Below are 57,671 nucleotides of genomic sequence, written 5' to 3' on the forward strand. Positions count from 1 at the left end.
CCTGATTCAGACAATTCAAATCCTGTAAATCCTTAAATCCTGGATATCCTGATTCAGACAATTCAAATCCTGTAAATCCTTAAATCCTGGAAATCCTGATTCAGACAATTCAAATCCTGTAAATCCTCAAATCCTGGAAATCCTGATTCAGACAATTCAAATCCTGTTAATCCTCAAATCCTGGATATCCTGATTCAGACAATTCAAATCCTGTAAATCCTCAAATCCTAGATATCCTGATTCAGACAATTCAAATCCTGTAAATCCTTAAATCCTGGAAATCCTGATTCAGACAATTAAATCAGACAATTAAATCCCCGACTTGTTCAAAAAAATCGGGGAGATGAGATGTATATTAAGATTAATGCAACTGTGATCATAAGGTTTTCATCTTGGGAGTTGATAGCAATTTCTGACTATCAGCAATTATTTTCTCACCCCAAAGATTCTCTTTCATCAAGTTGATATTTGTCAAGAAAACACCTACAACTGCCTTAATAAATCCATAGCTAGTTGATAAAGAGCAACATTTCCTTGAGCCTGGAATAATTGTGCTGCTTGTTGGAGGTTTTCAATTGCCTTTTGTTTGTCACCAAGTTGATAATAAACAAGACTGCGACCCATGTAAGCATTAGCAAAATCAGGATTAATTTTGATAGCTTGGTTAAAATCAGCCAGTGCTAATTCCCATTTTTTCTGCTCATAGTAAAGAAGTCCGCGATTGTTGTAAGCCAGAGCATCATCAGGATTAAGTTTGAGAGCTTGGTTAAAATCAGCCAGTGCTAATTCCCATTTTTTCTGGTCACGGTAAACAAGACCGCGACCCATGTAAGCATTAGCATAATCAGGATTAATATTGATAGCTTGGTTAAAATCAGCCAGTGCTAATTCCCATTTTTTCTGCTCTCTGTAAAGAATACCGCGATTGTTGTAAGCATCAGCATAATCAGGATTAATTTTGATAGCTTGGTTATAATCTGCCAGTGCTAATTCCCATTTTTTCTGGTCTTTGTAAAGAAAACCGCGATTGTTGTAGGCATCAGCATCATCAGGATTAATTTTGATAGCTTGGTTATAATCTGCCAGTGCTAATTCCCATTTTTTCAGGTCATAGTAAAGATTACCGCGATTGTAGTAAGCATCAGCATTATCAGGATTAATTTTGAGAGCTTGGTTATAATCTGCCAGTGCTAATTCCCATTTTTTCTGCTCACGGTAAACAAGACCGCGATTGTTGTAAACCTCAGCTAAATCAGGATTAATTTTGATAGCTTGGTTAAAATCTGCCAGTGCTAATTCCCATTTTTTCTGCTCATAGTAAAGAAGACCGCGACCTATGTAAGCCTGAGCCAAATCAGGATTAATTTTGAGAGCTTGGTTCAAATCTGCCAGTGCTAATTCCCATTTTTTCTGCTGACGGTAAAGATTACCGCGATTGTTGTAAGCTTCAGCTAAATCAGGATTAATTTTGAGAGCTTGGTTATAATCTGCCAGTGCTAATTCCCATTTTTTCTGCTCATAGTAAAGAACACCGCGATTGGTGTAAACATCAGCATAATCAGGATTAATTTTGATAGCTTGGTTATAATCTGCCAGTGCTAATTCCCATTTTTTCTGCTCATCGTAAAGATTACCGCGATTGAAGTAAGCATTAGCATAATCAGGATTAATTTTGATAGCTTGGTTATAATCTGCCAGTGCTAATTCCCATTTTTTCTGCTGACGGTAAAGAATACCGCGATTGGTGTAAAATGCCGAACGGGGACTGAGTTTAATCGCTGCATTTATCGCTACCTCTGCTTCTGCATACCTTTTTAAATTATATAATGCAAAGAATTTTTCATTATACAAATTAGGATTATTTGGTTGAAGTTCAATGGCTTTATTGATTGCTGCTAAGGCTTCATTTCCTTTCTTTAATTCTCTATAGACTACACTTAGCCGACTCCAAGCAGCAACAAAATCAGGTTGACTTTTCACTGCTTGCTGGAATGCAGCTATAGCATCTCTATCTTGTCTATTCCATCCTAAAGCCAAACCCTTGCCATAATAAGCTAAGTGAATAAAGGCTGGTTTTAGCTGAATCGCTCTATCAAAAGCCTCTATAGCTTCTGGCAAACGACGTAAACGCCACAGTTGATTTCCTCTTTCTATCCATTGACTGGCGGTAGTATTTCCTTTGGAAACATCTACTGATAATATTGCTGTGACAATAGAGTTAACTTGTTGTTGATTTAATTTTGGTGCTGGGGTAGTTTCTACCTTTTGTCCTTGGGTATCTAGTTTGTTTGCTATTGCTAAAAAGGTACTGATAGGAATACCTAAACTATTACCTATTTGTACTTTACCACCACTACTACCTCTATCACCTGTTTTTTCATCAATAGCTGCTTCTCCCTCGGAACGTCCATGAATACCTATTACTCTTCCTTGAGTATCTAATACTGGTCCCCCACTCATGCCTCCAAAGGTGATACTACTATAAACTAATTCATATCCTCCGGTTAAGGAAACTGCACTTTGACTAACACTTGCACTGACATTTCCTGAGTTCCCAGAACTATTGTTTCTAAAATCTGATTGGGTAGTTACTAATAGTCCTTTTTCCTTACTAAAAATCCGCCCCATTGTCAACCGCCAAGGTGATGTTTGCCCTAATTTGGGATATCCTGCCGTTAATATATATTCATCATCTTTTGTGGGATAATTTGCTAAGGTGGCAATTTGATATGTTGCTGTACTTCTAAATTTAACTACTGCTAAATCTACTCCTGATTCTAGTTTAATGCTGCTTTTTTCTACAGGATACTGTTTACCATCTGGGGCAAGAATTGAATAATTAAAACGTCCACAGGATTTAGTGTCATTTTCACTTTCACAGAAAATATGAGCCGCAGTTAAAACAGTATAAGTATCTCCTTCCTTAGCAATAATTACTCCTGAACCATTGCTATTATTACTACTATCAATTCTCACGGTTATTTGTTTGGCTTTTTGTTCTATTTCTCCTAACCATCCTGTTAATGCTGCTTCTGGTACTGGTTGGGAAATATTTGGTACAGGTAAGGAATAGGCGGTGAGAATTTCGGGTTTTACCTGTGCTAAAACAGTAGAGATTGGTATTCCCCAACTGAGTTTTCGCATTGCTTGTATTTCTGCATTGCTAGGACGTGAACCATCTGGATAAACATAACCTGTATTTAATATTGGGTATGCACTTCTACCATTTATGCCTATGATTTGTCCACGGGAATTAATGATTGCACCGCCACTCATTCCTTGTTCAATATCGCTGTCATAACCTATTTGATAGCCTTCTTTTAGTGGTCTTTGGGATATTTTTTGGACTGTACCTGTGCGAAATACTATTTGTCCTTTGGTAGCAGAATATCCTGCTGCTATGACTTCCATTTCTGTAAAAGGAACAAAATTAGTTACTTCTTGTAAACAGTAATTTTCATTACTTTGGAATTGTAATAATGCTAAATCAAATTTATCAAAGTTAGTGTTAGGAACTGTTTGTGCATTATAGGTTTTACCATCTGCTGTTGTTAAAGAAATTTTGGTAGCTCCTCTAATTATATGAGAATTAGTTAAAACTAAATAAGTATTTCCTCGTTTGGATAGGAGTGTTCCTGAACCGCTGTTATTATCACCTATTACTCTGACTGTAATTCTCTTGGCGATGGTTTGTAGTTGTTTTTGGGAATATTCTCCAGTTTCACCATTGTCGGCTTCGATTTGACAACTGGTATTATCAATTGTTTGCAGAGAATTAGCAGTAGTTTTAATAGCAAATAATGGGTTATTCAAAAACATTAATGAGCAAACTAAGACAATGCTTTTCTTCATGATCAAATCTCCCTAAATAAATAAACAGTATAAAAGTAGCAACCCATTGATAATTCAATCAATTTTGTCATTTAGTTGTCAGAAATATGCAAGTTAAATGTCCAACAGTTTACTGAGACAGTATTTTCTTAAACCTCAAACATTTTAGTTTGCTGCGACTCCCCATAAGCCACCATAATCTGAAACTTTTCCCCCAACTCAGCACTAAACTCCAATTGAATCCAGTTATCTTCATCTCTTGATATAACCTCTAAAACATTTTCTCCCAAATTATCAATAATATTTAATTTTACTCCTTCAGGTAACACATGATTTCCCACTGGATATACTTGAGTTAAAATATCTACTTCTCCTTCAGAACTAGCAGCAATTTTTACTACTAATGCCACAGATAATGCCACAGAAATTTGCTCAAGGTGCATTCCCAAATCAATTTTTTGTCCCCGCGTCATACTCACAGCACTCTTAAAAGCTAATCCTAATTGTTGCGGATTTAATAAATTCTCAATAGTTTGCCAACTTGCATCTACAAAGCCATCTAACCATTGTCCAATTTTCATTAGGCTGGATAAATCTTCATCTTCTGGAGATTTAGCTATTTCTAATTCACTCAGATAAAGTAAAAAATTCTCCAAAGATTGCAACTGATTCAGAGGAACTTCTGCTTCAGCTTGAGGTGTAAAACCTAAAATTTTCGCCTCTTTTAAATCAGAATTGAACTGCACAGCCACATAACCCACTCTATCCTCCCAAACCTCCGGCGGAATTTCACATACTTCTGCTTTTGGTAAAACTGGACGACATTCTAATTTACCTAAATTTTTTACTTTTAAATCAGCCACATTCATCAATTGAATTACTAAAAAGTCATGACTATCACTTCCTTGGCAATCAGTTTCAAATCCCATACACTGGAGATAATTATCTACAGCATACACAGCTAAAGTATTAAGATAAACCTGTTGCCGCTGATCAGGATTAGAAATACCTTGGCTATATTCTTGAGCTATTCCATGAGCTTCTGTAGAGAGAGCTACGCTAAAAGTTAGTTGTTCTGTGATGCTATTCATGAGACAATCTCCAAAATTTTTATAGTCAGTTAATGCAGTTTCTATATATATTTCTTTAAATAAGTAATAATTTTACGCATTCGCCGCTGGTAAAAACTAGAAGCTGTCGAAAGTGGTACTTCTAATTCCTCAGAAATTTCTTGCCATTGCTTACCATTTAAAACCAACAACAGAATAGCTTGCAAATTAGCTTGGGGATGATCTTTAATACAGTCATTTTTTAAAACATTCTCTGGATCATTCTCAATAATTTCCTTTAACTGTTGTTGCTCAGATATTTCATTATCTACGGGGAAATCTTTGTTGATTTCATCTAAAGACAGCACTTGAGTAACTTTTTGATGCTTAGGAAGTTGAGTAATCCCTCTTTTTTGGTCTTTTTTACCCACATCAGAAATTCGCCGGGAAAAAATTATATTTACCCATGCCATCACTGGATATTGAGGATTATATTGTTCAATTTTTTGACAAATTTCTATGAATGTAAGTTGTAATGCTTCATGATAATAATCTTCATAGTTTGGTGATTCCCACCACTGAACTTGCTTGCTCAATTTCCCAGAACCGCGAATAGCATTAATCAGCTTATTTAAAGCTATGCGTCTTTTGGCTCTATCCGTGGGACTTTTACTGTCAGCCGGATATCGCTTGGCTTCATTAACTAGCTGTTGTAGTTCTTGGTTGAGCGCATCGTCGTCTCTTCCTAGAAAATCATTTGTCATCTCGCACTCCGCACTCTCCCGTGAAGATATCTATTCTCGTATCTTCCCCTGTCTGAAAGTTTTACGCAAAAATTTCCATTCTTTACAAAACTTTATATCCCACATTCCGCACCCCAAACTGTCCCAGAGGGATTTTGTTACATACTTTGGTTTTTTCACGTTGTTTTACTTATATTTATTTAGGTTCTTCAGTACATATAGGAATCATATTTGATTCTTGAAAAACACTCCGTACACTTCCCCTGTTCCCTGTTCCCTGTTCCCTGTTCCCTCTCTACACAGATAATTTCAAAAATCAAATACCAGTCCTATAGTATGCAAAATCAATCTCAAAAAACTGCGGAAGGCTTAATATACATAAGACATAAGCTACAGATATTGGATATTTTTACAAAAATTGCCTCAGAGTATGTTTGAAAAGTTTTTAATGTATAAATAAACCCCTCTCCAAACCTCTCCCCGACGCGGGGAGAGGCTTTGAAACCCCGATTCCAGCAACAAAAGTTTTTCCGCTTCCCTCTCCTTGTAGGAGAGGGTTAGGGAGAGGTAGGGAAGGGGGGAAGGGGGGTTAGGTTTCTAGAGATTATCGGTTTCATCTAATACTTTTCAAACAACCCCTTAATCCCTCCTGAATCAAGAGAGAAAACCACAAAATCCGATTCCCTTCCCTTGTCAAGGGGAGGGTTTAAAACATCTTTTCAGTAAACCTTATTTTGGTAACAACTTGAAAGAATCACAAAAACCACTGATACTTTTAGTTAGAAATTTTTGCATTTTTGTAGTGGTTTCTGCACTGACTTGATATAATCTTCTATCAACTAAAAAGATTCTCTGTTTAATAATTTTATCACCAGGTTTAGTATAGTTAACTTCTTTGCCAAAATGACCTTCTAAACTCATTTTTTCTTCACTAATTAAAGTTGCTTTGGCATTTTCTAAAGCTGTTGTCTTGCCAGTATCTATCGCTGCTTCAACCTGATTATTACGTTTTAATAGTTCAATGTATTCTTCTGGATAATCAATATAAGCAACTGTGTATTTTACCTCTTCCTGTGGGCGTTCAACGGTAAATAAATTCACCTCAACTTCGCCAGTTTTACTTTTGATTTTTTGTTTTGTAACTGTGGGTGTCCCAGGAAATAAAATACTAAATCCTCCTTCTTGGGAAGAAAAGACTTGCCATATAGATTTTACTGTTGTTTGTGGTTGATTGGCTAATGCGGGTGGAGTAATTGTGTAGCCGCTGCATAAAATCAACGCTGCCAAGGAGTAAGGTATGATTTTAAAGTTCATATCTAAATTTAGTAATTCCATTGATTGAGAATAACAAACTGATTGGCAAGTGTAAAGTTTGCTATTTGGATATTAGCAATAGCTTAACAGGAGTCAGGAGTCAGGAGAAAGAATTTATTTTCCCCCTGTCACCTTATTTCCCAATTATAAATCATTTTACATTTTCCCTAATTCGGGAGTTCTACCTTTTAAACCAATCATTAATTTCAATGCAAAGATTTTCAACATTGGAACTCGCTGCATTAACCATAAACCTAAACGGCGGATAATTACCACGGGTAAGATGTTATTAGAAAATACCCGATCTAACAAATCAGTAAAACCTAAAATTGCCAGATTTTCTTTTTTTCGCCATTGTTCATATTGTTTGAGAACTTCAATTTTACCAATATCTGCACCGTTTTGGTGTGCTGTTTGGATAACTTCCGCTAAAGCTGCTGCGTCACGAATACCTAAATTTAAACCTTGTCCACCGACGGGATGACAGTTGTGTGCAGCATCACCAACTAAAGCTAAACGGGGGAGAACATAGCGATCGCTTTGCATTAATTGTACCTGAAAAATAAAGCGATCGCCTAATAATTCTAATTTACCCATCTGCTTACCATACCGCTGAGTTAGTTCAGCTAAAAATTCTTCATCACTCAAAGCACATAAAGCTTTTGCTTCTTCATGAGGTGCTGTCCAAACAATGCGACATCTGTTACCAGGTAAAGGTAAAATCGCAAAAGGTCCACTTTTCCAAAATTTCTCATAAGCTGTATAGTTATGAGATTTTTCTGGTCTAACAAAAGCGACTATACAAGATTGCCAATATTTCCAACCTTTAGTTTTAATTCCCGCAGTTTCTCGAATTTTGGAACGTGAACCATCAGCAGCTACTAACAATTTAGTTTTAATTTGTTGCTGTTCACCGTCAACTTTAATATTCACATTCACTATATCTTTTTCATTTTGTGTACTAACAACTTCTGCTGGACACAAATAAGTTACATTTGCACAATTTTTCACAAATTCTTGTAAAGGTTCTAACAGTGCAAAATGTTCTGCTACATAACCTAATTCTGGTGTTTGTGTGTCTATATCAGCAGTTTGAAATTTCACCACATCGGGATAGTTAGCATCAGATAAAAACACCTGTCTATATTTAGCAATATTAGGGAGAATTTTATCCCAAATGCCAATTCCTTGAAAAATGCGGGCTGATAACATATGTACAGCATAAGCTTGGCCTTTAGCCACTGCGGCTGATGTCATCCTAGCTTCGATTAGCAGTATACTTAAACCAGAGTTCTTTAAAGCAGCAGCCAAAGTTAAACCAACAATACCACCACCGACTATCACCAAATCATAATCATATCCTGGTTTGTCTGTGGTTGTTTGGGGGGGAGTGAGAGTTTGAGTAAGCTGAGTAAGTGACATTGTGAAGATAGATGAAGATGTTTTATCTATTATTTTTACCCAAGTCCTGAAATCAGGCAAGTTGACTAGGAAAATTTTACCCGAACATGAGTTTATGTCTTACAGCGAGTTTAGTTTAGCTAAAGCCAAACAAGAGTTTGAATTAACTACTTTTGAAAAACGCGATATTTTTGCTGCTGTTCCCGAATTAGCAGCTAGTAATTTACTGACAGAAATTCTTAACTATAACCTGCCAATTGCTTTAGGAAGTAATAGTGAAAAAGCTCGTTCTGAACTAATTATTTCTCCTATTTTAGTAGATTTACGGCGACAATTACAAGAGCAAGTGAGTTTATTTTCTGGTGTTGATTTCACTGTTGATGATAGTAAAGGATTAAATGGTACTTGCGATTTTATTATTACTCAATCACCGGAAATTTTGATTTTGACTGCACCAGTTTTAATTGTTGTAGAAGCCAAAAAAGAAAATATTAATGCTGGTTTAGGTCAGTGTGCAGCGGAAATGGTAGCAGCGCAAATTTTTAATCAACAATCTCACAGCGACATTAAAACCATCTATGGTGCAGTGACAACTGGTAGTATTTGGCAATTTCTTAAATTAGAAAAACAAATATTAAGCATTGATTTGAGTGAATATTATCTCAAAGATGTGAATAAAATTTTGGGAATTTTAGCTAGTAGCATTTCTCAAGATATACAGGTGACAGGTGACAAGTGACAGTTTTTTATAATATAATATTGTTTGATCATGTGGTAGAATAATTGCTAATTAGTCATTTAACAAGTAGATTAAAGTGAGTAAAGCAATGAATCCAATAAGTGATTTGTATTCTATTTATGAAGTTGATAATGAAAAATGGTTAGAACAAACTCTAGAATTATTAAAAGAAAAGCGACTAGATGCTCTAGATTTAGAGCATTTAATTGAGGAATTAGAAGCAATGAGTCGTCGAGATAAATTGACAGTTGAGAGTTTGTTAGAACAAATAATTAGACATTTATTACTGCTACAATATTGGGAAGATGAATATAAATATAATGCCAATCATTGGCAAGCTGAAATTATCAGTTTTAGAACTCAAATCAATGAATATTTGACTAAAAATCTGAGAAATCATTTACAAGAAAATCAAGATAAAGTTTATCAGAAAGCCTTAAAGTATGTCAGCAAAAAAACAGGTATGATGATTCAATTTCCTCTAGAATGTCCTTATACTTTGGAACAATTATTAGATGAAAATTGGCTACCATAAAGAAGGCAGTAGGGGCAAACCCCCTGTGGTTGCCCTCTTGAGTCAGGAGGTAGAAGGTAAACATTTCTTCCCAGTCCCCAGTCTCCAGTCCCTAGTACCCTATCACCTATTAAACCATACTTAAAGTCATGAGATTTTCAGACATTTCAAAATTAGCGGTGACATTTTGGACATCATCTAAGCCTTCTAAAGTATCAATTAATTTGAGCAGAGATTTAGCCTGATCAGGATCTATGACTTCAACTTGATTTCCCGGAATCCAACGTAATTCTACTTCTGTAACATGAAAATTTTTCGCTTTCAATGTTTGACTGAGTTTCTCTAAATTTACTACTTCTGTAAACACTTCAGCAATTTCATCTTCAATCATTTCATAAGTATCAGCATCAGCTTCTAAAGATGCTTCCAAAAGTTTTTCCTCATCAACCACATCTTCAACAACACATACACCTTTTTGGGAAAACATCCAACTTACACAACCAGTTTCCCCCAAATTTCCGCCATTTTTACTAAAAGCAACTCGGATATCAGCAGCGGTACGATTACGATTATCTGTTAAAGCTTCAATTAAAATTGCTACACCACCAGGACCATATCCTTCATAGCGAATTTCTTCTAAATTGGTGTTATCACCTGCAAAAGTACCTGCACCTTTGGCGATCGCTCTTTCAATGTTATCATTAGGAATACCCGCAGCTTTCGCTTTATCAATTGCTGTCCGCAACTGAAAATTTCCCGCCGGATCTGGTATTCCACTCCTAGCAGCAACTATAATCGCCCGCGATAGTTGGGTAAAGATACTTCCCCTTTTTGCGTCTACAACTGCTTTCTGACGCTTAATATTTGCCCATTTACTATGTCCAGCCATAACTTTAAAAAGTTTAACACTCTATTCCAAGATAGAATATAACGTCGCGGTAAATTCTTCCAAAGCCTGAAAACTCCCCACCTGCCAACTACGCTCAACAGTATCAGGTATAATCTGAATAATATCTAAATCTCCCAAATAGGGACTTTTTTCAGATTTGATATATTTTCCATCTTGCAACAAATAAATAGACAACTTCCCACTATCAAAAATCCATAATTCAGGAACACCAATTGCTTCATAAGCATCAATAGTTGTTTTTGATGTCACATCAGTTTCTATTGCTAAATCTGGTGGTGGATCATCTGGTTGTAAACGTCGTTTACCTATCATTTGTTGATAATTTTGAATATAAAAACAAGCATCAGGTTCAACACCTGCTACACCTTGTTTTTTATAAGTCGTTGATCCAAAAGGTTGATATTTAATTCCTTTTGCTTTCAATAATATTTTCACGATATCTGAAATTAAATCTTTGGGAATTTCATGTTCAGGTGACGCAACTTTAATTTCTAAAATACCCTGATGATAAGCAATTCGTGAATTTCTTTTTTCTCCCAGTTCTTGTAAAATACATTCAAATTTATCCCAGGTAACATCAGGAATAGTAACTTTACTACCGGGTGTTAGTTGTATTTGACTAACGGGTTTGAAAACGGGAATAGCTACATTCATAGAATACTAGGGATAGTAGTAATTTAAGACTAATTATTAATTACTTATTATAACAAATCTTTTAAATTTATTTTAATTTCTATTTTACTGTCAATATCTGGGTGACAAAAACACTTAATTTTGATTTGATCTTGATCTCTTAAAATTGTCTGAAAAATTAATGTACCAGATTTATTATCACTTTTAATAATTTCGGAAAATTTACTGTATTTATTTTCCTCTAATGTCTTTCTCTCAGAAAATGTTTGATAAAATAAAATTCCTTGAAAATCTACATATATTTCTTCTTCATGATAACCTTGCTTGGGATTTAAGTGATTATTCAGAACCAGTAACATATACACTCTAGACATTGCACAACTAAACTTTTCGGAAATTCTCTCTAGTTCTTTGTTATCTATGCTAGATTTTAACTCAATTAATAAAATATTCAATCTATAGCTACTATCATACTTTTGTAAAACTAAAATAGCGCATTCTGTAGTTTTGCTGCTAGTTGCTATACCAGGTATGGGTTTTTCTAAATTTATTTTCCAAATTCTTTCTACTTGTGATTTATTATCAATATAATTTAATCCTTGAATGCATACCTTCTTCAGTTTCGCATTAGAACTTTTTTCTTCAATTTCAATTATTTCATTTTCAGCTACAGGAATTTCAACAATAAATTCTTGTTTTAATAAAGCTTTGTGAAATTCATCTCTTAAATTACGCACATCGCGTTTATTACGTTTACTCATCATCTACCTCATCTTCTTGAGTGTAGATATAATCAGTCAGAATGCGAAGTGATTTATCTAAGTTATTTTCAACTTCTCTAAAGTTTCTAAAATAGATACCAGAATCACCGCTTTCATAGTCTATAATTTTATCACCTGTGAAGAAATAAACACCGACTTTTTCCTTTGCGATAGATACAGATGAATCAACATAGTATAATTTATTATCTTCGATAATTTTCTCTACATTTACACCATGTTGATTTTTCAGAACATCCAAATATATATAGTTATTAATAGCATTAGCTAAAATTGAACTATGGGTTGTGATTAATACTTTATTTCTGGTTTCGTTTTGGATAAACTGTATCAAAATATTTAATAATTTAATTTGATTTTCAGGATGTAAATTCACTTCTGGTTCATCTATCATTAAGAAATTATTTTTTTCTTCAGCCCAATATTTGAAATATAAATAAATAAGTGTTAATTGATTAACAGATGAAGATGCTAAATACATTGGTAAAATCTTATCACGAGTCTTAAAATAAAATTCTATTGGACTGATTACTTCCTGAGCAACAAGTATTATTTCACCTCCAAGAATTTCTTTTAGCTGTTGAACAAGATAAATATAATCTTCTTTAACTTTATCTTTAAAAATATTAAAAAGTTTTTCAAATACTTTATTCATAGGTTCTGTATATTGTCTCTGAAAAAATTCCTTGACATCTGGTAATTGAAGATTATCTTTTTTATTTTCAAGTAAATCTACAATTTTTCTGAAATTTTGTTCGCGTTGTTTTCTTTCAATATCATAAATATAACGATAAAATGTAGGAAAGAAGATTCTACTAGCTGGTAAGAAAAAAGTCTCATGCTGATGTTTTAGCATAGTTCTAATTATGCTTGTAATTAGAATAAACTTTTTTTGATCAACTAAATTTCTATCTAAAAAGATTTTAGGTATGACTCCTTTAATATTCTCTGGCAATTCTTTTTCTTCAAATTTATATATTAATTCACCTTTATTTTTTTGAATTTCAATATACTCTAATATATTTTCACCTTCGTGAATAAACCTAACTTCTTGTTCTTTTAATTCAGATATTTCATAATCAAAATTAATTACAATTTCCATAACAATATTATTATTAAGTATTGCGGAATTTACTATTTCCGAATTTTCACTTATATTAAATATCTCTTTTTTTGTTTCTTCTTGTAAAAACAAACTATATTTAGTCAATATTTTAGCCAACAACTCAGAACTAACTTCGAGGTGATTTACATTGTCAATTATGTAATTGTTAAGGATATCTAGATTTTTATGAGCAAATTTATGAATTATATCTTGATTAAAAACAGCCCATAATAATTGAGCTACATAACTTTTACCACTATTATTTCTGCCAACAAATACAAAAAAATCCTTATCTAAATCAATGGCTTGATTATTATTTTTAATAGGTCCCAAATTTTTGATGATCAATTTCATATAAGTTCACCTCTCAACTAACATACTCATAACTCAAGTCTATCAAATATTCAGGTGGGCATTGCCCACCATGAGATTTTAAAGGTATTTACAACCTACTAAACCTTAAACTTCTCAGTGATCCGCTTCATTGCTTCTTCCACATTTTCCCGACTGTTAAATGCAGAAATACGGAAATAACCTTCACCCGCAGCACCAAAACCAGATCCAGGTGTTCCCACAACATTCACTGTTTGCAGCAACTTATCGAAAAATTCCCAACTGGTTAAACCATGAGGTGTTTTCACCCATACATAAGGTGCATTCACACCACCATAAACTGATAAACCTGCGTTGGTGAGTTGTTCACGGATAATTTTGGCATTTTCTAAGTAGAAACTTACCAAAGCTTTAATTTGTGCTTGTCCTTCTTCAGAATAAACCGCTTCCGCACCTCTTTGGACAATGTAGGAAACACCGTTAAATTTGGTAGACTGACGACGATTCCATAATTTCCACAATTCTACATCAGTACCATCTGCGGCTTTTGCAGTTAGGGTTTTGGGAACGACAGTTAACGCGCAACGTGTACCAGTGAAACCCGCATTTTTGGAGAAAGAACGAAATTCAATCGCACAGTCTCTAGCACCTTCAATTTCATAGATAGAATGGGGAAGACTAGGATCGGTAATAAATGCTTCGTAAGCAGCGTCAAAGAAAATAATTGATCCGTTGGCTTTTGCGTAGTTTACCCACTCTTGTAAATGTTCTTTGGTTGCAGTTGCACCGGTGGGGTTGTTGGGAAAGCAGAGATAAATTAAGTCTACTTTCTCTTTAGGTATTTCTGCGGTAAAGTTGTTTTCTGCGGTGACGGGGAGATAAACTAAACCGCCATATTCGCCTTTTTCGTTAGCATCTCCGGTATTACCCGCCATCACGTTAGTATCAACGTAAACGGGGTATACAGGGTCAGTAACAGCAATTTTGTTATTTTTGCCAAAAATCTCTAAAATGTTGCCTGTATCGCATTTAGAACCGTCAGAGATGAAGATTTCATCAGCTTCTACATTCGCGCCTCTAGCTTGGAAATCTTGAAGGGCGATTTTTTCCCGTAACCAAGCATAACCTTGTTCTGGTCCATAGCCTTTGAAAGATGAGCGATCGCCCATTTCTTCTACTGCTTTAATCATCGCAGTCCGGCAAGCTTCAGGCAAGGGTTCAGTCACATCACCAATACCCAAACGGATAATTTTCCCATCGGGGTTAGCTTGGGCGAAAGCATTTACCCGTCTAGCAATTTCCGGGAATAAATAACCAGCTTTTAGTTTGAGATAGTTGTCGTTAACAGTAGCCATTCTAGATTTTGAAGATACGCATTAAAATAGCTTACTGTAATTTAGACAATGCCAATTTGACTTTTAACGTAGTTCACACTACATAGACATCCATTGTAATTAAACCAATTCCTCCAATTTCAGAGAGCCACCTTGAATAGCATCAAATAATCCTGAATTTACTAGCCATTCCATATCTGATCCTAGCAAATCTGCTGATGGTGCAGTCAAGAATATTGCTTAACTCTATCTTGAACTAATATCAATAATTCGACAAGCTTTGTTACCACTGACGCTCACGGCGAAGCCTTGCACAATTTTAATTTTCATCATCCTCAATTCCTTGATTTATCTATGCAAATTCCCTTAGAGTATCATTGTCTTTAACATTTCTTTACAATAGGTTCTGGTAAATCACGTACATACCACCTAAGTAAAGGATAATCAGAGCTAATCCATCCCAGGTAATATACATACGTGAACGACTAACAGCATGATAAATTAATCCTGTGATGGACACGGAAGTCATGATCATCCCAACAACGGCAGTGAAAATATGTATCTGACTGATATTTGCCCAGATGCTCCCCTGTAAATATACGAAATCATAAAAGCCCAAAATTGCTAAATTAGTGATATTTGAGCCAAAAACGTTAGAAACTGCTAAATCTACGGCATTAAGGCGTACTGCTGCCAAGGATGATACTACTTCTGGTAATGATGTGGCTGTTGCCAGCAAAAGAGCGCCAATAAAACTTTGTCCTAAACCTGTGACTGCGGCAACGCGATCGCCTAAAAACGCCAACCACACACCCAATATGACAATCATTGCTGAGAGAATGATAAATCTGCGATATGCTTGCACAGGTGTAATGTGTTGATATTGAAAAACCTCTGCTTCTTCTTCTAATACTTCTGCACGTCTTCTGGTTTCAAATTGGGCAATCGTCCGGGCGCTGACAAAATAAAGTAATAGTAAAATCACACTGGGAATACCCACCCATCCCACAGTTAAATTAGTCTCTGTTTTTCCCAACAGCATTCCCCCAGCGGCAATACCCAGCATTCCACAACCCAAACTTGCTGCTAAACCGTGACTAATTTGCGCTCGTTTCAATAATGGGGCTGGACCGTTGTAAATATCGAGCAATGCTAAAATTAGCAAATTAAAGAGACAACTGCCCAAGATACCGCCCACAGCAAGGTCTGGAGAGTTAAACATGACTATGGCACTTGTCCCTGTGGCTAACTCTGGCAAAGAGGTAACACCCGCTAACAAAATTGTACCTACCCAAGTCCGCCCTAGTCCGGTTTTTTCTGCCAACATATCAGCACTTTGGGAAAGCCATGTTCCCACAGCAATGACTAAAGCGATGCACACAATAACTTGAAGGAATAGCAGCATGGTTGATTAAAATATTTGCAGATACAGCAGGAGTCAGGAGTCAGAAGTAAAACTCTTTTTCTGTCTAAGTTTAAAGTTATATTCTGTACCAGAATAATCTGCAATCTGCTGTATGAGTGTTAAACTTAATGTTTTACAAAAATTTTCAATTTTAATTTTTAACGTGGTTCATCTGGTATTTGATATGGTGCATCAAGATATTAAAACTCAACGCATTTCCATTATTATACCTACTCTCAATGAAGCGAATAATATTAAAACAGCAATTACCAGCACTCAATCAAGTGCAAATGTGGAAGTCATTGTTGTTGATGGTGGTTCAAATGATGGTACACCTACTATTGCTCAATCTTTAGGTGCAACTGTGATCTCTTCTGCTCCTGGTCGTGCTATACAAATGAATACAGGTGCAGCGATCGCTAGTGGTGAAATTCTCCTGTTTCTCCATGCTGACACTCGTTTACCTCAAGGTTTTGATACTATGATTCGTACCGCATTACAACAACCTGGAATTATAGCTGGTGCTTTTGCTTTGCGAATAGATGCACCTCATTGGGGTTTGCGTTTGGTAGAGTGGGGTGTAAAGTTGCGATCGCATTTTTATCAATTACCCTATGGTGATCAAGCTATTTTTTTAACTAAAATCGCATTTGCAGAAGTTGGTAATTTTCCCCAAATGCCTATTATGGAAGATTTTGAACTGATTACCTGTTTAAAGCGTATCAGTCAAGTTAAAATAATTGACGTTCCTGTAATTACATCACCCCGGAGATGGTTAAAAAAGGGAATTTTTAAGACTACCCTACTTAATCAAATTATCGTTCTTGCTTATTTATTCGGTGTTTCACCAGAACGCATCCGTAAATGGTATAACAATTACCCTTTGATATAGTAATCATATTTGTTTGGGCTGGTAATTGGTAATTGGTAATTGGTAATTGGTAAAATCAGGTGAATTATATGATTTCAAAGCACAAATACCGATTAAATAGCAAACTCCAACTATTCCTCATCACTTGTGATGTCACTTGAGAGCATCCCAAATGTAGCTTTTACGTCTTCCTAATTCCTGTACGGGTTTAGCATTGCTAAACCCCTAGTGACTCCTGACTCCTGACTCCTGACTCCTGACTCCTGACTCCTGACTCCTGACTCCTGAATTCTATTTCATGTTAGTTCATTCTTCCAGTGATTTGGCAGGAACTTCAATTGCTGTTACATCAATTGTACCTTCTGGTGCAAAGCGGCTAAATTGACTATTTTTTACTAATAGTTGTTCTCCGCAACTTGGACACTGGAATTGGCTATTATTTAAACTTGTGGATTCAAATCCACAAACCGGACATTGATCAGTAACCAAGTTACGTTGTAGCCACCAGCGAAAACCAAATATTGCTATAACTGGTGTTATTAATAACAGTCCAATAATAATTAGTAAGGAATTAACTAACCAGCCTAAGCCTAATGATGCTAATAACCAGGCTACTGCTAATATAGTCAGCCAAGGACGCAGTTTATCAAGATTTTGTTGGAAGTTATTAAGGTTCATTTCTTAAATTTTTCTACTCTATTTTTATTTTACTTATCAATTATCAGTGGGAACAGGTAATTGGTAATTGGTAATTCAATTTTGGATTTTGGATTTTGGATTTTGGATTTTGGATTGTTTTTGTCAATTCCAATCTAAAAATCTAAAAGTTTTCTCCCCAGTCTCCTTACAATAGCAACATTATTAACTGTTTAAATATTCTAAATCTGTTTTTACCATATTTTCCAAAAGTTGCTCAAAACTCACTTTTGGTTCCCAACCAAGCTTGTTTTTGGCTTTACTGGGATTAGCTACCAGTTGAAAATGTTCATCTGCTCGTAATAAATTAGTATTCACAATTACATATTTTTCCCAATCCAGTCCTACACAATCAAAAGCAGTAGTAATTAATTCCCTGACGCTGTGGAGTTTACCCGTACCAATTACATATTCTTCTGGCTCATTTACTTGTAACATTCGCCACATAGCATTAACGTGATCTCCGGCAAAACCCCAATCTCGTTGAGCATCCAAATTACCCATTTCCAAGGTTTGAGCTAAACCCAATTTAATTTTAGCTACCGCCAAAGAAACTTTACGGGTGACAAACTGAGGCGGACGCAAAGGCGATTCATGGTTATATAAAATACCACTACAGGCAAATAGACCATAACGTTGTCGGTGATGTACCATCGTCCAATGAGCGTGTAATTTTGCTGCTGCATAGGGATTTTTGGGACGAAAGGGAGTTTCTTCATCTTGGGGAGCAGTAGTCACATCACCAAACATTTCCGAACTACTAGCTTGATAAAACCTTGTGGATAAACCAACTTGGCGAACTGCATCTAATAATCTAGTAGCAGTACCTGTAATCAGATCAAGAGTTCCCAAAGGATCATTCCAAGAGTCGGGAACGAAACTAGGAGCAGCTAAATTGTAAATTTCCTGGGGTTGTAGTTGTTCAACAGCAGTTAATAAAGCCGCATAATCTCTTAAATCAACAGTGTAAATTTTTAGGTTATCTGCTAAAGTTCCTAATTTTGACAAGTTAGTTTGTCGATGGGGAGATACCAAACCGAAAACTCGGTAATTTTGATTAAGAAGCAAATGGCTCAGATAGTAGCCATCTTGACCTGTAATGCCTGTTATGAGGGCGGTCTTGATCATAATGAGGGATATAAATAATATGTATTACAACTATCACTAACTAAAATATAAAATTATAGCAGTATACAATCAGATATGCTGCTATATAAAACCTAGACAAAACTAGACTTTACTTTCTACTTCAACAGGAGCATGGGAGCAGTTATCCCTCGGTAGACTTTCACGCCTTAGCCAAACGCGATAAATTAATTGCAGCATTCAGATCCCTATCCATCTCAAAACTACAGTTCTCGCAGTGATAAATTCTTTCAGATAAAGAAAGACTATCTTTTCTATGTCCACAGTGAGAACAGGTTTTACTTGATGGATAAAATCTATCAGCAATTATAATTTCACAGCCAAACTTTTTAGCTTTATATTCTAGCTGACGCTTAAACTCATGAAACCCACAATCAGCTATTGCTTGGGCTAATTTATGGTTTGATAACATCCCTGAAACATTCAAATCTTCTACTACTATCTTCGCGTGGTTTTTGCATAAGTAAGTAGTGATTTTCTGAAGAGTATCTTTTCTCAGGTTTGCTATTCTCGCATGATGTCTAGCTAGTTTAATTTTAGCTTTATGCTTATTGCTGGAACCTTTAGCCTTTCTAGAGTAGATATTAGATAATCTTTGCAGTTTAGCTAAGTTCTGTTTGTAGTGTTTAGGATTAGCAAAAGTAATACCAGTGCTAAGAATAGCTAGTTCCTTTACTCCCAAATCAACACCAACAGCATCATGTTTTTTAATAGTTGGCTGACATTCTTGTTCATAAGAAAAAGCTATGTACCAGCTATCAGCAGTCCTAGAAATAGTAATACTTTTGCAGGTGGTATGAGGTAATCCTTCATAAGTTTTTACCCATCCAATTGTTGGTAGTTTTATTGATGTACCACCTACAGGAATTGGTTTACCACCATTATCAATTGTCAAACTATCATTTTTCCCTTTCTTTTTAAAGTTGGGATATTTTGACTGTCCTTTAAAGAATCTCTGGAAAGATTCACCTAAACTATCAAAGGCGTATTGAGTGATTTTCTGACAAATACCTTTTTCTTTAATCCATGCCAATTCAGGTTTTACATGGTTATTAAAGAATTTTTTGAGGATATATTTGTTTGGCTTTAATCCATCTTTATACAAATCCTGCCAAGTAGCTAAACCCCAATTATAGGTAAACCTTGCTATACCAGCGTGTTTAGCCATTAATATTTCCTGGGTTTTGTTTAACTTGAGTTTTGTTTTGATAGATAAAAGCATTGCTCGACCTCAACACTGTATTTCTTTGCTGTCTAAAACTGACATATCTTGTACAGGTTTGTCAATTTGAGTCTACAGGTTTTAATCCCTGGATAATCAGTCAATCATCTTCAGTATAAAAACGATGCCCCGACAATGTTCTTTTGGCTGGAAGTCTTCCTTCAACATCCCATCTTTGCAAGGTCTTGACTGAAACTCCGATTTTTTTAGCAAATTCATGAGGTTTAAACATAAAGTCACTCATAGACAAACATATGAGTGTACAGGTTTGTTTATTAAATTGTCAACTTAGGACAAGCTCTTTTTTTGTTTTAGTCTCCTTAACGGAAATGACCCAATTAGAGCAAGCAATCACAACCAATCCTTTAACGGTTTCATCAGATACAAACGTTGCTGAGGCCATATTGCAGATGAGTGCAGCACGGGCAAGCTGTTCCTTAAAAGATGATGATGATATTGATTCAGACAGTAATTTGTTGATATCAGAAACTCGCTCTAGTTGTGTCATAATTGTCGAGGGAACGAAATTACTGGGAATTTTTACTGAGAGAGATGTTGTTCATCTTAGCGCCAATGGTTATCAACTGGCAGAGACAAAGATTAGTGAGGTTATAGCTCAACCAGTAATCACATTGCGGAAATCAGACTTTACTGATATTTTTGCGGCACTGACCTTGTTGCAAAGTCATCATATCCGACATTTGCCCATAGTTGATGATTATGATCAATTGATCGGGCTTGTCACCCATGAAAGCCTACGTCAACTGCTGCATCCAGTAGATTTACTGCGATCGCAGAAAAGAAAAATATCCAATTTATAACCGATCTACCCAAACCTGGTAGTAGTATAAAAGTAGATGAGCCTATCTTTCGTCGCATTATCAATAATATTGTTTCTAATATTGACAATTGATAATTGTTTCATGGCAGGTTTTAAATCTACCCTTTCAAGGGTAAAAAGCCTGGATATAATAATAATTATTGTCAATAAACTACTTTGACAGAAAAAATATAAAATATTCATCATATTCATCATCTAAGATTGATAATTATCCTGAAGCGGCTAAGAACAAGGGTAATTAAAGATGGGCGAAAACAGGTTTTATAAAATCTGTTTAAATATTGTAAAAATATTTTGGCGGCCTCATCTCCCCTAGTTTATAAGTCTGTTTTTCCCATGAAATATCACTTAACAGGCAAGCAAAAATTATGGATTTGTCAAATTTTTCGACACTAAAAAACTTAGAAGCAGCTTTCGGTGGAGAATCGATGGCAAATCGTAAATACCTGTTTTTTGCAAATGTGGCACGTAAACTGGGTTTTACAGACTTAGTGAAGCTTTTTAAGGAAACAGCAGATCAAGAAACTGAACACGCTTTTGCACATTTTGAGTTATTACATCCAGAACTGGTTGTCAAAGATGCTGCTAGTTTAACTGATGAACAAAAACGGGAAATTATGTCTCGTTGTTTGTCTTTGGCAATTGAAGGGGAAACCTATGAATACACTACCATGTATCCTGATTTTGCTGCTGCTGCTCAAAAAGATAGAGATAATCCCGCAGCGGAAGAATTTCTCAAACAAGCTCAAGAATCTAGTGAACACGCTAACACATTCCGCGCCGCAGCACACCGTTTTGGGTTGCTCAAATTCATTGAAAATTATCACGCAGATCGCTACACAGAAGCTTTAGAAGTATTAAATGGTGGACAAGCTGTAACTAGAGTAGCAGGTGAAGATCCGGCAACTCAAAAATGGATTTGTAGACAGTGCAGCATGATTTATGATCCTGTTGTTGGTGATCCTGATTCGGGTATTGCACCTGGTACACCTTTTGCAGAAATTCCTGATGATTGGAGTTGTCCTATTTGCGGTGCTACTAAAAAGACTTTTAAACCTCTTGAGGAAAAAGTTGCTGCTTAAATTAAACTTAAAATAGAGATTGGATAGATCCCCGACTTCTTGAAGAAGTTGGGGATCTGGATATTGTTCTTTATTTAGTAGTAAGCAAAAAATAGTGGATTATATTTTGTTTTTGAAAGAGAATACATAAATTAACTATGCTGTCTACAGCTATATATCCCCAACCAAAATACCCCAAAAAAGAGAGTGGGAGGAGGCATTATCAAGCGCCATTCTCTCCCACTCTACTATTTGCTGCTGAAGCGATTCGGGAATATACACATAACGATTATCGTTAAATTAGGGGGGTAATTTATATAACGACAACGTTTCTACTCAGTGAGTATTCCTATTGCAGCAAACGATCATTTTATTTAATTGTCCAACAAACGTCACAAGAATCAGAAACTAATTTTTTTAATTTTTTAGCAACTGTCTTGCTTTCGTTTGTCTAATTTAATTTAACTTGCTTCTCTAGCTTGTGGTTGCCAATTTGGCATTTTTCTAGCTAGAAATTTAGAAATTTTTGCTCGTTCATTGCTAACACTTGATCAGAGAGACTTTGAACCATACACCTGATAAAAGTTATAGCTAAAAACTAAGATAATGTGAGTAAAGCACTAAGGGGTAATACCCATCATCCGCATTTGTGTTTGGTTTCCGTCGTTTTTAAAACACTTAATTTGTGATTTGATAACTGACTTGTAAATCATTTTACCATGCAACATTGATTGTTTTGTCTGAGGGGTTTAACCCTTCATTTACATAGAAACCCGACTGATTTGAGTATTGGAGTAGTCGGGAATCTGGGTATTATATGATTGATATTGATGAGATTGATGAAATATGTTATCTAATCAGCGATCGCCCACCGTACATAAGGACGAGAGGCCGTAATAGTTTTGTAGGTAATTTCCTGAGCAGGAGCGTTAATTTTTCGCAAATCTACCCGAAAATAAGCTTTTTTATTTTTAAATTGTACCGTGTAGAATTTATATTCTTGATTGCGAGTTTGACCAACACAGGAAGCATAGTTACTGCGTAAAGGTGCAATAAATTCGACAAATTGCTTATTATTAGAAGCAACTAATTTAACTGAATCTGCAAAAGCTTTAGTATCTGCAATTACTGTATGTTCTGCACCTCCTTCATAGGGTAGAGTTATCCACCATAAACCAACTGTTTGCGGACAAGTTCCGCTGGTGCGTTGTACATTGATTTTAACATTAGGTTCAGCTATTGGACCGGGTGTGGTTTGCGCTGAAATTGGATGAGAAACTGTTGCTGCTGCTAATAAAGAAGCAACAATCACAGCAAGTTTTTTAGGTTGTAATATATTTTGCATCTGCTTTGTTACTGGCTTCTAATTATCTAGACGGAGTATTTCAATCATTTGTGTCTGGAATGTTTAATGTTTAATGTTTAATTTCCTCGCTATCGTGTGTTCAGTTACAGTTCTATTTAGAGAAATCAGGCAAAAATAGAGATTCATACAGAGTGTTGCAGGTAAATGAAGTAAACAATCTAGTGAAAAATATTTACATCAAAACATTTTACTCCTGACACAAGAGGGCAACCACGGGGGGATTGCCCCTACGACTGACTCCTGAATTATTACAATTATGCTGCTGTTTCATGAAACCTCGAATTATTGTTTGTGGCTTAGGACGGACTGGATATAAAATCTTTCGTTTGTTGAGACAACAGGGTGCGTTAGTTGTTGGTATTCATCGCAGACCCATAGCTGGTGAAGCAACGGGAGATGTAATTATTGGTGAATTTTGTGCAGCTTCTACCCTGCAAGCAGCAGGAATTGGCCAGGCACATACTTTAGTGATTGCTACTGCTGATGATGCAGTCAATTTGTCAGTGATGATGCAAGCGCGGGTATTAAATCCTAATATTCGCATTATCAACCGTTTTTATAATACTAATTTAGGTGAACGTTTAGATCACACTCTTATAGATCATTTAAGTATGAGTGTTGTGGGGTTGGCTGCACCAGTATTTACATTTGCAGCTTTAGGAAATAAAGCCATAGGACAAATCAAATTATTTGAGCAAACTTGGCCAATTCAAGAAGAATATATTGATGAAAATCATCCTTGGCATGGTCAAAAAATCAGTGATTTGTGGGAAGATAAATCACGGATGCTGATTTATTATTTACCTGTTTTTGGGAAGATGAATTTAGTGTCAGCGGTGTTAGCAGAACAACATTTAAAAGTAGGCGATCGCCTCATTATTGGTACTCAACCCCGCATCAATCACACCCGCAAATCATGGGCAAGAAAACTGATTAAAATTTTCACCAGTATTCGCCATTTTCAAAAACACGCCAAATCAGTAATAGCAATGGCTATAGCATTAGTAGTCATTATTTTGATCGCCACTTTTACCTATGTTTATGCTAAATTAAATATTTCCTTTGTTGATGCCTTATATTTTGCTGTGGGCATGATTACTGGTGCTGGTGGTAATGATAAAGTTGTAGAAGAAGCACCAAATAATATTAAATTATTTACCATTTTTATGATGTTGGCAGGAGCAATAGTTTTTGGTATTTGGTATGCTATGCTAACGGATTTTGTCTTAGGAACTCGTCTCAAACAATTTTGGGATGCTGCCAGAATTCCCCAACGTCATCATTATATTGTTTGTGGTTTAAGTGGCATTGGCATTAAAATTGTGCAACAACTTCATACAAGTGGACATGAAGTAGTGGTAATTGAAACAGATGCTAATAATAGATATGTCAACACTGCTAGGGGAATGGGTATTCCTGTAATTTTAGCAGATGCGAGTTTTCGCACAACTTTACAAACCAGTAATATAGATACCGCGTCCGCAGTTTTAGCTGTTACTAATAACGATGCTATTAATTTAGAAATTGCCCTCAAAGCCAAAAGTTTAACATCAAAAATTCCGGTAATTGTTTACTATGCTGATCCTGATTTTGCCAGGATAGCACAACAGGTATTTGATTTTGAAGCTGTATTAAGTCCCGCAGAATTAGCTGCACCGGCTTTTGCTGCTGCTGCTTTGGGAGGGAGAATTATTGGTAATGGAATTATCGGTGATAATTTATGGGTGGCTTTTGCAACTTTGATTACTCCTAATCATCCTTTTTGTGGTCAATGGGTGAAAGATGTAGCTAGATATGCGGATTTTGTACCTTTATATGTAGAAACAAATCACCAAACTTTACACGGTTGGGATTTATTAGAAACTAATTTAAGTGCGGGTGATATTTTGTATTTAACAATTCCTGCAAATCGGTTATATCAATTATGGCGTGAAGAACAGGAAATAGCAGGTTAGACTGGACGAGGTGACAGGTGACAGGTGACAGGTGACAGGTGACAGTGAATAGAGTGAAGGGATAATCAATAATTATCTGTTCCCTGTTCCCTGTTCCCTGTTCCCTGTTCCCTCTTTAATGACAGGTAATATTACAAGCTAATCACACCATAATAGGAGAGAATTACATAAACTATGAATGCAAAAAAGACGAGATGTTCTATGAAAAAAAGAGGTGATGACATCAATAACGAAACTGGATTGTAAGGAGGTTTGTGCTGCTTCCACCAATGTCCTACAGGTGCTTTAGCTTGGAAATATCCAAAGTCCTCTAGTTGTTGACGATGGTATTGATCATAACGAGGAAATTGGCTAAAAGGTAACTCTCCTATACTATGTTGTGCAATAATTCTTCGACGTTGATAGGGAACTGTATTATCACCAAAATTACTTTGATACTCCTCACTATTTAGCAGTGCATCAATGAATCCTTGTAAACCCTTAGTCCCAATCACAATAGACCAGGCCATTGTTTCTTGTTTACTGTAAACATTCCTGCCCAAAACTCGTTGTATACACATTTCCACGAATCTATAATTGTTATTCGCGTTGTAGTTACGTAAGCGGAATGTTTCCGATAATAACAATCCTCTAATAAAATCCCGAACAGTAATACTTTTGTGTTTTAATTGGGATTCTAGAGCTAATTGACGGTTGCTAACTAAAATTTGTTGTTCGTTGAATATTTGACGATAAGCAGCCCAAATTAACTGATCAATTTCTGCGGTGTCAGGTGTTCCTTCTGTGGTGTAAATTCTTGGATATTCTTCTCCAGGAATTTCAAAACTTTTAACTCTTTGGTTTTGGCTGGATGGAGCGTATTTTAGTAGAGGAATAGTCATGGGGATCCTGTTGAAGTTGTAAAAATGATGTTTTCAGGATTTACGCAATAACTTTGATTTCTAACGTTAGTTGGTATATCTGCACTTACCAACTTCTGTTAAATCTAAAAGTTAAAATTCTGATTCAATTTTGAAAATCATTGTCTACTTTTACAACTAAATAATTATTAAGAAATCAAAGATGGCAGAAAAACTTAAATAATGAGGAGCATGGTTGTTTTCCTAACCACAAAGTAGCATAATATCTCATTAGATGATCTTCTGTATCTAAATTAGCTGTTTGATTTATAAAGGTGTTAATGATTGATTAAAAAATATAGCCGTAGACAAGGCGATTAGGGGAACATCCCAAATGTGTAAATTCATTTTTATCTATGGAAATAATAATATGCCCCAAGGGTATGATATGATTGAACCGCAAAGGGCGCAAAGGACACAAAGGAAAGAGAGTTTAAGAGATTTTTTAGTGTTGCTGCGGTTATTTTTTCTTTCATTGGGATGCTCCCACGATTAGGACATTAACGAAAAATAAAACTTAAACACTCTAAGGTTTTTAACACTGTCACCTGTCACCTGTCACCTGCTATAAAAAATCCCCTACTTTTGGCAGCAGTCGGGGATTTAATATTTTTGAATTTATGGTTAATTTATGTGAACAATGTGAACACATTTAAAACAAATTTAATCAGAAATGCCAGCATCTCGCAGACGTTTTTCTAATTCTTCAAGGCGTTTTAAGGCGGCTTCTTTAGCAAGTCGTTCTTGTTCTTTAGCAAGTCGTTCTTGTTGCACTAACTCAGAACCCCAAAGTAACAAATTACCATCTTGATCCCACCAGCGTAACCAGTAACCTTGACGGTTTTCGCGCTTTCCTTGCCATACACCTATAAATAGTTCCATTTCTGCTAACCAATAACGGTTATTATCATCAAGGGAACGTAATTTATAAGATCCAGTTTCTTGCAAATTATGTACTTCTAATTCTCCGGTTTCTGGTTGAAAAATGATGTAGTTAGGAACTTGTAAAACTTGTTCATAAAAAAACCATTTTCCAGGGGGATAGGTGCGTTTACTGGAATATTCACTTCCTTCTGTATCGGAAAGAAATTCCATGACCACTGTAGGAATTTGTCCCTGTTTATGGGGGGTGTAACTGCGTTGAATTTGCTCTCTAGGTACGGTAATTTGCGGCACGTAAGCCCAGTCAGGGGCTTTAATGACAAATTTGCCATTTACGGTGGCACAGATGCCATAATTAGTTGTAGCTAAAGCTGTTTCTGGCAGTTTACCAGCGAGTTCTAAACTTTCGGTTAATGCTGCGGCTAGACTGGGTTGGTTAACATTATCCACTGGTTCATCTTCTAAAATGAAGTCTTCGGGTAGGAGTTCCCAGGTAATATTGGTGGTGGAAGCACTTACAACCATAGGAAACATAAATAAGGGATTAAATTTTAGTATAGCTTGTGATTGATCTGACTGAATTTGAGATTTGAAATTGTGAATTTTGGCGTAAATAATTCAAAATCTCAAATTTAAATAACAGGTAAATAATAGGCGATCGCCTAAAAAATTCTGAAAATAATTACTTCACAAAATAATTACTTCATCACATCCAAACCCAAAGCCACCGCCCCCCACAATGGCGCATCATCTCCCAAAACCGCCCGCACAACTTCAAAATTCACCTCTGGTAATGCGGTTTCCTGGGCTATTTTGCGTACAGTCGCCCAAAAACTATCCCCCGCTTTTGTCACTCCACCACCTAATACAAACCTCTGTGGGTTCATTAAGTTAGCAACATTACCAATACCCACTCCCAACGCCCAAGCTGCTTTGTATAATACCGCTTTTGCTAGTTCATCTCCATTTGATGCGGCTACACTGACTATTTGCCCGGTAATTAAGTTTAAATCATTACCTACTAACTGTCTAAGTATATCACCTCTTGTACCTCCCCCAGAATTAGGAGGTTGTTTTTCCAAGAGTTCTTTGGCATTTTGGGCAATATAAGGACCAGATGCGAAACGTTCTACACATCCCCGTTTTCCACATAAGCACACTGGACCTGCGGGATCTACTACTATATGGCCAATTTCTCCGGCCATTCCTCCCGCACCTTGCCAGGGTTTATTGTTGAGTATCCAACCTCCGCCTACTCCTGTACTAATGGTAATGTAAAATAAGCTGTCGTATCCTTGACCTGCACCAAAGCGATGTTCACCAATTGCAGCTACGTTAGCATCATTATCTATGCTGACTGGGGCGTGATATTCTTCTTCTAGCAAGAGTTTGAGGGGAATGTTTTCCCAACCAGGTACATGATGGGAAAGTCTCACCATACCTGTGTCTGCATCTACTGGTCCACCAAAGCTAACACCAATGGCATCTGGCTTACGTTGATCTAATACATAATCAATGAGCGATCGCATAATTTCTATATCACTTAAAGCATCCGCATTGGCAGGTGAAAGTTTATTTTCATGACGCAACCATTCTCTAGAACCTGCTTCTACTGTCGCTGCTGCTAGTTTAGTTCCACCAAAATCAAGAGCTAATATTAATGCCATAATTGATAATTGATAAGTGGTAATTGGTAATTGGTGATAGAAAAACAGTTTGACTCATTACCGATTAACTATGACTATTCATCATTATCTCATTAATAAAGTTTTGCAATCGTGTATAGTGTGACCCTTTCCAATAAATTTGGGCGCAATTTTCACAACGATGAAATTCATTTATCAATTGATAATTGACAATTGACAATTGATAATTGTTTCATTCAATGTTTAAAACCTCCCTTTTCAAGGGGAAAAAACCAAAAAAAATCCACTTTTTCAATCCTCTTCCTTTCAGGGAGAGGTCATTGTCAATTGTTCATTGTTAATTGTCCATTATTGAAAATATACCGTATCAAAACCCAACAATCTTAAAGATGTGGCTAATTTACCCAAATGAATATCTAGTACAAAACGAATTACACCAGGTAATTTTGGTATCTTGCCTTTTTCCTTGCCACAACGATAAATTTTAATGCCCACCTACTTATTTTTTAATATAACCTCTTGGTTATTTATGTGATTGAAAAATCTAATGAAAAATTTAATGATTATTATATTAAATCATGATTCGCTGGATGTAAGCTAGATATAATGAGAAAAATTAGCAAAAAATAAAGATGTGAGCAATTACTTGCTTTTTTATTTAAATTCTGTTACTCTTGATACATAAACTCAAAAATCAAGCATCACAAGGCTTTCAGCATCTTTGTTTTTGATGAACAGCAAGTACAGCACCACGGGAGAAACAACAGATGAAAACTGCCATAACTTCCTTAAATTCTACCTTTGGGGTGATGACACGCGCATTTTTACCATACCCGTTGCCATAACTTGCTTTTTTATATTTTTGGTTGTTTGTTGAGAATTTTTATTATTATGACAGCATTAATTGATGCAATCCTACTTATGGACAGTAAACTTTTAGATATAGATAAACAATCTATTGATAAAAACCTATAAAACTAAGCTTAAAGTAATTTAAGCAAAACTAAGTCAATAGATGCTGAGTTTTGTAAAGAAAGGATTTATTAACCGGAAAGACTGGAAAAAACCAGAAGCTTATAAAGTGGCAAGATGTCTTAAATTGCTAAATCTATGAACATCAAAAAACACTGAAAGTAGTAGCTAGAGACACAATTTTACTGTTTATTTATCTTTGTCCATACAACAAATTCTTGGGAAAAAATGATATGAATAAGTTTTTTTGCTCAGACTACTCAAGACAAATAGGAGAAGAAATAATTGGTAGTGCAACCAACTACCAAACTTATATTTTAGTAGAATGTCCTACTCCTTGGATGTCAGAAGCATTTACTTCTAAATGGGTTCCTGATAATTTGCGGGTTTTAGTTTCTGAGGTGCAGCGTAGTAAATTACCAATTAGATTTTTGTTAATTGCCAATGATGATTCACATAGAGTAAAAGAAACTACATTATTGATTTATCAAAAACAAGAAGGTTTAAGTCATGGCTACCGCAAACAAGAATTTAAATTACCAAATATTGAACAAGTAGCGGGAGTTGTGCGGAAATGGTTATCCGGTGGAAATCCTGATTATCAGGTAGAAAATAATTTCACCAGAGATATTTTAATTTGTACACATGGTAGCCATGATCAATGTTGTGCGAGATATGGCAACCCTTTTTATTTTCATGCTAAAAATACTATTGCCCAATTGCAATTTGATCATGTAAGAATTTGGAGATCCAGCCATTTTGGCGGACATCGTTTTGCACCGACAGCTATAGATTTACCAGAAGCAAGATATTATGGTGTACTGGATCAAGAATCTTTCAGATCAATTTTAACTCGTACTGGTGATATTCAATTTTTAAATAAAGTCTATCGTGGTTGGGGAATTTTGCCCCCGGTATTACAGGTTTTGGAAAGAGAAATAATTTTTAGTCAAGGATGGAATTGGTTTAATAATAAAGTAGCAGGTAAAATTTTAGAGCAAAGCATGGATAATAATACAATGTTAGCAGAGCTAACTTATGAGAATCCCGCTAGTTCTCTCTACACTTACCAGGCTAAACTTGTTAAAGATGCAGTGAAAACGCGAGTTTTAAAAAGTTCTTGTCATGCAACACAAGAGTCATTGGTTGTGAAATATGCTGTAGATAATCTTGTTTTGGTTGATAGGAAAGTTGCTAGTTATGCCAATAATTATTAGTGTAAGAAGGTAGAAATTAGGATTGGTAGGGGTTTAGCAGTGCTAAACCCCTATCTTTTGCATCAAACGATTAAGCATTTTACAACCAAGTTACAGACTTTTATATGTCACTTGCTATATCCCCATAAAAATCTTCATTTAATAACTGTTCTAACGTAAAAGGAAGATCAAGAGGATATTCTGATTCATCGGGTTTTCTCACTCCTAATTTAGCATTTTTGCTTTCTTTAATTGCCAGTTTGCGAGCATCGGTATAAGCTATAAAAATAACTTCATACAGATAATTTTTAAAAGAAGGATTTTCTGCTAAAACTTTTGTAACTCGAAACCGATGTTCCGTAACAGAACTGTACCAACTTCCTTTCATCATTTCAGGAGCATCAGCTTGAACAGTTAATTTGAGTAAGTGAGCAATTAAAATTGTTAAATTACTCAAAAATGACCGTTTTTCTGATTTACCCATATCTTCTAATTCTACAAGCAAATGTTCCCAATCAATATCATTAAAATTGTGTTTTTTAATTTGTTGAATGATGGTTTCTCGCCAAAGATTAAAATCTTGTTCATACAATTGATTGTTCATAATCATCTGGGGAAAGTGAACTCTTGTTTTAATTTAGTTGAAAAATATTGACTTGTAGTGTAGAAAAATCAAAATTTAATAAAATTCAACCAAAAATAGAATTAATCATTACAATCTCACATCCCCGACTTCTTCAAGAAGTCAGGGATATAATCTAATAACTACCTGCCAACTCTCTTTCTATTTTCAGCAATGCTTCTACACGGGCTTCTGTTGCAGGATGACTAGAAAACAAATTACCTAAGAATTGCCCAGAAATGGGATTAATAATTAATAATGGTTCAAAGGCTGGATTAGCATTTAAAGGCATTTGTTTTGCAGTAGCTTCTAACCTTTGCAAAGCCCTAGCTAAAGCGCGGGGATTACCTGTTAATTTGGCAGCACCAGCATCAGCAGAAAATTCTCTGGTGCGGGAAATTGCTAATTGAATAACTGTCGCGGCTATAGGTGCAAGCATCACTGTTACTAGCACTCCCAAAGGATTTCCACCTCTTTGATTATCTCTTGAACCACCACCAAACCACAGGCTATAACTTAACATTTGTGCTAGGAAAGAAATCGCACCTGCGACAGTAGCAGCAACGGCTTGAGTGAGGGTATCACGATTAATAACGTGGGTGAGTTCGTGAGCAATTACGCCTTCTAATTCTTCCTCTGGTAATATATTTAAAATACCTTCAGTAACAGCAACAGCAGCGTGTTCTGGATCTCTTCCTGTAGCGAAAGCATTGGCAGTTTGTCCAGGAACAATGTAAACTCCTGGCATGGGAATATTAGCACGGGCTGACAGTCTTTCTACCATGCGATAAAGTCCTGGTGCTTGGGCTTCGCTTACAGGTTGGGCTTTATAAACTGCTAAGGCAATTTTATCAGATTGATACCAAGAAAATAAGTTTGTAACTGCTGCTAATCCAATACCGATAATTAAACCGCTAGTACCACCAATTACCCAATAACTAATGGCAATTAATAAGCCACTTAGGGCGGCTAATAAAGCAGCAGTTTTGAATTGATTTCCCATTTTGCACTCTCCTGTTAATGCTGCATGATTTTGTTTAATGAGTAGATAACAGCATTAGTTTAGCTATGTTTTGATTGTATCGAGTTCAACCTTGAGGTACAGTGATGAAAACCTATCAGGGAAGTACGGGTTTTACGCTGGTAATGATAAATCATTTGCATCTACAATTATGTTTTTATTTGATATGGGTCTCCCCTGGTAAAATAAAACCATATTTTTTCATGATATTCCTAGATTGTGAACTGTTAATAAAATTTGCAAAATTACGAGACTGCAATTCATGTTTACTATCTTTAATGACAGCTAACATCTGCTCAAGGGGTTTATGTAAATCTTCAGGAATTAAAACCCAGTTTCCTGGCTTATTAATACTCAGCGATAAAGCCGAAATAGTTACATCAACATTCCCAGTTTCTCCATATTGTTGGGCTTGACTTATATTTTGCGCTAATACTAGCTTGGGTTTTACTTTTTCCCATAAACCCGCCGATTGTAATGCTTCTTTTGCAGCAAGTCCATAAGGTGCATGATCAGGATTAGCAATAGCTATTTTTTTGACTTCTGGCTTCATTAAATCTTGAATATCCTGAATCTTTATTTTTGCGTCTTCACGAGTCCATAAAGTAATGCGCCCAATTCCATAAATTTGTTTTGTATCGGTAATAATTAAACCTTTTTTATCTAGTTCTTCAATAAATGCTTTATTAGCTGCTGCAAATATATCTATAGGCGCTCCATTTTCTATTTGTTTAGCTAACTGACCTGTAGAACCAAAATTAAATACTATTTTGTTTCCTGATTCTTTTTCAAAGGTTTTACCAATTTCCTCAAAGGCATATTTGAGATCAGAAGCCGCAGAAACATTTAATGTTACATTGGGTGAGATAGATTGAGTAACTTTTGGGTTAGAATTGATGGTTTGTGTACAAGCTATTAAAACTACAGTCAGGAAAAATGCTAGGAAAAATTTAAGGTTAAATTTCATAATTGACTAGGTAATTTTTAGAAAACTTTGCATACAGAATACACCACAGGAATAATTCTTTATTTTTTTGTTACACAATGTTATCATGTTATATCTCCTTAACAAGTATGTTCTTTTTAGAAATAGTGCTAACTATCTATCAAATCTTGGATTAAATTGCTTATATTTATATTTTTATAATTTCATTCCAGATTAGTGATTAGTAAAGTTTGTTCATTTACCTAAATTGTGATATGCTCTAATTAAACAAAAATTATTAACGGCGATGGAACTCGCCAAAACCGCCTTTTGAAAGGCTGATAGTTCCTACTTTTCCCACTGACTGCGGGAGGGTAGGCCATTATGAAAACCTAACTCCCCTGTAGAAAGTATCTGTCTACAAATTGCACTTCTAGGAGTTAGGAATGTTATTAAGTATCATTTGGATTTTATTAATAGGCTTTTTTAGCGGTCAAATTGCCCGTCGGTTAGGCGCTCCGCCTTTAATTGGGATGATTTTGGTGGGAATTATACTGGGTTCTAAAGTAGGAAATGTCATTAGTGCAGATGTGTTAAATGCTGCCGATGAGTTGAGAACTGTGGCAGTGATGATTATTTTAATGAAGGCTGGACTAGGGTTAGATAGGGAAAAACTGGCGCAACAGGGTACGGTGGCGCTGCGTTTGGGTTTTTTACCTGCGACTACGGAAGCGATCGCAATCTCCCTCGCCTCTATGGTAATTTTTAAGTTAGACTTTCCCACTGGTTTACTTTTAGGTTGTGTCATTGCTGCTGAGTCTCCCGCTGTGATAGTTCCGGGAATGCTGAGATTAAAAAGTTTAGGTTGGGGTGTAACTAAAGGTATTCCTGATGCCATTTTAACTGGTAGTGCTTTATCTGATGTCCTGCTTTTATTAGTCTTCAGTTTATTATTGAGTTTTCTAGGTAAGGGAGGAGTTGAACAAATTACCTTGTTTGGAGGTTTAACTTTAAATTCTCTGCAATTACTCCCATTGCAAATTATTATGCAGATATGCTTGGGAATCGTTTTGGGTTACTTAGCAGCAAGGTTGTTAGTTTCCTTATTAACTCGACAAAACTGGACTCAAAACGCCGTCCAAGATACTATAATTGCGGCTGGGTTAGCTTTATTTTTGGTAATTGTTGCACACATTTTACCTTACTTTTCTGGTTATTTGGCGACGATGGCGTTAGGATTTTTCTTAATAGAATTAGATGCACCTTTAGCGCGACGTTTGCGGGGTGGTTTTGATAGTTTATGGGTAGTAGCTGAGATATTCCTGTTTGTTTTGTTGGGTGCAACTATTCCACTACAAGTATTAGGAAAAATACTTTTACCTGGTATTTTAATTTTAGCAATTGGTTTATTTATCGGTCGGATGATAGGTTGGTATTTATCAACTTTAGGTAGTAATTGGAATTGGCGAGAAAGACTGTTTTTACTACCAGGAAATTCTGCCAAAGCTACTGTACAAGCGGCTATTGGGGCGATTCCTTTAGCTCAAGGGATAGAAGGAGGAGAGATAATTTTAGCTCTTGCAGCCCTTTCTATTTTAATCACTGCACCTCTAGGTGCTTGGGCAACTATGGCTTTTGCTCCTCAATTATTAACTAGGGGAGAAGTTGACCCCACAAAAGTCACAATTACTAATCATACCCTGTTACTCGCAGCCATAGATACCTCTGATTTATCAATAGCGGTTTTAACAAAGGTAGCAGATTTAGCTCGTCGCAGTAATGGGGAAGTCATCGTTTTACATATAGCTAATCTTTCCACAGAACAAGTTATCAAACAATTAGAAACACGATCTAAAAGGTTGCTATCGGATATTAAATATGAGTTTTTAACCACAACGGGAACTGTTCCCGAAGAGATTATTCGCATTGCCCAAGAGTATCATGTAACGGCGATTGTGATGGGGAAACGTGGTCATCAACCTTGGGAACAAGTGTTAATTGGTTCAGCCTCACAAGCCGTTTTAGAAGCTAGTACAATTCCTGTAATTTTGTTGGAAAGTCCTGCAAAAATAGCAAACCCTAAGTAGAACGGTGTGAAAAAACAGAAGTATGTAATAAAAAGTAAAGTTGCCCAAAAGTTTCTTACTTCCTGCCTTCATTAATAACCAGAAGTATCACCAGCAATGGGAAAAGCATAATCAGAAAACAGTGTATAATTATTATGTTCGTCACTGGTTTCTTGATCAAGAACTTGGACGACTTTGTTATAAATGTCTTCTGCTTGTTGAGGAGAATCACCAATACTTGTTAATCCCAATTTACCAAACTGAGAAAGACAACCCATGAGATGAAATACTGTCCCGGTTTCAGTTCCGCTATCAAAATGTAATCGGTGATGGGCGATAATGTCCATTAAATCATTAGGTAATAATCCCCGATAGCGGTCTTTTTGTAAATTGTCTGTAGCGACGTAATATTTAGCTTTTCCTTGTTGGCTATAAAATAAACCTGTGGACAAGTCATAGCGTCCATTAGTTAATAATTTCAAGGTCATAAAAGGGTGAGTAGTTCCACCTTTGCGGAGGTTAATTTCAATAGCTTGAATGTCCCATTTACCATTACCTTGGTCAACGGTAATAAAATCAACACCAAATCTTTCTAATGTACCTTTTTCTGCTAGTTTTTTACCAACTTGCAAGCCTAAATTCTGTAATTCTAATCTATAATTTTCATCCGCAGGAAAGCGACAACCAAGATAAATTTGTCCGTCTGGACCTCCGAGAATTTGGTCATGGGTGGAGAGAATTTCTACCTGTCCATCGGGCGTAATACGTCCTTGAACACTGGGAGAAAATTTGATTTCACCTTCAATAAATGATTCTACTATTGCGCCTAATTCTGGGATACGTTGAGAAAAATTAGTCCAGGTTTCTTTTGTAGCTTGAAAGCGCAGATTTGGAAAGTTATTGCTGATTTTTTCTACTCTTTCACTGTGGGAACTTTTCCCTGGTGCAACATCTAGCAATGGACGGAGATCCAACAGTGCGTTTCCTTCCCCAGAAATACCCTCATTTAGTTTCACAACCATCCGTTTTAATGTTGGTTGACGCTCCCATAAATCAGCCGCTGCTGTTGCTAAATCGCCAGCATTTTTAACTAATTTGCTACCATCGGGATGGGGTACACCGCTTTGAGCAAAAATTTGCCGACTACCACTTTTTGTCCCCCAAATCTGTAAATCTGGTGCAGCAGCATAGAGAGGTACATTCAATTTGAGTGATAATTCTGCTTCCCAAAAGGTGGAATTGTAACAAGCCATAAAGGCTTTATCTAACCGCAAAGCTTGACGAATTCTTTCTAATAAGCGGGGACGTTCTAAAATCTTTTGACTGAGGGGTTTCAGGGAAGAATCATAGGTAGAAAGTAGTAATAAACGATGACGAGCATGGGAAAATGGGATTCCGGGTAGTAGTTGTAAATAGTAATCAATAATGCTGGGATGCAGTGGCATGGAGGTTACATAAATTAACCTAGTGCGGGGATTTCTTAACCGCATCAAAGAAAATAGTAATCTTTCTTCATAATGTTCACACCCTTCAATTTTTTGCAGTTCCCGTTGATCAATACTCAAAGAAGGAACAATTAAAATATCTGCTTCGCTGTTGTCAAATAACTCGCTTGTTTTCCAGCGATCGCGCAAAGTTAACTGTAAGTTACGAAACTTATCAATCTGCTCTAGCTCGGAAATATTCATTTTTACCATAACCGATACCCCACATTTGTACCAAAATATATCTCTCTTCAGTCTTTCTATCTCAGGTATATCCCAAGGAAGACATGAGATGATGATTGTGTATGTATCTTTTTGTTAATTGAGTAAATAATTTGCAATGGTTATTTGAGTTATGTTCAGTTTAAATATTGTCACCAATGAGTTTTTAAATCTACTGATAAGGTATCAAATCTGTGAAATCACCCATATTCATCATCAGGCAAAATCCATAATTTACAATTAATTCTAACTACATCTTAGGGTTGATAAAATTAACATTTTCTTTATTTCTTGGGAACGATAAACAACCAGGAAATAATAGTTAAATTAAGAGCAGATGTAAAGGATAAATCCTGCATCAACAGAGAGTTGTGTACTTGTTTTCAGTGGTTGGATTAAGAGCGTGTGAGATGTGAGGAGGAAGCTTAAAAATCCGCGCTCATTTGCCATAAATGAGCGCATTTTGCAAATATTAGTTTGCAAATATCCGGGGTATAAAAGTCGGAAATTGCCAAAGACTAGTGGGAGCGTAAGCAAAAAGTAAACCTTGGATCGATAATTTCCATCCAAGGTTTATTTTTAGTAATTGATAATTAACAATTGATAATTGACAATTGAGCATTGTCCATTTTTGCAGAAGTTTTAAATGTTTAAATTAGGAGTAAATTATGCCGGCAGAAAAGACATTACAACCGCCACAAACACAAGAAGCACCAGGTTTAGAATCGGAAATGAAAAGAGCAGGACAACCAGAAGAAGTAGCACCAAGTTTTGTCTTTTTAGCTTCTGATGACTCTTCCTATATGTCTGGTCAAGTTTTACATCCTAATGGTGGAGAAATAGTCAACGGCTGATTTTTATCAATTGATAATTGATAATTTTTTCATTGCCGGTTTTAAAATTATCTCTTTTTTCATTTCCTGGGAAGGAAGGAGAGGTAATTGTTAATTGTCAATTGTTGAATCACTCATCCCTAGATCCCCGACTTCTTGGAGAAGTTGGGGATCTATATTCTTTATATTCTGCCATTAGAGGGATGATTTAAAATACAAAAATTGATAATCTATCTAGGGAAAATTGTATAATCAATAATAACTAAATCTATGGTATCGCCAACACAATTGCATGGTACAGAATTAGTAGATTGTGCTAGAGCAAATGCTAAACAAGGCATTAAAATTGCTGCTTATCAATGTGGATATGCTGATGATATTAAAACATTTGCTGAGGAATTACGCATAGCTTGTGAACTGATGAATTTAAAAGTTAAAGAATTGAATGAACTGATTACTGACCAGGATATGATTTTAAGAATGGGTACTGGTGAAATTATTGCTCCTGAAACAGAATCAGAACTTTAAAAAAGTAGGGGCAACTCCCTGTGGTTGCCCTCTTGAGTCAGGAGTCAGAATAATTTTAATAACAGGAAAAAAATAGACGCTCCTGATTAAATTTCTACCTATCAAGAAAACTTAGTTAAAAATTTCAAAAGTCTTTTAGTTCTGGGTGTTAGTAGTGTACGACGATAAGCGTCTGCTGCTTTTTTAATTGCTTCCGCTTGAGTGGGGTAAGGATGAATTACATTACTTAATTTACTTAAACCAATTTTATTCACAATAGCGGTGGTAAGTTCTGAAATCATTTCTCCTGCATGACTCGCAACAATGGTTGCACCGATAATTTCATCAGTTCCTTTTTTGTGGTAAATCTTTAAAAATCCCAATTCTTCACTATCAGTTATTGCTCGATCTACATGATTAAAATCAATTTTAATTGTCGCCACTTCTAAACCCATTTTTTCCGCTGCTTCTGCATACATTCCCACATGGGCAATTTCTGGATCGGTATATGTCACCCAAGGTATTACTAATTTACTGAGTTGAGAACGTCCTAAACCAAAAGGTGAAAAAAGCGTATTTTTAATAACTATTCTAGCAGCAGCATCTGCCGCATGAGTAAATTTCCAATTCATACATATATCACCTGCTGCATAAATATTAGGGTTGGTAGTTTGTAGATAATCATTTATTTTCACACCATGCTTTTTGTCATACTCTACACCCACCGCTTCCAAATTCAAACCTTCCACATTTGGCGCTCTTCCTGCACCTACTAAAATTTCATTAACAGTTACAGAATCTCGATTTCCATTAGCTGAAAAATACAGCCGTTTGCCTTCCGTTACTGTCACCACTTCTTCTAACTGACAATTTAAAACTAATCTAATTCCTTCATCACTAAAAACTTTTTGTAAAATTTCCGCTGCTTCCCGATCTTCTTTATTTAAAATATGCGAACCTTTATGAAATAACGTCACTTCACAACCCAAACGCCGGAAAGCTTGCGCCAATTCACAACCAATAGGACCGCCACCAATTACCGCTAATTTATCAGGTTTTTGAATCAGAGAAAATACATTTTCATTAGTTAAAAAACCTGCCTCTTCAATACCTGTAATTTCTGGTTTCACTGCTCTTGCACCTGTGGCAATTACCGCTTTTTTAAACTTGAGAATTTGTCCATCAACTGCTATAGTATTATTACTAGCAAATTTACCACTTCCTAAAAAAACATCAACTCCTAAATTTTTAAATCTTGCTGCTGAATCATGATGACTAATACCTGCTCTAATTTTACGTAATCTAGCCATAACTGTGGCAAAATCAACATCATAATTTTGGGAAATATTCACACCTAAATTTTTAGCTTTGCTAATTTCACCAACGACACGGGAAGAACGAATTAAAGATTTAGATGGTACACAACCGACATTTAAACAATCTCCACCCATGAGATGTTTTTCAATTAATGCTACTTTTAAACCCAAACCTAAACCCGCAGCACCCGCAGCAACCACCAAACCCGCAGTACCCGCACCAATTACTACTAAATCATAACATTCCGCAGGTTGGGGATTTACCCAATTTTCTGGATGTACATTAGCTACCAATCTTTGATTATATTCATCCATTGGTAAAACTGTAATTCTTTCAAATTCTAAATTAGACATTAATAGTGCCTCTAAAAATGTAGTATAAATTATCTTGTGATTGTCGTTTTAATTTAATCCGGTGTTGTATTTACAATACATATAGCCTTCAAAAAATTTTGTCAGTTGTGTATTTAACATTTTTGAAAAAATTATCAATTATCAATTATTTCTAAAGCTTTCTTAGCTATTTTAGTCACATAAATTGTCACAGCAACAGTGGCAATAAAACCCACAATTCTAATCATCCATGTGAGAGTAGAATTAGTAGGTTGATTTTCCGTACCAATTAAAGCCAAATTACCAGCCAAAGAACCAATATAAACATACATAATTGTACCAGGAATCATCCCCACACAACCAAGAAAATAATCTTTAAGAGAAACAGCAGTAACTCCAAAAGCATAGTTTAATAAATTGAAAGGAAATATCGGAGAAAGTCGCGTTAACAACACTATTTTTAAACCTTCTCTCCCTACAGCTTTATCAATAGCAGCAAATTTTTTATTATCTGCAATTTTTTTAATTACCCAATTTCTCGCTAAATAACGCCCTATCAAAAATGCTGCTGTTGCACCTAAAGTAGCACCGATAAATACATAAACCGAACCCCAAAAAACATCAAATAAAACACCCGCACCTAAAGTTAAAATCGAACCTGGTAAAAAAGCAACAGTCGCCATAATATAGATAGCAATAAAAGCTATTGCTCCCACTGTACCAAGACTATCAATCCATTGTAAAGCATCTTTTAAAATAGCTTGGGGATTGACAGCAGATATATTCACATTTTCCTGTGCAAAAACTACATCTGGTTGCAATATCAAAACAATAGTCAGTGCTAACAAATTTAATGCAACAGGTTTTAAAAATTGATACATAAAATTTCTTTCAGTTTCTTTCATTTTTTTGATTTATTAGCCAGTAACTTTGAGTATATTAACTGTTATAATTATACAATAAATATTAAAAATTAGCAAGAAAAACTACATATATTTTTTAGGGTTTTAGCACTGCCATAGCGATATCAATTGATAATTGTTTTATTCAAAGTTTAAAACCTCCCCTTTCAAGGTTAAAAAAGCAAAATATTCCGCTTTTTCAATCCTTTTGCTTTAACTGGAGAGGTAATTATCAATTGATAATTGACAATTGTTAATTGTCCATTATTTCAGTTTTTTGTGTCTCTTTTTGACTACTTATGGCTGAATGCTAACAACTTTTTTTCACTTCTTTACCAAAATATATGCAGTAGCATATTCTGGTAATTTGCGGATATACCGCCTAAATTCTGCCTGATTTTTAAAAATACCTGCCAGGTAATCTAATTGATGTAAATTGGGTAAAAATGCGCCACCTGTATCTGCTATTACCCCCATTTGTAGGCGCTTACTTCCACCTTGATTATACTCCATCATAATAACTCTTCCCAAGCCAATGTTTAGCACATCTCCCGCAAAAGTTACACCAGGTTTAATGGAAATTTTCGCATCAATCTTATATCCATAACCTTTAATTGCATCAACTTGTCGAAAATACCAATAACGCTTTTGTGCTGTGGCTTTTAATCCTCTAACATAAGAAATTCCATTGTTTCTGTCTACATTAAAAAATGCCTTTGTTCCATCTGTAAAATTAATCAAAATTGTTCCCTGCATTAATGCTTCTTCTAAACCTTCACGGGTGAGATATGCCAAAGGTTTGACTTTACCAAATTCTTTACCACCTGGTTCATAAATCCCCGACAAAACATCTTGTTTTGTATATTTGGTGTAGAATTTATCACCAGCTAAATCGTCTTTTAAGCTATAAATTGGGATATTATATTTAGCTGTTTTGGTATGAGAACCAGTATGAGTGAAAACAGCATATTTGGTAATTCTCAGTTGTTTTTGTCCGGGTTTTTCGGGATTATAAGCTGACCATTTAATCACACGAAAATTAGCATTGATAAAATTAGGATCTTGTAACCGAGTCGGGCGATTCTTGCTAATATCCTCCTCTAAAACAGTAATCATAAAATCCAATGTTTTGATCACTTCTTCAACTGTAACTCCTTGACTTAATAACAGTCCATTGCGGGAAATATTTGGATCTTGCTCTTTGTAAGTTTGAAAATATTTTCTCGTATTAATGAGAACAGTTAATAAATCATTTTGATTGAAATTCACCTTAGCTGTTGGTAATTTCACAGGTTTTAAAATGTGTTGACCATTAACACTATATTTATATTTTTGCCATTCATCAATGACAGAATAAAATATAGATTTATCTTGTTTATTAGGTTGATTTTGTGTAGTTGGTTGTTGTGATATTAGTTGCTGAGTTTCTGACTGTGCATATAGATATTGATGAGTGGAAATGACCAGAAAAAAAGCAACAATACCTGCTAAAAGTTGGAATTTACGATTGAATAAGAGATTCATAAGTCTAAGTCGGGAACTACACTTCTAAATTGATTTTTATCCTAGAGTTAATGCTGAATATTAACATTCAACTGTATGAATAATCACTTTTTTTTCAAAAACAAAGCAATTATTAACCTCAATTATTAGCAGAAAACTGGAGTTTATGCACTAAATCTTTTTATGTATTCATGAAAAATTTTTGGGATCTTGACAAAATTACTAATCTACTTTCTTATTTGCCTGTCAATGAGTAAATTTAATGAGCAAATTTAACGTAAATAGCAACAAATGTTACTGTAAATAATCATGTTTTCCCGTTAAATCATCGGTAATATTAAAAGCATATTACAAAACTATAGGACTCCTATATGACTAGTATCCCTGTCAGTCTGAGTTTACCACGAATACCCCGCTTAATAACAGCATAACCAGGTTAGTCATATTCCCTACGATACTCATGCCAGTTTAGATTATTGAGAAAAACAATTATTTACGTCTATCTTACCACCCTAAGAGATAGCAGCAATTGTAGTAAAACCTATTCCAGGGGCAGGGGAAACGCATCTAAATTTTATTGACAAAACACCATTTTTGTGTATAGTTATAGATAATAACCAAATTCAAACTGCTTTGGAAATTCTTGCTAAGGTTTTAAGTTTTTTCTAATAGAAAGCTCACGCAAAGACGCAAAGGATAACTATGACATCTGAATTTATTTCTCATCTTTTTTCATTACTTTGGCAAGATTATATTAATAGGGTCAGTTATGCTCGTATTTATCAGCAAATGATTATAAATGCAGGAGGCAATATTGCTAATGACCATATTGCTTTTCGGTCTTTGCGTTTAGCTGTTGATAGTCAAGCAGGTAAAATTAATTTAGGAATTGATTATTTAGGGCAAATATTTGCTAGTTTAGGTTATGTAGTTTCTGGTGAATATGATTTTGCCAAAACTCATCTTTATGCCCGTCATTATTCTCATCCTCAACAAGAAGAATTAGATTTACCCAAGTTATTTATTAGTGAATTGATAGTTGACAAATTACCTGATAATATCCGGGAAATTATTCAGCAAACTGTTACTAATTCTTCCTCATTTCCTCAATTTAATGAGTTTAATGAGTTAGAACTTAACCAACTATCACAAATCTTTACCCGTCCTTGGAAACCTCCCTTTTGTTCTGTGATAGAAAAAGTAAATAAGGTAACACAATATGGTGCTTGGGTGCTTTTGCATGGTTACGCCGTTAACCACTTTACAGGATATGTCAACCATCAGCAAACATCAAAATATCCAGATATAGATAGTACTGCTGCAGGTTTAGCTAATTTAGGTGTACCTATGAAAGCAGAAATAGAGGGTGATATTAGTTGTGGTTTGCGACAAACAGCAACCCAAGCAGTGACAGAATTTGTAACAGCTATAGATGATAAAACCGATGCAGAAATTAATATACCTTGGACTTATGCCTATTATGAAATAGCCCAACGTTATCCTGTAGAAGTAGCACCGGGAAAGCATCAGTTATTTGATGGTTTCTTAGGCAAAAATGCCCAAAAGTTATTTGAAATGACTCATCTATCTAGGGCTTGCTGAAAAAATGCAAAACCCAGATAAATCAAAGGTTGGAGGCGGATAAACAGGAAAGTAGGTGCAAAGATATACCGTCTTGTGCCTCAAAAACCTTGCACGTTTGTCGAGTTCGAGAGATGGAAAAGAAATTTTCAAATTTCCTCCTGCCTCCTGCTTAAACGAAAAGACTTTCTCAGCAAACCCTATCTAAATAGGAAGGGTGCGGAGTGTGGGGTATACCCATCAATAAATTTAGGAACTACACAAACATGATATTATTCATCCATTTCTTTTAATGTAGCTAATGCGGAAGGAGACAAGCGACTCAAATAACGGAAGATCCAGTATTTAAATATAGTATTTAATATGACTGGAAATGTAGCAATAAACAAAAATATGGCGTTTCTACTTGCTGGTAAACCTAAATGTTGAGCAACACCTTCTAAAAGAATCTCCCAACCATGTGGAGAGTGAAAACCAACGAATATATCTGTAATTAAAATAATTAAAAACGCCTTAGCACTGTCACTTAAACCGTAGACTATTTTATCTAGAAGTGACTGAATAAAAACAATATCTTTTTTGCTCAAAGCAATAACCATCGCAAAAGAAATTAGTGATATCACATCAGCAAATATATTACTGATAGCACTACTACTCTGATAGCGAAACTCTTCTGATATTTCTATGGCTTTGTTTTTTACTTCAGCTTTAATTTCTTCTGGTGAAAGTTCTGGTGCTTGACGTAGTAGTCTTTCAAATTGCAATTTTCTCTCAAAACTCTTTAATTCATTCAGTGCTTTTTCCTCCATTTCTAAATTCAAAAAAATTGTCGGTGTATTTTCACTCTGAAAATGCTGTAATATCGGTTTTAATAATAATTGTTTAGAAAAATGTTGCGTTAAAAGTGGTATAATAATTAGCAGTAATAAAAATCTCACTGCTCTTCTTGTTCTCGTTCTAGAAGTTCGATAATTTTTAACAAACTCTTCTTCTGCTGTTGGTGTAAAATCCTTGGCAATTTTATTAAATGTTCTACCAATTGAACGGGGAAATACACCTTTCTTTTGAGTTGCAGATGGTTCTTTTTCTTTAAAAATCTCAGCTTCTTCTGAATCTGCCTGATTGGTAACATTTTCAACATTAATGCTTAATGCTGCTGTACTTGCTTCATCTTGTGTGCTATACTTAGAGATGATTTCATCAATAAAATTGAGCTTTTCTAATAAGTTTGAATCGGCAGTATCAGCCAAGGTAAAACCTAATTTAAATTCTGCTAGTCTCACTTTGATAATAGCCAAATTTCTATTTAAATCTCCTCGCCAAAAAGCCATCACGTTTTCACTATAATTACCTGATTCGGGAGAAATTTTTTTACCGCCAAATTGCTCTATTTCTATCTTTTGAATAGCTTGAGCAGCTTCATAAGCTTCTAGTATAGCTCTTTCTGGAGTTGTGAAAAACCAATGATTAAATGAATCCCAGGATGCTATAATTTTTTGGCTGATTAATCTGGTGTTACGACTAAAAAATGATCCTTTCATTGCTGATTATTTACAGATTTAACAATTCTATATTTTAATTCAAATTGTCAGCATTACACTAGGCTACTGAATCAACGAAAATAATTACAAACTGCTTTTTAAATTATTTGCATAACTTCATTTGCATAACTTATAAAAGCCAAAAAATCCAACTGTCAAGTAGTTTTAGTTGACTACTGATAACTGATCACTCCCTTTATTCCCATCCTTGCATTTCTACTAATTCCATACACAGATTATTAATTTGCTCTAAATCAGGTTTATGTGGTAAATTTGATTGTTGATAAAAAATATCCATTTGAGCAACTAAATCTTCAGCCATTTTCATCAATTCTTCATAAGTATATTCACCTCTAAGAATAGCTTTTAAATCATCAACATCCCCCGCCATTTTTCTATCGACAATTACTTCTCCTCTCTGTAAAATTTCTAAACCACTACGCAGTAATCTAATACAGTGCATTCCGTGTTTTAAATCATAACCTGAATTTCTTTCCATTTCTGCTCTAGCAGGATTTCTATTTTGCTGCCAGGATATATAAGCTTTCCATTCTCTTAACGCAATTTGGTAACTTTGACTTTTTTGCAATAAGCGAATAAAATCTTTACGTCCATGAGTTAAATTTTGAGTATATGCCAAAGTTTCATCATTTAAAGCATATTGTTTTAATATTCCTTTAAAATCAATATCTGCTGTCAGCAATTTATATAATTGATCTGATTCTTCTAAAAATTCAATCTTACCACGAATTAATAAATAAAGATATTCTAAAAAAGCATTGAGTTCATCTTTGCTCAATGGTGCTTTATCTTCAATCCCAAAATCTGAGGGGATGGGTTTTTTCGCAGGTGGATTTAATAACCATTTGCGATGAGTTTCCATTTTTTTGATTTGTGCGAAAGCATAACCAGAATAGGTATGCTTAACTTTTTTACTCAAAAATATTTTTCTATGGTTAATTAAATGTTGTCCCACATCTGTTAAAATAGGATAGGTGGGCAACCATAGTAATTCTAAAACATTGGGATTTGCACCTGCTAATAAATGTAATACTTTCCTTAATTCATAAATAACTGTATCTTGATTACCATCAATAAACGGAAATATTCCTGGTTCATCCCAACCACTATCTTTTTGTTCTATACTATCAAAACCCAAATAGTAACGTTTAGGTGCAATAAATACACCCCGATAATCATAATCAGAATCAGGGCGATTTAAACCATACCCGTGACTACCTGCTAAACCAATAAAAATCGTTCTTTGTTCAACTTCGATTCTTTGCATAATTACTTATAAAATTACTTGCTGATTGGTTGAAATCTAATTTTAATAATTTACTATCTCAATGTCTTAACTATAATTTTAGTTTCATCTGAATTTATTAAATGCTAAATCGTATTATATCTGTAGATCACAAAAATCCTAGCAACTCTGGCTATTGCCTCGATGGGTAAATTTTTCCTGTCTGTTTCTGAACTAGCTACACACCCAGATATCAATATTCCAGCAATCAGGTTAAATTTTCCTAACAAATTTATATTCAGACTAAAGCTTGACTTAATGGCATCGAATGAGATAATATACTAGATTGTCTGTCTTATTCCTGCTCGGATCAGGTAGACACACTGCAAAAGCTGGCAAGAGCTATAAATCAAGTCTCTACAAGAGATGAAAGCCAGCTACCTGTACGGCAACTTCAAGGACAATTTCATGACCTACGCAATTATTGAAACTGGTGGCAAACAAGTAAAAGTCGAAGCAGGTCGTTTTTACGACATTGAACTGCTGAGTGCCGAACCAGATGAAAAAGTTACCATAGACGCAGTATTACTGGTGCAGCACGAGGGCGGAGTCTCTATCGGACAGCCACGAGTAGCAGGTGCGACTGTAGAGGGGACTGTAATGCGACACTTGAGAGGTCGTAAAGTCCTGGTTTATAAAATGAAACCCAAGAAGAAAACCCGCAAAAAACGGGGACATCGCCAGGAAATTACCAGACTTTTGATTAACTCCATCAACCTCAATGGTGAAGTTTTGGCGCACGCAGAAGCACCAACTACCCCAGAATCTCCTAATCTGGTAGATAGCACACCTGCTGAAGAAGCTGCTGCTGAATAATAAACAGAAGTAGATAAATTAAAGAGAAGAGGAAATCATGGCTCATAAGAAAGGAACAGGTAGTACACGCAACGGTCGTGACTCTAATGCTCAACGTCTGGGTGTAAAGCGTTTTGGTGGTCAAACTGTGCTTGCAGGAAATATTCTTGTCCGTCAGCGCGGTACTAAGTTTCACCCTGGTAACAATGTCGGTATTGGCAGTGATGATACTTTATTTGCCTTAGTTGATGGCGTTGTTACCTTTGAAAGAAAAGGCAAAAGCCGCAAAAAAGTCAGCGTTTATCCCGCAGTCGCTGCTGAAGCGGTAGCAAGTTAAGTCTTAGGGAACAGGGAACAGGAGAGAAAAATTTTAGATTTTAGATTTTAGATTTTAGATTCGAGATAACAAAAACAATCCAAAATCCAAAATCCAAAATCCAAAATTAATAACTCCTGACTCCTGACTCCTAAATTAAAATAAACCTGTGTAATAAAGCACCTGCGCCTAAACCAGAGAGTGCAAATATAGATGTCAGCCAAAAACATAGACCTTCTTTGAAATCAGCCGACTGAAAGTCTATCTTGGCTAAGATAGTCGCTGAGAGGATAAGTAAAAGATCAAGAAATATACGAAACCAAGCCAGCATTAAAAAGAATAGAAAAGCTGCTAAAACGGTGATACCAAAATTCCTGATATTAGATTTGGACAATATACTGTAATACTGTACCATTTTAGACCAGGGAGTTGTCAAGCTGGCTAGTAATACCAAGATACCAAATACAACTATTAACCACATAAACAAAGTGGGTTTGGTTTCTGATATCACCCAGCCTAATGTACTATAACTTAGAAGTAATAGTGTGAGGGAAAACCAGGGAATTCTTTGCAAGTTTGACATAAAGGTGACTGGGGACTGGGGACTGGGAACTGAGAACAGGTAAAGAATTTTCCTATCTCCCGACTTGTGGGTATTTATACTTTTTTGAGCATGAAACCAAATTAACTTTCAATGTTCCCGGATTTTTTCTTAAAAATTAGTTAAATTATGATCTTAAACATTTGTAAACTATTAGCAGTCGAGTAGCCGTATGTCATATTTTAGGAAGGTTAAGGACTGAACATGAGACAACTTGTTATTTTAGAGCGCGTATGCCTGATTGGTCATATCGTGTCTATGGTGTTTGGATTAGTAGGAATATTATTAGTTATTCCTAATGCCGAAGTAATTTTGAGCTTATCTGAGGTTGGTCAGACTGTCATGCAATGGAGCATGGCTGGTGGTGGTGTTGCCTATATGATTTTAGGTGCAGTGGGTGTGTTCCTGTATGCGTACCGAAATTTGGGTTTAGGAAGGGCTTTGTGTTTTTTAGTGCCTTCTGTGTCCATTTCTTTGACGAGTGAGTTACTGGGAACTAGCACAGGTTTTCCTTTTGGTCACTACAGCTATTTGAGTGGTTTGGGTTATAAAATTGCGGGTTTAGTACCTTTTACTATTCCTTTGTCCTGGTTTTATGTGGGATGTGTTTCTTACCTGTTGGCGCGTGTAGGTTTAGAGGTAGATAAAAAACCCAGTTTATTACGTCATGTAGGGGCGATCGCTCTCGGTGCTTTATTGCTCACTTCTTGGGACTTTGTACTTGATCCGGCAATGAGCCAAACTTCTCTTCCCTTCTGGTATTGGCAACAACCTGGTGCTTTCTTTGGAATGCCTTATCAAAACTTTGCCGGTTGGATGGGTACTGGTTCAGTGTTTATGACAGTAGCGGCGCTGTTGTGGAGAAACAACCCCATCAAATTAGAGCGATCGCAACTCAATATTCCTTTAGTAGTTTATTTGGCTAACTTTGGTTTTGCCACTGTCATGAGTTTAGCTGCTGGCTTCTCTATCCCTGTATTGCTGGGTGTGTTACTTGGCGTTGCACCTGCTGTAGCACTGTGGTTAAGAGGACCCGATGCATCCACTTCCGTAGCTGTGGAAGCAGCAACTCAGGAAGTTTCCGTTGGTAATGTGAAAGTTGCTTTAAAGTAACTTCAATAGTGCTGAGTCAATAATTAATTAATTACACTCAGCACTAACTTGGTAATTGGTAATGGGTAATTGGTATAAATTTTATATTTTCTGCCTTATGCCTCCTGCCTTATGCCTTCTGCCTCCTGGCTCCTGCCTCCTATATTTTTAATTGGTATAAATATTTTGATTACAGAAAGCATTATTTCACTTCTACTATTACTGATCCAAGTACCAGCAACGGCACTGTTATTGTCACGTTTGCTCAAGGGTCCCAGAAGACATCCACCTTTGCAACCACAACAACCAACCCCGGATATTTTGGGTAGTGTGAGTGTGGTTGTTCCCACTTTAAACGAGGCTTTACGTATTAGTCCCCTGTTAGCTGGGTTAAGTCGCCAAAGCTATGAAGTCCGAGAAGTTATTGTTGTGGATAGCAGATCCCAGGATGGTACTCCCGACTTGGTAAAAGCTACACAACAAAAAGATCCCCGCTTTCGGGTGATGAATGATGATCCTTTACCCCCTGGTTGGGTAGGCCGTCCTTGGGCTTTACATAACGGCTTTTTGTTTAGTTCCCCAGACAGTGAGTGGTTTTTGGGGATGGATGCCGATATTCAACCTCATCCCGGTTTGGTAGCTAGTTTGGTGAAAACAGCCCAAACAGAAGGTTATGATTTGGTTTCCCTGTCTCCTCAGTTTATTCTCAAGTATCCAGGGGAATGCTGGTTACAACCGGCGTTATTGATGACGCTGTTATATAGATTTGATCCTGCCGGTATTCACACCGAACAACCAGAACGGGTGATGGCTAACGGACAGTGTTTTTTATGTCGGCGCTCGGTTTTAGCGGCTGTAGATGGTTATAGCAGTGCTAAAGGTTCTTTTTGTGATGATGTTACCTTAGCGCGAAATATTGCGGACGCTGGTTTTAAGGTGGGGTTTTTGGATGGGGCTAAAGTTTTCAAAGTGCGGATGTATGAGGGAGCAAAGGAAACTTGGAAGGAGTGGGGGCGCAGTTTAGATTTAAAGGATGCTTCTAACCGCGCTCAAATTTGGGGTGATTTATGGTTATTGTCCTCTGTACAGGGTTTACCCATATTGATTTTACTCGGCTTTCTTCCCCTGCTCCCCCTGCCTCCCCTGCTCCCCCTGCGCCTGTTATTGGGACTGAATATATTTTTACTGGTAATTCGCTTTGCTTTGTTATTGGCGATCGCTCCTTCCTATGACCGGAAAAATGCCCAGGGTGGTTGGTTGTTCTGGCTTTCTCCTTTAGCTGATCCCCTCGCTGTGCTGAGAATCTTTTTATCTGCACTCCGCAAACCCAAGGAATGGCGGGGGAGAAAGTATTAAATTGGGGACTAGGGACTGGGGAAGAAAATTTTAGATTTTAGATTTTAGATTTTAGATTGGAATTGACAAAAACAATCCAAAATCCAAAATCCAAAATCCAAAATTGTATTACCCATTACCCATTACCATGATTTATTCATTCTCATTTACCACTTGATCGCCTCTTTCTAGTTCCCAAAGAATTTGATTTCCTTCCCGTCGTACCCGTGAAACTATCCAGTTGCGCCAACGCCATTGATCTCCCCGACTGGTGACAGCACTTGCGTGGACATCCATCAAGTCTGCTAGTTCGGAACTGGTGATTAAATAGCCTTTTTCGGCGATTTCGTCAGCAACCCGCAAAGTTTCAACTAGGTTGCGGAGGTGTAAAACCCTCATCTCAGGTGGTTTTTCGTCGTTTGTGGTTGCAGCTGACGCTGTAGATGGTTCCATAGTGGTTGTGTCTGATAAAAAAGTTCTGCTTTCCGAAATGTTTTCTTTGATTTGTGTAGAGTTGATTGGAGAATCAGATACTTTTGTGAAATTTACATTGTTTGTATTGGTTAAGGTTGCATCAAGATTTTCCGGGGATAATTTTTGAAGAGATGGAATTTTGCCGCTGGCAAAGGAGCGAGCAATCACATCACACCTTTCGTTACCTATGTTACCAGAATGGCCGCGCACGTGCTGCCATTTTACAAGTCGGCTGTTGAGTCTATCCAGGGTTTCTAACAGGTCTTGGTTTTGGACTGGGTTTCCGTCTGCTTTTTTCCAACCTTTCTTTTTCCAACCCTGCATCCATTTGGTAACACTGTTAATGAGATATTCGCTATCGGTGTACAGGGTGATGGGTTGGGTTTGTCCAGATGTAGCAAAAAATTCTAGGGCAGCGATCGCCGCTTGCATTTCCATTTTATTATTGGTGGTATGCCGGGATGCGTCCCCCAGTTCGTAAACTGAACCATCATTAAAGTAAACAACAACACCCCAACCACCAGGACCAGGGTTGCCAGTGCAAGCACCATCGGTATATATGCTTTGAATTATCCGTTGTGTAGACATGATGAGTGATTAAAAATTCAAAATTAAAAATTAATAATGAGTTGCACACAGAGATTAGCAAAAAAGTGTTTTATAAATCAAGTCATGAAAGTTTCACCCTCAGTCATCAGTTATCAGTCATCAGCCAATAGTATTATTAGTCAAAATTAAGAAGTTTTAATTTCCAGAATGTTAAGTAGGTAGGCGTTGAAAATTATCATTGTGGCAAGGCAAAAGGCAAGAGAGAAGAGACTTTTAGGGATTTTACATTTTTGTACTTGCTTCGGTTTTTTCATGCCAACTTACTTATTTACATCTATTTCTGTTAATTATGTTTATTTTATATGTTTATTTTATATAGGACTCCTATTTGATTATTGAAAAAAACAGTACATACCGAAACTCTTATTACCTGTTCCCTGTTCCCTGTTCCCTGTTCCCTGACTTTACGAGAAATTTATAAATCAAATCGGATCACTATATGTTTATTTTAGATAACTAAAACTATTGTTTATTCCCTATTCCTTCTTCACTATTTTCTAACTCCACAAAAATACTTTCAACAATATTCCCAATTTATATTAATATTTTATTGTCATTTATTGTCAAATATCAAACAATGATTCAATTAACTGTAGTCAAGAAAATCATCATGCAATATCTAAATACATTTCCACAAAGGATAAAGAGTATTACATTAGCAATACTCTTAAGCTTATTTATTGGTTTAATGCTTCCTGCTGTTACATGGGCAACTGGTTTAGGAGTGACATCAGGTTATCTGAGTCCTTGTCCCAATACAAATAACTGTGTTGTCAGTCAAAATGCAGATGCTAAACACGCCATTGATCCGATTATTTATCATGTAGACCATGATCAAGCAAGAGAAACCTTACTGAAAGTTCTCACTGTTGTACCACGTACAGAAGTTATAGAACAAACAGATAATTACATTTATGCTATTTCTAAAAGTCGGATCTTCAAATTTGTTGATGATGTAGAGTTTTATTTACCAAATGATGAACCAGTAATTCATATCCGTTCAGCTTCTCGTGTGGGAGAGTCGGATCTTGGTGTCAACCGCAGACGTATGGAACAAATTCGTTTAGCTTTGCGTGATTTAAACATTTGATTTTTCTTGATTTCTATTGATTTACATGGAAATAAAATCAAATCAAATATTGAGTTTATAGCATCATCTATTCATCAAATTACCTTTGATTGTGAACCTGAGACAAGGGAGTTAACAAACCATCAATACTGACAAAATTTTTCTGTTGATGATATTCTTTAATTCCCTGTTCACCTTTCTTAATAGCCCAGTTAACTAAAGTGTCTCTTTGTCTTTTATATTCATAAAATGGCACAGCAAAACCACAGGAAGTTTGCACCCTGTCAATATCAGCAACAATTATTTGCCGAGTTCCGTTAATCGGAGGAAATAAAGAATACAAATAATCCCATTCAGCAGCATTAGGTAATATTGTTTTTCCCTGTCCATAAAGCCGCAAAATAGAAGGTGGTTCTTGAAAAGCGCAAAACATAAATGTAATTCTGCCATTTTCTAACAGATGGGCGGAAGTTTCATTACCGCTACCTGTGACATCTAAATAAGCAACCCGATGGGGTGAAAGAATACGAAAGCTGTCTAAACCTTTAGGAGAAATGTTAACATGACCAGTAGGACTTAAAGGGGCAGTCCCAACAAAAAACATCTGCTGATTTGCAATAAATTTTTGCAATTCTTCGGTGATAGATTCAAAAACTTTAGCCATAAACAGTTTGATAGTTTTTGCAGATTTGTTATTTTCTACCATTCCCACAAAGCTTAACTTGTGTTTGAAATGTCGTCAATATTTTTATCTCCACCTCTAGAAAAAATTAATCATCAAATAGCTGATAGTGCTGGTGTTGAGTTATATGTATTCCGTCTTGATCTCATGCACCCCCAAATTAATGGTAACAAATGGTTCAAGCTGAAATACAATTTATTAGAAGCTCAGGAAAAAAAATACTCTACCATTCTTACTTTTGGTGGTGCTTATTCTAACCATATTTTTGCTACCGCTGCCGCAGGTAAGGTTTTTGGTTTGCGTACTATTGGGGTGATTCGTGGAGAAGAAACTTTACCACTGAATCCTACCTTAAATTTTGCCATAGAACAAGGCATGGAGTTAGTATATTGCGATCGCACAACCTACCGCAAACGCCACACAAACCAACTACAGGAAGAATTAAAACAACGCTTTGGTGAAGTATTCATTATTCCCGAAGGTGGTGGTAATTTAAATGGTGTGCGTGGTTGTACAGAAATCATGCAAAATCTAAAATATCTTGAAATTGACACAATTTGTCTCGCCTGTGGCACAGGTACAACCCTAGCTGGAATTGCTTTATCATTATATTCAAATCAGAAAATTATTGGTTTTCCTGTACTAAAAGGTGGAGAATTTTTAGCACCAGAGATTACAAATTTAACACAAGATTATATTCAATCCGGTTTACCTGTACCAGTTAATAATCCGGCACATTGGCAATTGCTACACAATTACCATTTCGGAGGTTATGCAAAAGTTAACCAAGAGTTAATTAAATTTTGTCACGCATTCCAACAGCAAAATAACATACCCTTAGATTACGTATATACGGGAAAAATGTTTTATGGTGTCATGGATTTATTAAAAAAGGGATTTTTTTCACCAGGTAAAATACTATTAATACATACCGGTGGTTTACAGGGAAATTGTGGTATCGAAGAAAAATTAATTACAAAAAATATTTAATGAAAGTCGCTTTTCAGAAATCAGAACCAATCTAGCTGATAAATATAGAACATGAAAATTTTACTGAATAAAAGATATTATTTGATTAAAGTATTTATCAGCAGTCAGCATTCAGCAGTCAGCAGTAAAATATTTCCAGTATTCTGACTCCTGAATCCTGACTCCTGACTCCTTACTAAAAAGCTACACCATGTTTTTTAGCAATTTCAGTAAGTTGATCATACTGATGTTGTGCTGCTTTCGTTAAAATTGCATCTGCTTCTGTGGGATCAGTACCATCTTTAGGAATTAAATATTTCACATAAAGAGCAACAAAATCAACAACAGCTGCTAAACCAGATAAATTATGTTTATCAGATTGTTGTCCAGCAATAACAGCAACTAAACCAGCACGAATAGGATCAGGTTTCAATTTCATAAACTGATCAATTAGCTGTTTTAAATAATCTGCTGGTGCTAAATTTTGCAACTTACTTTGATCAGGTTTAAAATCTAATCCTGCGGACTTTGACTGTTCTAAAACACACCATTCTGTAAATTCTTGCAGTGCAGCATCAGGAAGTTTAGGAAGATATTGGTACAGTTCTAAATTAGACACAGGGTGACACCAAATTGAGGTTTTTTAATTGCATCAAGTCCACCCTAACCCACTGTTTAATAGAGTTTTGTAATAGAACTGACAATAATTAACACGAAATTTAAAGTTGTTTCAAGTATTTAGTTTAAATAAAAAATATAATTGGTAGGTTGGGTTAAGCGATAGCGCAACCCAACAACAGCCTATCAATGTTGGGTTTCCTATTGTCAACCCAACCTACAAAAACTCCTAACCGAGTTGATGCTGCTTTTGGTATTCTTGAATTTTGGCGTTATAATGGTAGTAAATTAAGAATCTATACTCTCACAAAAACACATTAAAAATTAAAACATTAAAAAGCATTGTTGAAAAACATGATTTGTTTTTTGAATCTAAAACCTAAAATCCAAAATCCAAAATCCCAAATAAAATGACTTACTCACCACCTTTACCCCCACAAACAGAACCGCCCCTTCCCCCAAGGGAAACCTTACCCACAATGTATGATTTACCAAGCGAAAACCAGGAGGAAAAAGGTTTGCCAGATGATTTTCATTTTTTACAACCGTTACTTTTATATTTAACTTTTCAACCCATAAACTGGAATCCAGAATTAGTTTATAGTGCTGCGGATCTCAATCTTTATTATGATCTCCAACATCCTTTATGGTATAAAAGACCTGATTGGTTTGGTGTAGTTGGAGTTTCTAAATTATATAATGATCAAGATTTGCGTTTAAGTTATGTCACTTGGCAAGAACCAGCTAAACCTTTTGTGGTAGTTGAATTATTATCACCGGGAACAGAAGAAGAAGATTTAGGAACTAAAGCAAGTCAAGCAGATAAACCCCCTACAAAATGGGAAGTTTACGAACGCATATTAAGGATTCCTTATTATGTTGTTTTTAGTCGTTATACCAATGAAGTCCGCGCATTTCAATTAGTAGGTGGTCATTATGAATCTGTAAATTTCCAGGATGAACGTTTACATATCCCAGAAATAGGTTTAAGTTTGGGGTTATGGGAAGGAAAATTTCGTGGTATTCCTAAACTTTGGTTGAGGTGGTTTACATTAGATGGGGAACTAATTCCCGAACCTTCAGAAGAAGCAAATGCAGCGAACATCAAAGCCGAAAAATTAGCGGCAAAATTGCGTCAATTGGGTATTAATCCTGATGAAATCATGTAATAGTAAATCATTGCTCAATTTCATGCTTTAGGTTTTTAAGCAGAATAAAATAGATACCGTACTTCTTCAAGAAATCCGGTATCTTGATGTTTATTTACCTAAAAATATCTATAATAATACAATAAAGTATGGGTAATTCATGAATTACTCCTACAAAAACCATACCAAAAAATACCACAAGCACGGGGAGTATATGACCTCGACTACAGATTTTACTACCACTCCAATTAGTCTCCCAGACCATACCCAACTACCTTGTGAAGATGGTACATTTGTGAAAAACTTTCAGGAACACCCCCAAAGCATTCTACTAACAGAATCAATTAAACCAATATTACAAAAAATCCATCCCGATGGACAATATTGTATAGGTCAAGATAGCGGTATTTACTGGCGAATTACCGAACCTTTAGAACGGGGTGCAGAAGCTCCTGATTGGTTTTATGTGCCGAATGTTCCGCCTAGTTTAAATGGACAAGTGCGCCGTTCTTATGTTTTATGGCAAGAGTATATTTCACCATTAATTGTCTTAGAATTTGTGTCTGGTAATGGTGATGAAGAAAGAGATAAAACACCATGGAAAGGTAAATTTTGGATTTATGAACAGGTGATACATCCAGCTTTTTATGGCATTTATGAAGTGAATAAAGCTAGTGTGGAAGTTTATCATTTATTGGAAAATAAATACCATTTATTACCTGCTAATGAACGGGGACATTATCCAATTCCCGCTTTAGAAGTAGAGTTAGGAATATGGCAAGGTGAATATCAAAATTTAGATTTACCTTGGTTACGTTGGTGGGATTTAGAAGGTAATTTATTATTAAGTGGAGAAGAAAGAGCAGAACAGGAATATCAAAGAGCAGAAAGGGAAAGTCAAAGGGCAGAAAGGGAAAGTCAAAGGGCGGAAGAGGAACGCCTAAAAAATGAACGGTTA

The 57,671-nt window shown here is 35.9% G+C and carries 52 protein-coding genes, 2 pseudogenes and 1 riboswitch (1 of these 55 running past the window's edge); of the genes and pseudogenes, 20 read left to right on the forward strand and 34 right to left on the reverse strand.

Annotated elements, in window-relative coordinates:
* Positions 1-483 precede the first annotated feature (483 nt).
* The 5 genes from IQ237_RS09300 to IQ237_RS09320 all read right to left on the reverse strand — a co-directional run bounded on the left by IQ237_RS09300 (position 484) and on the right by IQ237_RS09320 (position 8,359).
* Positions 484-3,852 carry a serine protease gene (locus IQ237_RS09300; RefSeq protein ID WP_194054373.1) on the reverse strand — a complete coding sequence of 1,123 codons (3,369 nt, stop codon included), beginning with the start codon at positions 3,850-3,852 and terminating at the stop codon, positions 484-486.
* A 128-nt stretch (positions 3,853-3,980) separates the two neighbouring features.
* Entirely contained in the window at positions 3,981-4,922 is a 942-nt protein-coding gene (locus tag IQ237_RS09305) for a DUF1822 family protein (RefSeq protein WP_194054375.1), read from the reverse strand.
* Between the two features lie 41 nt (positions 4,923-4,963).
* Positions 4,964-5,644: a sigma-70 family RNA polymerase sigma factor gene (locus IQ237_RS09310; RefSeq protein ID WP_194054377.1), complete on the reverse strand. Its 681-nt coding sequence runs from the start codon at positions 5,642-5,644 to the stop codon at positions 4,964-4,966.
* A gap of 708 nt (positions 5,645-6,352) precedes the next feature.
* On the reverse strand, positions 6,353-6,937 hold the full coding sequence (locus IQ237_RS09315) for a hypothetical protein (RefSeq protein WP_194054379.1): 585 nt from the start codon (positions 6,935-6,937) through the stop codon (positions 6,353-6,355).
* A 156-nt stretch (positions 6,938-7,093) separates the two neighbouring features.
* A complete protein-coding gene (locus IQ237_RS09320) occupies positions 7,094-8,359 on the reverse strand; it encodes an FAD-dependent hydroxylase (protein WP_194054381.1) in 1,266 nt (421 codons plus the stop codon).
* Between the two features lie 94 nt (positions 8,360-8,453).
* Between IQ237_RS09320 and IQ237_RS09325 the strand changes: the two genes are divergently transcribed.
* Complete coding sequence (locus IQ237_RS09325; protein WP_194054547.1) at positions 8,454-9,077, forward strand: hypothetical protein; 624 nt, start codon at positions 8,454-8,456, stop codon at positions 9,075-9,077.
* An 88-nt stretch (positions 9,078-9,165) separates the two neighbouring features.
* Positions 9,166-9,612: a DUF29 domain-containing protein gene (locus IQ237_RS09330; protein ID WP_194054383.1), complete on the forward strand. Its 447-nt coding sequence runs from the start codon at positions 9,166-9,168 to the stop codon at positions 9,610-9,612.
* A 109-nt stretch (positions 9,613-9,721) separates the two neighbouring features.
* Here the strand turns inward: IQ237_RS09330 and IQ237_RS09335 are convergent, their stop codons facing one another.
* The 6 genes from IQ237_RS09335 to IQ237_RS09360 form a co-directional block, all read right to left on the reverse strand.
* Positions 9,722-10,480 carry a YebC/PmpR family DNA-binding transcriptional regulator gene (locus IQ237_RS09335; RefSeq protein WP_194054385.1) on the reverse strand — a complete coding sequence of 253 codons (759 nt, stop codon included), beginning with the start codon at positions 10,478-10,480 and terminating at the stop codon, positions 9,722-9,724.
* 21 nt (positions 10,481-10,501) lie between these two features.
* Positions 10,502-11,155, reverse strand: coding sequence for a Uma2 family endonuclease (locus tag IQ237_RS09340; RefSeq protein ID WP_194054387.1), 654 nt, complete (start codon positions 11,153-11,155; stop codon positions 10,502-10,504).
* A gap of 47 nt (positions 11,156-11,202) precedes the next feature.
* Entirely contained in the window at positions 11,203-11,895 is a 693-nt protein-coding gene (locus tag IQ237_RS09345) for a hypothetical protein (RefSeq protein ID WP_228019931.1), read from the reverse strand.
* Positions 11,888-13,372 (reverse strand): AAA family ATPase, encoded by a 1,485-nt coding sequence (locus IQ237_RS09350; protein ID WP_194054391.1) that lies wholly within the window; start codon positions 13,370-13,372, stop codon positions 11,888-11,890. The genes IQ237_RS09345 and IQ237_RS09350 overlap by 8 nt, the downstream gene beginning before the upstream one ends.
* Before the next feature lie 98 nt (positions 13,373-13,470).
* Positions 13,471-14,706, reverse strand: coding sequence for an LL-diaminopimelate aminotransferase (locus tag IQ237_RS09355; RefSeq protein WP_194054393.1), 1,236 nt, complete (start codon positions 14,704-14,706; stop codon positions 13,471-13,473).
* Positions 14,707-15,079: 373 nt separating this feature from the next.
* Entirely contained in the window at positions 15,080-16,090 is a 1,011-nt protein-coding gene (locus tag IQ237_RS09360; protein ID WP_194054395.1) for a sodium:calcium antiporter, read from the reverse strand.
* 184 nt (positions 16,091-16,274) lie between these two features.
* Here IQ237_RS09360 and IQ237_RS09365 point away from each other — a divergent pair, with 184 nt between their 5' ends.
* Entirely contained in the window at positions 16,275-16,982 is a 708-nt protein-coding gene (locus tag IQ237_RS09365) for a TIGR04283 family arsenosugar biosynthesis glycosyltransferase (RefSeq protein WP_194054549.1), read from the forward strand.
* A 285-nt stretch (positions 16,983-17,267) separates the two neighbouring features.
* On the opposite strand, the gene IQ237_RS09370 is transcribed toward IQ237_RS09365, so the two are convergent.
* The 4 genes and pseudogenes from IQ237_RS09370 to IQ237_RS09385 form a co-directional block, all read right to left on the reverse strand.
* Positions 17,268-17,639 carry a hypothetical protein gene (locus IQ237_RS09370; protein ID WP_194054398.1) on the reverse strand — a complete coding sequence of 124 codons (372 nt, stop codon included), beginning with the start codon at positions 17,637-17,639 and terminating at the stop codon, positions 17,268-17,270.
* Between the two features lie 183 nt (positions 17,640-17,822).
* Entirely contained in the window at positions 17,823-18,785 is a 963-nt protein-coding gene (locus tag IQ237_RS09375; protein WP_194054400.1) for a GDP-mannose 4,6-dehydratase, read from the reverse strand.
* A gap of 160 nt (positions 18,786-18,945) precedes the next feature.
* A complete protein-coding gene (locus IQ237_RS09380) occupies positions 18,946-20,025 on the reverse strand; it encodes an RNA-guided endonuclease TnpB family protein (RefSeq protein WP_194054402.1) in 1,080 nt (359 codons plus the stop codon).
* A gap of 106 nt (positions 20,026-20,131) precedes the next feature.
* A pseudogene (locus tag IQ237_RS09385) lies at positions 20,132-20,257 on the reverse strand (MerR family DNA-binding transcriptional regulator); the annotation flags it as partial.
* A 97-nt stretch (positions 20,258-20,354) separates the two neighbouring features.
* On the opposite strand from IQ237_RS09385, the gene IQ237_RS09390 reads away from it, so the two are divergent.
* The 3 genes from IQ237_RS09390 to IQ237_RS09400 all read left to right on the forward strand — a co-directional run bounded on the left by IQ237_RS09390 (position 20,355) and on the right by IQ237_RS09400 (position 22,226).
* Complete coding sequence (locus IQ237_RS09390) at positions 20,355-20,846, forward strand: CBS domain-containing protein (protein ID WP_194054412.1); 492 nt, start codon at positions 20,355-20,357, stop codon at positions 20,844-20,846.
* Between the two features lie 388 nt (positions 20,847-21,234).
* On the forward strand, positions 21,235-21,948 hold the full coding sequence (locus tag IQ237_RS09395; protein ID WP_194054414.1) for a rubrerythrin family protein: 714 nt from the start codon (positions 21,235-21,237) through the stop codon (positions 21,946-21,948).
* 137 nt (positions 21,949-22,085) lie between these two features.
* Positions 22,086-22,226, forward strand: a complete 141-nt coding sequence (locus IQ237_RS09400) for a hypothetical protein (protein WP_194054416.1) — start codon at positions 22,086-22,088, stop codon at positions 22,224-22,226.
* A gap of 554 nt (positions 22,227-22,780) precedes the next feature.
* Here IQ237_RS09400 and IQ237_RS09405 read toward each other — a convergent pair.
* Complete coding sequence (locus IQ237_RS09405) at positions 22,781-23,272, reverse strand: hypothetical protein (protein WP_194054418.1); 492 nt, start codon at positions 23,270-23,272, stop codon at positions 22,781-22,783.
* Between the two features lie 290 nt (positions 23,273-23,562).
* Between IQ237_RS09405 and IQ237_RS09410 the strand changes: the two genes are divergently transcribed.
* Positions 23,563-25,248, forward strand: coding sequence for a TrkA family potassium uptake protein (locus IQ237_RS09410; RefSeq protein WP_194054420.1), 1,686 nt, complete (start codon positions 23,563-23,565; stop codon positions 25,246-25,248).
* Positions 25,249-25,379: 131 nt separating this feature from the next.
* Here the strand turns inward: IQ237_RS09410 and IQ237_RS09415 are convergent, their stop codons facing one another.
* The 5 genes and pseudogenes from IQ237_RS09415 to IQ237_RS09435 all read right to left on the reverse strand — a co-directional run.
* The gene (locus IQ237_RS09415; protein WP_194054421.1) at positions 25,380-26,129 is read right to left on the reverse strand and encodes a phycobilisome rod-core linker polypeptide; all 750 of its coding nucleotides are present in this window, start codon (positions 26,127-26,129) and stop codon (positions 25,380-25,382) included.
* Positions 26,130-26,810: 681 nt separating this feature from the next.
* On the reverse strand, positions 26,811-27,554 hold the full coding sequence (locus IQ237_RS09420) for a Uma2 family endonuclease (protein ID WP_194054551.1): 744 nt from the start codon (positions 27,552-27,554) through the stop codon (positions 26,811-26,813).
* 173 nt (positions 27,555-27,727) lie between these two features.
* Positions 27,728-28,696, reverse strand: a complete 969-nt coding sequence (locus IQ237_RS09425) for an ROK family protein (RefSeq protein ID WP_194054423.1) — start codon at positions 28,694-28,696, stop codon at positions 27,728-27,730.
* A gap of 64 nt (positions 28,697-28,760) precedes the next feature.
* Complete coding sequence (locus IQ237_RS09430; RefSeq protein WP_194054425.1) at positions 28,761-28,895, reverse strand: Mut7-C RNAse domain-containing protein; 135 nt, start codon at positions 28,893-28,895, stop codon at positions 28,761-28,763.
* A gap of 136 nt (positions 28,896-29,031) precedes the next feature.
* A pseudogene (locus IQ237_RS09435) lies at positions 29,032-29,125 on the reverse strand (Mut7-C RNAse domain-containing protein); the annotation flags it as partial.
* 755 nt (positions 29,126-29,880) lie between these two features.
* Between IQ237_RS09435 and IQ237_RS09440 the strand changes: the two are divergent.
* Positions 29,881-30,864, forward strand: a complete 984-nt coding sequence (locus tag IQ237_RS09440) for a sucrase ferredoxin (RefSeq protein ID WP_194054427.1) — start codon at positions 29,881-29,883, stop codon at positions 30,862-30,864.
* Between the two features lie 100 nt (positions 30,865-30,964).
* On the opposite strand, the gene IQ237_RS09445 is transcribed toward IQ237_RS09440, so the two are convergent.
* The 3 genes from IQ237_RS09445 to modA form a co-directional block, all read right to left on the reverse strand.
* The gene (locus tag IQ237_RS09445; protein ID WP_194054429.1) at positions 30,965-31,447 is read right to left on the reverse strand and encodes a DUF29 domain-containing protein; all 483 of its coding nucleotides are present in this window, start codon (positions 31,445-31,447) and stop codon (positions 30,965-30,967) included.
* Between the two features lie 154 nt (positions 31,448-31,601).
* Positions 31,602-32,468 carry a zinc metalloprotease HtpX gene (locus IQ237_RS09450; protein WP_194054431.1) on the reverse strand — a complete coding sequence of 289 codons (867 nt, stop codon included), beginning with the start codon at positions 32,466-32,468 and terminating at the stop codon, positions 31,602-31,604.
* Positions 32,469-32,643: 175 nt separating this feature from the next.
* Entirely contained in the window at positions 32,644-33,453 is an 810-nt protein-coding gene (gene modA / locus IQ237_RS09455; protein ID WP_194054433.1) for a molybdate ABC transporter substrate-binding protein, read from the reverse strand.
* 252 nt (positions 33,454-33,705) lie between these two features.
* Positions 33,706-33,769, forward strand: a riboswitch (Fluoride riboswitch).
* A gap of 88 nt (positions 33,770-33,857) precedes the next feature.
* Between modA and IQ237_RS09460 the strand changes: the two genes are divergently transcribed.
* Positions 33,858-35,498 (forward strand): sodium:proton antiporter, encoded by a 1,641-nt coding sequence (locus IQ237_RS09460; RefSeq protein ID WP_194054435.1) that lies wholly within the window; start codon positions 33,858-33,860, stop codon positions 35,496-35,498.
* A 71-nt stretch (positions 35,499-35,569) separates the two neighbouring features.
* Here the strand turns inward: IQ237_RS09460 and IQ237_RS09465 are convergent, their stop codons facing one another.
* On the reverse strand, positions 35,570-37,174 hold the full coding sequence (locus tag IQ237_RS09465) for a peptide ligase PGM1-related protein (protein ID WP_194054436.1): 1,605 nt from the start codon (positions 37,172-37,174) through the stop codon (positions 35,570-35,572).
* Positions 37,175-37,848: 674 nt separating this feature from the next.
* On the opposite strand from IQ237_RS09465, the gene IQ237_RS09470 reads away from it, so the two are divergent.
* Both IQ237_RS09470 and IQ237_RS09475 read left to right on the forward strand, forming a co-directional pair.
* Complete coding sequence (locus IQ237_RS09470) at positions 37,849-38,037, forward strand: SDR family oxidoreductase (RefSeq protein ID WP_309225748.1); 189 nt, start codon at positions 37,849-37,851, stop codon at positions 38,035-38,037.
* A 249-nt stretch (positions 38,038-38,286) separates the two neighbouring features.
* Positions 38,287-38,544 (forward strand): hypothetical protein, encoded by a 258-nt coding sequence (locus tag IQ237_RS09475; RefSeq protein WP_096566562.1) that lies wholly within the window; start codon positions 38,287-38,289, stop codon positions 38,542-38,544.
* 101 nt (positions 38,545-38,645) lie between these two features.
* Here IQ237_RS09475 and IQ237_RS09480 read toward each other — a convergent pair whose 3' ends face one another.
* The 3 genes from IQ237_RS09480 to IQ237_RS09490 form a co-directional block, all read right to left on the reverse strand.
* Entirely contained in the window at positions 38,646-40,193 is a 1,548-nt protein-coding gene (locus tag IQ237_RS09480) for a mercuric reductase (protein WP_194054437.1), read from the reverse strand.
* A gap of 134 nt (positions 40,194-40,327) precedes the next feature.
* Positions 40,328-41,053, reverse strand: a complete 726-nt coding sequence (locus IQ237_RS09485; protein ID WP_228019933.1) for a TVP38/TMEM64 family protein — start codon at positions 41,051-41,053, stop codon at positions 40,328-40,330.
* 345 nt (positions 41,054-41,398) lie between these two features.
* Positions 41,399-42,598 carry a hypothetical protein gene (locus IQ237_RS09490; RefSeq protein WP_194054439.1) on the reverse strand — a complete coding sequence of 400 codons (1,200 nt, stop codon included), beginning with the start codon at positions 42,596-42,598 and terminating at the stop codon, positions 41,399-41,401.
* A 681-nt stretch (positions 42,599-43,279) separates the two neighbouring features.
* On the opposite strand from IQ237_RS09490, the gene IQ237_RS09495 reads away from it, so the two are divergent.
* On the forward strand, positions 43,280-44,179 hold the full coding sequence (locus IQ237_RS09495) for a DUF1338 domain-containing protein (RefSeq protein ID WP_194054440.1): 900 nt from the start codon (positions 43,280-43,282) through the stop codon (positions 44,177-44,179).
* 251 nt (positions 44,180-44,430) lie between these two features.
* Here the strand turns inward: IQ237_RS09495 and IQ237_RS09500 are convergent, their stop codons facing one another.
* Complete coding sequence (locus IQ237_RS09500; protein WP_194054441.1) at positions 44,431-45,699, reverse strand: proton extrusion protein PcxA; 1,269 nt, start codon at positions 45,697-45,699, stop codon at positions 44,431-44,433.
* Positions 45,700-45,895: 196 nt separating this feature from the next.
* Entirely contained in the window at positions 45,896-46,987 is a 1,092-nt protein-coding gene (locus tag IQ237_RS09505) for a DNA polymerase beta superfamily protein (RefSeq protein WP_194054443.1), read from the reverse strand.
* A 426-nt stretch (positions 46,988-47,413) separates the two neighbouring features.
* Between IQ237_RS09505 and rplU the strand changes: the two genes are divergently transcribed.
* Together rplU and rpmA are read left to right on the forward strand one after the other, a co-directional pair.
* Complete coding sequence (gene rplU, locus IQ237_RS09510) at positions 47,414-47,821, forward strand: 50S ribosomal protein L21 (RefSeq protein WP_096566575.1); 408 nt, start codon at positions 47,414-47,416, stop codon at positions 47,819-47,821.
* A gap of 37 nt (positions 47,822-47,858) precedes the next feature.
* Positions 47,859-48,137, forward strand: a complete 279-nt coding sequence (gene rpmA, locus IQ237_RS09515; RefSeq protein ID WP_194054445.1) for a 50S ribosomal protein L27 — start codon at positions 47,859-47,861, stop codon at positions 48,135-48,137.
* Positions 48,138-48,267: 130 nt separating this feature from the next.
* Here the strand turns inward: rpmA and IQ237_RS09520 are convergent, their stop codons facing one another.
* Positions 48,268-48,699 (reverse strand): hypothetical protein, encoded by a 432-nt coding sequence (locus IQ237_RS09520; RefSeq protein WP_194054447.1) that lies wholly within the window; start codon positions 48,697-48,699, stop codon positions 48,268-48,270.
* Between the two features lie 222 nt (positions 48,700-48,921).
* Between IQ237_RS09520 and cruF the strand changes: the two genes are divergently transcribed.
* Positions 48,922-49,830 (forward strand): gamma-carotene 1'-hydroxylase CruF, encoded by a 909-nt coding sequence (gene cruF / locus IQ237_RS09525; protein WP_194054449.1) that lies wholly within the window; start codon positions 48,922-48,924, stop codon positions 49,828-49,830.
* A 165-nt stretch (positions 49,831-49,995) separates the two neighbouring features.
* A complete protein-coding gene (gene cruG / locus IQ237_RS09530; RefSeq protein WP_228019936.1) occupies positions 49,996-51,165 on the forward strand; it encodes a 2'-O-glycosyltransferase CruG in 1,170 nt (389 codons plus the stop codon).
* Between the two features lie 132 nt (positions 51,166-51,297).
* Here the strand turns inward: cruG and rnhA are convergent, their stop codons facing one another.
* Positions 51,298-52,206 carry a ribonuclease HI gene (rnhA, locus tag IQ237_RS09535; RefSeq protein ID WP_194054453.1) on the reverse strand — a complete coding sequence of 303 codons (909 nt, stop codon included), beginning with the start codon at positions 52,204-52,206 and terminating at the stop codon, positions 51,298-51,300.
* A gap of 631 nt (positions 52,207-52,837) precedes the next feature.
* Between rnhA and IQ237_RS09540 the strand changes: the two genes are divergently transcribed.
* On the forward strand, positions 52,838-53,317 hold the full coding sequence (locus tag IQ237_RS09540; protein WP_194054553.1) for a DUF1499 domain-containing protein: 480 nt from the start codon (positions 52,838-52,840) through the stop codon (positions 53,315-53,317).
* A 79-nt stretch (positions 53,318-53,396) separates the two neighbouring features.
* On the opposite strand, the gene IQ237_RS09545 is transcribed toward IQ237_RS09540, so the two are convergent.
* The gene (locus tag IQ237_RS09545; protein ID WP_096572608.1) at positions 53,397-53,960 is read right to left on the reverse strand and encodes a pyridoxamine 5'-phosphate oxidase family protein; all 564 of its coding nucleotides are present in this window, start codon (positions 53,958-53,960) and stop codon (positions 53,397-53,399) included.
* A 69-nt stretch (positions 53,961-54,029) separates the two neighbouring features.
* On the opposite strand from IQ237_RS09545, the gene IQ237_RS09550 reads away from it, so the two are divergent.
* Complete coding sequence (locus IQ237_RS09550; RefSeq protein WP_194054455.1) at positions 54,030-54,968, forward strand: 1-aminocyclopropane-1-carboxylate deaminase/D-cysteine desulfhydrase; 939 nt, start codon at positions 54,030-54,032, stop codon at positions 54,966-54,968.
* 175 nt (positions 54,969-55,143) lie between these two features.
* Here the strand turns inward: IQ237_RS09550 and IQ237_RS09555 are convergent, their stop codons facing one another.
* Positions 55,144-55,566 (reverse strand): hypothetical protein, encoded by a 423-nt coding sequence (locus IQ237_RS09555; RefSeq protein ID WP_194054458.1) that lies wholly within the window; start codon positions 55,564-55,566, stop codon positions 55,144-55,146.
* A 409-nt stretch (positions 55,567-55,975) separates the two neighbouring features.
* On the opposite strand from IQ237_RS09555, the gene IQ237_RS09560 reads away from it, so the two are divergent.
* Both IQ237_RS09560 and IQ237_RS09565 read left to right on the forward strand, forming a co-directional pair.
* Positions 55,976-56,734 (forward strand): Uma2 family endonuclease, encoded by a 759-nt coding sequence (locus tag IQ237_RS09560; RefSeq protein ID WP_194054460.1) that lies wholly within the window; start codon positions 55,976-55,978, stop codon positions 56,732-56,734.
* A 193-nt stretch (positions 56,735-56,927) separates the two neighbouring features.
* Positions 56,928-57,671: the 5' portion of a Uma2 family endonuclease gene (locus IQ237_RS09565; RefSeq protein WP_194054462.1), read on the forward strand. Its footprint extends 39 nt past the window's final position; the window shows 744 of its 783 coding nt (coding positions 1-744); the start codon lies at positions 56,928-56,930; the stop codon falls past the right edge of the window.

Source organism: Sphaerospermopsis sp. LEGE 08334 (assembly GCF_015207205.1).
Lineage (GTDB): Bacteria > Cyanobacteriota > Cyanobacteriia > Cyanobacteriales > Nostocaceae > Sphaerospermopsis.

Bases quoted from the DNA above. Each gene is read 5' to 3' on its own strand.
- IQ237_RS09495 (WP_194054440.1), top strand. From the start codon at position 43,280: ATGACATCTGAATTTATTTCTCATCTTTTTTCATTACTTTGGCAAGAT.
- IQ237_RS09550 (WP_194054455.1), top strand. From the start codon at position 54,030: ATGTCGTCAATATTTTTATCTCCACCTCTAGAAAAAATTAATCATCAA.
- IQ237_RS09325 (WP_194054547.1), top strand. From the start codon at position 8,454: ATGTCTTACAGCGAGTTTAGTTTAGCTAAAGCCAAACAAGAGTTTGAA.
- rnhA (WP_194054453.1), bottom strand. From the start codon at position 52,206: ATGTCTACACAACGGATAATTCAAAGCATATATACCGATGGTGCTTGC.
- IQ237_RS09360 (WP_194054395.1), bottom strand. From the start codon at position 16,090: ATGCTGCTATTCCTTCAAGTTATTGTGTGCATCGCTTTAGTCATTGCT.
- IQ237_RS09520 (WP_194054447.1), bottom strand. From the start codon at position 48,699: ATGTCAAACTTGCAAAGAATTCCCTGGTTTTCCCTCACACTATTACTT.
- IQ237_RS09330 (WP_194054383.1), top strand. From the start codon at position 9,166: ATGAATCCAATAAGTGATTTGTATTCTATTTATGAAGTTGATAATGAA.
- IQ237_RS09460 (WP_194054435.1), top strand. From the start codon at position 33,858: ATGTTATTAAGTATCATTTGGATTTTATTAATAGGCTTTTTTAGCGGT.
- IQ237_RS09300 (WP_194054373.1), bottom strand. From the start codon at position 3,852: ATGAAGAAAAGCATTGTCTTAGTTTGCTCATTAATGTTTTTGAATAAC.
- IQ237_RS09445 (WP_194054429.1), bottom strand. From the start codon at position 31,447: ATGAACAATCAATTGTATGAACAAGATTTTAATCTTTGGCGAGAAACC.
- IQ237_RS09500 (WP_194054441.1), bottom strand. From the start codon at position 45,699: ATGAAAGGATCATTTTTTAGTCGTAACACCAGATTAATCAGCCAAAAA.
- IQ237_RS09410 (WP_194054420.1), top strand. From the start codon at position 23,563: ATGAAACCTCGAATTATTGTTTGTGGCTTAGGACGGACTGGATATAAA.
- IQ237_RS09350 (WP_194054391.1), bottom strand. From the start codon at position 13,372: ATGAAATTGATCATCAAAAATTTGGGACCTATTAAAAATAATAATCAA.
- IQ237_RS09310 (WP_194054377.1), bottom strand. From the start codon at position 5,644: ATGACAAATGATTTTCTAGGAAGAGACGACGATGCGCTCAACCAAGAA.
- IQ237_RS09485 (WP_228019933.1), bottom strand. From the start codon at position 41,053: ATGTATCAATTTTTAAAACCTGTTGCATTAAATTTGTTAGCACTGACT.
- IQ237_RS09335 (WP_194054385.1), bottom strand. From the start codon at position 10,480: ATGGCTGGACATAGTAAATGGGCAAATATTAAGCGTCAGAAAGCAGTT.
- cruF (WP_194054449.1), top strand. From the start codon at position 48,922: ATGAGACAACTTGTTATTTTAGAGCGCGTATGCCTGATTGGTCATATC.
- IQ237_RS09480 (WP_194054437.1), bottom strand. From the start codon at position 40,193: ATGTCTAATTTAGAATTTGAAAGAATTACAGTTTTACCAATGGATGAA.
- IQ237_RS09375 (WP_194054400.1), bottom strand. From the start codon at position 18,785: ATGATCAAGACCGCCCTCATAACAGGCATTACAGGTCAAGATGGCTAC.
- IQ237_RS09365 (WP_194054549.1), top strand. From the start codon at position 16,275: ATGGTGCATCAAGATATTAAAACTCAACGCATTTCCATTATTATACCT.
- IQ237_RS09440 (WP_194054427.1), top strand. From the start codon at position 29,881: ATGAATAAGTTTTTTTGCTCAGACTACTCAAGACAAATAGGAGAAGAA.
- IQ237_RS09345 (WP_228019931.1), bottom strand. From the start codon at position 11,895: ATGAGTAAACGTAATAAACGCGATGTGCGTAATTTAAGAGATGAATTT.
- IQ237_RS09405 (WP_194054418.1), bottom strand. From the start codon at position 23,272: ATGCAAAATATATTACAACCTAAAAAACTTGCTGTGATTGTTGCTTCT.
- rplU (WP_096566575.1), top strand. From the start codon at position 47,414: ATGACCTACGCAATTATTGAAACTGGTGGCAAACAAGTAAAAGTCGAA.
- IQ237_RS09420 (WP_194054551.1), bottom strand. From the start codon at position 27,554: ATGGTTGTAAGTGCTTCCACCACCAATATTACCTGGGAACTCCTACCC.
- IQ237_RS09315 (WP_194054379.1), bottom strand. From the start codon at position 6,937: ATGAACTTTAAAATCATACCTTACTCCTTGGCAGCGTTGATTTTATGC.
- rpmA (WP_194054445.1), top strand. From the start codon at position 47,859: ATGGCTCATAAGAAAGGAACAGGTAGTACACGCAACGGTCGTGACTCT.
- IQ237_RS09305 (WP_194054375.1), bottom strand. From the start codon at position 4,922: ATGAATAGCATCACAGAACAACTAACTTTTAGCGTAGCTCTCTCTACA.
- IQ237_RS09505 (WP_194054443.1), bottom strand. From the start codon at position 46,987: ATGCAAAGAATCGAAGTTGAACAAAGAACGATTTTTATTGGTTTAGCA.
- IQ237_RS09390 (WP_194054412.1), top strand. From the start codon at position 20,355: ATGACCCAATTAGAGCAAGCAATCACAACCAATCCTTTAACGGTTTCA.
- IQ237_RS09395 (WP_194054414.1), top strand. From the start codon at position 21,235: ATGGATTTGTCAAATTTTTCGACACTAAAAAACTTAGAAGCAGCTTTC.
- IQ237_RS09425 (WP_194054423.1), bottom strand. From the start codon at position 28,696: ATGGCATTAATATTAGCTCTTGATTTTGGTGGAACTAAACTAGCAGCA.
- IQ237_RS09545 (WP_096572608.1), bottom strand. From the start codon at position 53,960: ATGGCTAAAGTTTTTGAATCTATCACCGAAGAATTGCAAAAATTTATT.
- IQ237_RS09400 (WP_194054416.1), top strand. From the start codon at position 22,086: ATGCTGTCTACAGCTATATATCCCCAACCAAAATACCCCAAAAAAGAG.
- modA (WP_194054433.1), bottom strand. From the start codon at position 33,453: ATGAAATTTAACCTTAAATTTTTCCTAGCATTTTTCCTGACTGTAGTT.
- IQ237_RS09540 (WP_194054553.1), top strand. From the start codon at position 52,838: ATGCAATATCTAAATACATTTCCACAAAGGATAAAGAGTATTACATTA.
- IQ237_RS09370 (WP_194054398.1), bottom strand. From the start codon at position 17,639: ATGAACCTTAATAACTTCCAACAAAATCTTGATAAACTGCGTCCTTGG.
- IQ237_RS09560 (WP_194054460.1), top strand. From the start codon at position 55,976: ATGACTTACTCACCACCTTTACCCCCACAAACAGAACCGCCCCTTCCC.
- IQ237_RS09380 (WP_194054402.1), bottom strand. From the start codon at position 20,025: ATGCTTTTATCTATCAAAACAAAACTCAAGTTAAACAAAACCCAGGAA.
- IQ237_RS09475 (WP_096566562.1), top strand. From the start codon at position 38,287: ATGGTATCGCCAACACAATTGCATGGTACAGAATTAGTAGATTGTGCT.
- IQ237_RS09340 (WP_194054387.1), bottom strand. From the start codon at position 11,155: ATGAATGTAGCTATTCCCGTTTTCAAACCCGTTAGTCAAATACAACTA.
- IQ237_RS09490 (WP_194054439.1), bottom strand. From the start codon at position 42,598: ATGAATCTCTTATTCAATCGTAAATTCCAACTTTTAGCAGGTATTGTT.
- IQ237_RS09415 (WP_194054421.1), bottom strand. From the start codon at position 26,129: ATGACTATTCCTCTACTAAAATACGCTCCATCCAGCCAAAACCAAAGA.
- IQ237_RS09465 (WP_194054436.1), bottom strand. From the start codon at position 37,174: ATGGTAAAAATGAATATTTCCGAGCTAGAGCAGATTGATAAGTTTCGT.
- IQ237_RS09355 (WP_194054393.1), bottom strand. From the start codon at position 14,706: ATGGCTACTGTTAACGACAACTATCTCAAACTAAAAGCTGGTTATTTA.
- IQ237_RS09320 (WP_194054381.1), bottom strand. From the start codon at position 8,359: ATGTCACTTACTCAGCTTACTCAAACTCTCACTCCCCCCCAAACAACC.
- IQ237_RS09450 (WP_194054431.1), bottom strand. From the start codon at position 32,468: ATGGGAAATCAATTCAAAACTGCTGCTTTATTAGCCGCCCTAAGTGGC.